Raw genomic sequence first — 57,671 nt, forward strand, 5'->3', positions numbered from 1 at the left:
TGAAATACGGCAAGCCGGAAGAACGCCCTGAAGCTGATGAAGATATTGCAAAAGTTAAAAATCCAGATAGCGATCCTGTATATGGCAGCAAAGGACATTTATTTGAGTGCTGGTATAAACAAAATTGCGAAAATGTGTAAAACTCTTTCGTTTTAACCGTTCAAAATTCTTTAATTTTCGGGTTTTAAATCTACTATCCCAGAATATTAATGAATTTTAAATATATATGTTCGGCTTTTGCCCTCTCTTTATCCCTGTTAACCGCTTGTTCAAGTAAAAAAGCTGAAGAGAAAAAAGAAGCTGAAAAAAAAATCCGCACCAAGGAAGACGATAAAGCCGATAGCCTTTTAATAGCATACAACCCAGAAAAAGGCGATAAATGGATTGCTGATTTTGTTCAGAACTTACATAAGAAATATGGTTTTAATGGCAATATGCTGGTTGCCAAGGATGGAAAAATCCTTTATGAAAAAGCCATTGGCTGGGCAGATTATTTGCATCGCGACAGCTTAAACATTAATTCTGAATTTGAACTGGCTTCTATTACCAAGACCTTTACCGGCACAGCTATCATGCAGTTGGTTGAGGCAGGAAAATTATCGCTTAACGATAACGTAAAAAAGTTTTTTCCTAACTTCCCTTACGAGGGCATCACAGTGAAATTGTTGCTTACTCACCGCAGCGGAATGATGAATTACGTTTACTTCATTGATGATATTTGGCGCAAAGAGAAACGCAATATGAAAAAGGGTATCACCAACCAGGAGGTGATGAATATCATTGCAGAGAAGAAACCTAACCCATATACTAAACCAGATAATCGCTTTCACTATAATAATTCCAACTTTATGGTTTTAGGCGCCATTATAGAAAAGGTAACCGGACAGCGGTATTCACAATATATGATGGAACATATCTTTAAACCGGCGGGAATGAAGCATACACACGTTTATTCGACTACCGAATATGAGAAAGTTCCTGTGGATGTGGTTGGTCATGACCGTACCTGGAGATATTCTGTTGTACAAAACTTTTTGGATGGCCCCGTTGGTGATAAGGGTATTTACAGTACTGTTCATGATTTGGTTCTTTATGATAAATACCTTAAAAATGGCAGATTACTCACCAAGAAAAGTGTTGATTCTGCATATGTAGGCCGAAATAAACCTGTAAATGGACATTTTAATTATGGTTATGGCTGGAGAATGTTCGACGGCGAGAAGATGGATAAAGTTGTTTACCATACTGGCTGGTGGCATGGTTTCCGCCATATTTATGTTCGCGACCTGGATAAAAACATCATCGTAATTTTCTTAGGCAATTTAACCAACGGGAGTTTAATGCATTTAGATGAGCTGTATAAGCATTTAAACATGCCAGTGATTCGTAAGGGTGCCTATCATGGAAATGGCAGCTTACCGGGCTCTGACGAAGATTAATATTTAAATAATTTATCGGCTTCCATTGGGAAGAAAATTTAGAATTTGCTTTTGCAAAAAAGGTGAAACAGAAAACAATTTGTCCTAATTTCGCCTTATAATATAAACTCAAAAATATGTTTGATAAATTATTTGCAGCACAACAAAAGGCTGAGGAAATTAAAAAAAGATTAGATACCATTTCTGTATTCGGCGAAGTGGAGAATGGCGCCATTAAAATTACAGCTACTGCCAATAAGGCCATCACCAGCGTCGCTATAGATGAGGAATTTTACAAAACTGCCGACAGAGAAGAATTGGAAGAGCTATTGCAGGTTGCGATTAACAAGGCCTTAGCAAGTGCCGAGCAGGTTAGCGCTGCCGAAATGCAATCCTCAGCCAAAGATATGTTGGGTGGCTTAGGCGGCATGTTTGGGGGCTAAATAAGTTTGGAGTCGGTAGTCTAGAGTTTAGAGTGCAAATAGCATTGGAAGCAATTTTCTGGCGCTGGTTCGAGTCTTGACACTTGATACTCAAATCTTGATACTTTCAAAGTAGTTAGTACATAGTCGTTAGTAGTTAGACATTGTGCTTAACCTATACAAGGTTCTTTTTAGATACTCAGCCCTTGTTCTTTGCTCTTTGATCCTTGCTCCATCTGCTCTAAGTCTTGCTACTTGATACTAATTACTTGATACTAATTTTTGGTAATAATTACTAAAACATAAAAAATGAAATATACTTATTACGGTCAGTCCTGTTTCTTGCTTGAAACTTCGACCAAGAAGCTTTTATTTGATCCTTTTATTACACAGAACCCCTTAGCTAAGCATATTGATATTAAATCGATTGAAGCGGATTACATCTTAGTTAGCCACGGGCATGGCGATCATGTTGCAGATTTAGTGGAACTGGCAAAGCAAACCAACGCAACGGTAATTGCGATCCCAGAAGTAATTGGATGGGTTAAAAATCAAGGTATTGAAAATGTGCATCCCATGAACTTCGGGAAATTTGCCTTTGATTGGGGAACAGTAAGAATGGTAGTTGCTACACATTCCGCAGGTTTACCTGATGGGAGCTATGGCGGGAACCCTGCCGGATTTGTAATTGAAGTGGATGGTAAACAAATCTATTTTGCCGGCGATACCGGCTTAACAGTTGAAATGAAGATTTTGGCTGATTTATACAACTTGGATTATGCTATTCTCCCTATTGGCGGCAATTACACTATGGATGTAGATGATGCCTTAATTGCCACCAAATATTTCGATTGTGGTAAAGTAATTGGCGTTCATTATAACACGTTCCCGGTAATTGAAATTGATACGAAAGTTGCGCTAGATAAATTTGCCCGCGAGCAGAAAACACTTTTGCTGCCCGAAATCGGTGAAAGTATCAGCCTATAAAACAAAAAAGGGGCTGTTCCTTTCGGAGCAACCCCTTCAATTATAAACCTAAACCTAGTTCTTTTTTACTGTTTTTGTAGTCACTTTATTGGCTTTGTATCGCATATCTGCGGTACCATCTTTCTTCGTTGGACCAGCTACTTTGGTTACTGCTTTAGTTTTATTCTCTTTAAAACGCATATCTGGCGTACCATCAGCCTTTAACTTGGTTGCAGTAGTTGTTGTTTTAGTCTCAACTTTCTTAGCTTCTTGCTTTACACCTGCTTTTACAGGAGCTGAGGCCGTTTTCACTTCTTTTTTAACTACTTTCTTTGCAGGAGTAGTGGTAGCTGCTGGTGTTTGCGCAAATGCTGTTGTTAAACCAAATGCTGCGACTGCGATTAAACTCAATAACTTTTTCATGTCCTTTAATTTTTGTTTTACTCGTTAATTTTTTTGTTGATATAAAATTGATTAATGGGGATGAAGATTTAATGAAGATAATAAAAAAAATCTAATGAGCCGCCAACCAGTTATCACCCTCGCCAATTTCCACAACAATTGGAACTGTTGTTTTAATGGCATTTGGCATTCGCTCTAAGATGATGGCTTTCACTGCTTCTTTTTCGGTTTTAAGCACATCGAAAACCAACTCATCATGCACCTGCATGGTCATGGTTGATTGTAAGTTTTGTGCTTTCATATCTTTATGAATATTGATCATTGCGATTTTGATCATATCTGCCGCCGAACCTTGAATCGGTGCATTAATCGCATTTCGTTCAGCAAAGCCTCTTACTGTTTGATTGGCAGAATTAATGTCTCTCAAATAGCGCCTTCTGCCCATGATGGTTTCTACGAACCCGTTCTCACGTGCAAAGTTCATGGTATCGCTCATGTAGCGCTTTATACCAGGATACTGTGCAAAGTACTGCTCAATAATTTCCGCTGCCTCCTTACGCGGTATGCCCAGATTCTGAGATAATCCGAAAGCAGACTGACCATAAATAATTCCAAAATTTACTGCTTTGGCATTTCTACGCTGCGTTCCATCAACCTCTTCAATACTTACACCGTACACCTTTGCTGCAGTAGCCGTATGAATGTCAATACCTTTGCTAAAAGCATCCAGCATATTTTCTTCTTTGCTGATATCCGCAATGATGCGCAACTCTATCTGTGAATAATCTGCCGAAAGCAGAATATGGTCTTCGTCGCGGGCAATAAATGCTTTACGCACCTCTCTTCCACGTTCTGTTCTGATCGGAATATTCTGCAGATTAGGGTTATTGGAACTCAGCCTTCCTGTAGCGGCAACCGCCTGATTATAAGAAGTGTGAACCCGTCCTGTTTTTGGATTTACCATCAAAGGAAGCGCATCAACATAGGTTGATTTTAACTTTTGCAACTGGCGGAAATCCAAAATATCCTGAACAATATCGCTTTTACCCGCCAATGCCAATAATACATCTTCGCCAGTTTGGTACTGACCGGTTTTGGTTTTTTTGGCTTTCGGATCTAATTGTAATTTATCAAATAATACCTCTCCAAGTTGTTTTGGTGAGGCCAGGTTAAACTTTATTCCGGCTTTATCATAAACATTTTGTTCAAATTTAATGATGTCTGTTTCCAGCTCAGCAGAATAATTTTTTAAGGTTTCTATATCAATACGTACCCCTTCCTTTTCAATATCTGCCAGTACATAAACCAAAGGATTTTCGATTTCCTCAGCCAGTTTAGCGGCATTAAGCTCCTTGAGTTTGGGTTCAAAAACATGTGCAAGCTGGAGGGTTACATCTGCATCCTCGGCTGCATAATCAACCACCTTTTCTACCGGAACGTCTCTCATCGTGCCCTGATTTTTACCTTTCGCTCCAATTAAGGTGGTGATCGAAATGGGTGAATAGCCCAGATAATTTTCAGAAAGCACATCCATATTATGGCGTGTATCCGGATCAATGAGGTAGTGCGCAAGCATGGTATCAAAAAGCTTACCTTTAACCTCTACGTTATACCATTTGAGTACCAGGATATCATATTTAGTGTTCTGTCCTATCTTTTCAATGCTTTCATTTTCCAATACAACTTTAAATTCGTCTACAATGGCCTGCGCTTCTGTTCTATCTGCCGGAACAGGGATGTAATAACCCTCGCCTGGTTTAATGGAGAATGACAACCCAACTAAATCAGCTGTATTGGCGTCGGTTCCGGTAGTTTCAGTATCAAAAGAGATTCGTGATTCAGCAAGAAGTAATTTGATGAGGTCTGCCCTCTGCTCAGGTGTATCAACTAAATGATATTGATGTGGTGTATTTTCTATGTTTTTTGCAGGCAATTGAACAGCTGGTTCCTCCTCCAGGGTGTTGGTATATTGAATGGTTTCTCCGGTTTGATTGCCAAATAGATCTGTTTGCGTGCCTTCAGCAAATTTGGCTGTCGTAACCGAAAATTCATCTCCAAAAACCCTGCGGCCTAAAGTTCTGAATTCCAATTCAGTAAATAAGGGTTCTAACAAATCTCTGCTTGGATCGCATAGCTCTAAACTTTGCTCATCCAGTTCAACCGGGACATCCAAAAGAATAGTGGCCAGTTTTTTAGAGATTAAGCCCTGTTGAGCAAAATTTTCTACATTTTCTTTTTGTTTCCCCTTCAGCTCATGGCTATTCGCAATAATGTTCTCCATAGAACCATACTGCTTAATCAATGCTTTTGCCGTTTTCTCACCAATTCCCGGGATTCCAGGAATGTTGTCTACCGCATCACCCCATAAGCCTAAAATATCAATAACCTGTAACACATTTTCAATTTCCCACTTTGCTAAAACCTCCTTTACACCTAAAATTTCCATGTCATTTCCCATACGGGCAGGCTTATAGATAAAAATGTTTTCGGAAACCAGCTGGGCAAAATCCTTATCGGGCGTCATGCAATACACCTGATATCCTTTAGCCTCAGCTTTTTTGGCTAAAGTTCCTATAATATCATCGGCTTCATATCCATCTGACGTAATTACCGGAATATTGAAACCTGTAATGAGCTTAATTACATAAGGCATAGCAGCAGCCAGATCTTCAGGCATAGCCTGTCGGTGGGCTTTATAAGCTTCATATTCGGTATGTCGCTCCGTTGGTGCTTCAGTATCAAAAACAACAGCAATATGAGTGGGTTTTTCTTTCTTCAACACATCCAATAAGGTATTGGTAAATCCCATTACCGCCGATGTATTAATGCCTGTTGAGGTAAAACGAGGATTTTTACTCAACGCGAAATGTGCACGGTACATTAATGCCATTCCATCTAAAAGAAAGAGTTTTTTATTGTTCATGTGATTACACAGATTAATGATTATACTGATCAAAAGATTTCATCAGTTGATAAAAGTAACCAAAGTTAATGATATCGTTAAAATGCTTAACCAAGAAAAGTTTAAATTTATTTATTGAAATCATGTATTTTCAGCATCATCAATCTAAAACGCTTTTATGAAAACATTTTCTACCATTCTATTTTGCCTGGCTTTAAGCTTTGCTAAGGCACAAAAGCCTATTGATACACTAATCAGTTACATCACCTTTGAAAACCTTAAAAGTTATAATAAAGGATATGGCACTTCTATAGATCGCCCCATTGGTACTGGTGCATTTACCAATATTGCTGATCGGGCTGCTTTACAAATCAAAATGGCTAAGCTGGAGAATTCCTTTCGATGGCCTGACGGTTCGCCTATAGACTTTTCTAACAGGGGAAGCATGGGTGGGAAAACGGGGATTGTTGATTGCTACACCCTAAAACATCCGGCAACTAAAGAAAAGGTAACACTGTATGTAGATCCCTATCATACCGATTCTACCTTTTACATTCCGGAGGGTTTAATTTTAGTAACGCCTGATATCTTAGCGAAAGAGATTGCCCCTCACCTAACGAAAATTGAAGAGATAGATGCAGCTTCAGATCCTTTTTTGGATCAAAAAGACGCCATGAATTTAGAACTGAAGTATATTTCCATGAAAATTGGTATTGGAGCTTTTTTAGATCGTGATAACCTCAGAAAGGTAATGACAGATACGCAGGCTGATAACAACTTAAAAAACTACCTTTTAAACCGTTATATCCTGCATAAATTTTATGCTATGGGGAAGAACTTTAATAATGCTAAAGCATATGCATACCAAAATATGAAGGCAGATTTCAAAAAATTCCAGATTAACCATCCCAATGTCGAATCGGGGAATGTTAAAATCAATTTGAATGAGTAAGATTTAATAATTTGTTGCGTTATTTGTGAACATTAATATCAATATGAAGCTTTTTCTCTCTTTTCTCCTACTCCTTTTTGTAACAAACAGACTTTCTGCACAAGATTTCATAGTTAAAAATAATGATGAGGTAATCCGTGGTACAATAAAAGGTACTGATTATTTTTCGGTGTGGATCAGTGCAAATGATGAAGCAGAAGTAATTTTATTGGCCAGGGATGTCAAAAATTTCTTTTGGAATGGCAACAGTTATGTGAGTAAAGGCTTTGCTGCAAAACGAAATCTGGAGTACCGTTTTGTAAAAGTGATTGAGATGGGAACGGTAAATCTCTATTCTTTCGGAGGAGAAACTTTAGCACCCGCACAAAAAGAAAAGAAAGTGAAATTCAGACCATCCATAGGCATTGGAGCAGGTACGGGCGGCTTTGGCGGAATGGGCATGGGTGGCGGAATCAGCATAGGCGGTGGGAGCAGAAATACTGAACCCGATCGGCCGGCAGGCGCACCGGTAGTACGCTACTTTATCGAGAAACCAGGTGCCGGTCCATTACAGGAAGTACCTATGAAAGCCATTACCGAAGATGCGCAAAAAGTAAATGTTAAAAATATTCTGATACAAAAGCTCGGCGACCAACCTGCCTTAAAGGCTAAAATTGAATCTTCAACCGATTTCAACAGCAGAGATGTGATTAACCTCGTTCAGGAATACAACAGTAAAAAATAAGAAAAGGGTTCTGACTTCAGAACCCTTTTCTTATTATCTGGCAATACAATTTATCAGGTGATCATTAACCATTCCTGTAGCCTGCATGTGGGCATAACATATCGTTGTCCCAAAAAACTTAAAGCCCCTTTTCTTCATATCCTTACTAATACGGTCAGAAATTTCGGTTCTTGCCGGAACATCGCCCATCTTTTCCACTTGATTTAAAATAGGCTTTTTATCTGGTAAAAAACCCCATATGTAGTTGGAAAAACTCCCAAATTCCTGTTGAATTCCGATAAAAAGCTTTGCATTGGTAATTGCACCATTTACTTTGAGCCGGTTTCTAATAATTCCTTCATCCTGCATCAAACGCTCCACATCCTTTTCATCAAATTTCGCAACCTTTTCTACATCAAAATCTGCAAAAGCCTTTCGATAGCTTTCTCTGCGTCTCAAAATGGTAATCCAGCTCAAACCCGCCTGAGCACCCTCCAAAATTAAAAACTCAAATAGGGTTTTATCGTCATAAACAGGTTTCCCCCATTCTTCATCGTGGTATTTAATATAAAGCGGATCAGAGCCGCACCAGGTGCAGCGTATGAAGTTGGGAGTTGGGTGTTCGGAGTTGGGAGTAGGCATAGTTCTAAATGTATGAGGTACTAAACGGGATTTGTTAAAAATTTTTCAGAATTTTTCATCATATAAACCAATAATCTGGCTACTTCTTCTGCCTGATTGTTCAAAAGATCAAATTCCTTTTGTGTAATGTATTCACAAGCCAATGCAAATGCCAGCCACGTTTGGGTTTCACCATTTTCAGTGTCTGAATCCGACAATTTACTAATAAAGTGATTGGGATACTTCCGTTTTCTATAGGCCTCTGCTAAATTTGCACACACACTTCTAGAACATCTTCTAATCTGGTCTGTTAAGCTATATTTTTCTTCAGCCGGAAATCTTTTCGAAATATGAAAAATTTCCATGGCAAGGTTGAAGCCTTTTTGATAGGCAAGTAAATCTGTGAGCGTTCCCATTCTTAAATGTACTAATAATTTAGGAACGGTTCAGTACTCCAAACTTTAAACTCTCGCCTCCGAACTCGAAAGATCGTCCCAATACTCCACGGCCCTCCTGTAATGTGGGATTACAATGCTTCCCCCTACCAGATTCGCAATCATGAAGATCTCATTTATCTCATCGTTATTTACACCGGCATCGTAACATTTGCCCAGGTGATATTTAATACAATCATCACAGCGCAATACCATAGAGGCCACTAAGCCGAGCATTTCCTTTGTCTTAACATCCAATGCCCCATCGGCGTAAGATGTTGTATCCAAAGCAAAGAAACGTTTAATATTAGTATTGGCCGTTTCCATGATCCTATCGTTTCATTTTTTCGCGATAGCTGTTAAATTCTTCTACTAGTTTACCCATATTTTAATTTTTGAATGAGAGAATTATTGAGTGAATGAATGATGGGTGGTGTAATACCTATTGATTAAAGGTTAATTTCCTCCATGGGATTCCAAAACACCTTTTTAAAGTTAACAACCTTATCATTCTTCACCTCAACACCCTCGGCTGCCAGTAATTCGATCATTGATTCTGGCGGATTAAAGTGGAACTTCCCGGTTAGCAATCCGCTGCTATTTACCACACGGTGTGCCGGTACTTTAGGCTGAGCTGTTCCGGCATAAGCCATCGCATGCCCCACCATCCGGGATGATTTTGCCGCGCCCAAACTTTTAGCGATGGCTCCATAAGAAGTCACCCTTCCTTTCGGAATTAAGCGGGCAATCTCATAAACCTGTTCGTAAAAGTTAGTATCCATTACTCAAATGAAAATTGAATATAGTTAATATTCTTATCGTGTAATAAGTATTTCTTCTCGTAATAAGTTTTGATCGACAAAACCTCATCCACTAAATCCGAGGTATACAAATGATCGGTATTCTTATGTACTTTTAACTTCAATTCATTTACTTTTTCAACAGTATAAGCATAAAGATCGTCATTATCAGTTTTAAGATTCACCTTACCACCAGTTTTCAACACTTGCTGATAGCGATCTAAGAAAGCAGGGAAAGTTAACCTTTTCTTCTCTCTGCTATCCTGAGGCTGAGGATCAGGAAAGGTAATCCAGATTTCATCAATTTCTCCTGCCTCAAAATAATCAAGCAAGTTTTCGATCTGAATTCTTAAAAAAGCAACGTTATCAATACCCTCTTCTATAGCTGTTTTTGCACCTCTCCAGATTCGATTTCCTTTGTAGTCAATTCCGATAAAATTTTTCTCTGGAAATAATTTAGCGAGATTAACGGTGTATTCTCCTTTGCCACAAGCCAATTCCAATACCACAGGGTGTTCATTCTTAAAATGCGTTTTAGCCCATTCACCTTTTAGTGGCTTGCCTTCATCTAGCTGATATACGTTTGCAAATGTCTCTATCTCCGCAAAACGTCTAAGTTTATCTTTACCCAAGTTTCGTTTTTTGAGGCAAAAATACGATTTATCAGCTATTGAAATCTCATTTTCTTGTTAACACTACGTCTTTTTATTTAATGTATCGTATTTTTGCAAGCTATCAATAACACCGTGGAAAAGAACGCTAAAATTTATATTGCTGGTCATAGAGGAATGGTCGGTTCAGCCATCTATCGTAAACTCGAAAAAGAAGGGTATACTAACCTGATTGTTCGCAGCTCTCAGGAGCTCGATCTTCGAAACCAGCAGGCAGTTGCAGATTTCTTCGCGACAGAGCAACCAGAGTATGTTTTCTTAGCGGCAGCTAAAGTAGGGGGCATTGTTGCAAACAATACCTACCGTGCAGATTTTCTCTATGAAAACTTAGCTATCCAGAACAATGTAATTCATAGCGCTTATTTAACTGGTGTAAAAAAATTAATGTTCTTAGGGTCGAGTTGCATCTATCCCAAACTTGCACCACAGCCTTTAAAAGAAGATTATCTTTTAACAGGTACATTGGAGCCAACCAATGAGCCCTATGCCATTGCTAAAATTGCCGGAATTAAGATGTGTGATGCTTACCGCGACCAATATGGTTGTAACTTCATTTCTGTAATGCCAACCAATTTATATGGTTATAACGATAATTATCATCCGCAGAATTCACACGTATTACCGGCACTGATCAGAAAAGTCCACGAAGCCAAAATCAATAACGAAAAGCAAATTACTGTTTGGGGTTCAGGATCTCCTTTGAGAGAGTTTTTATTTGCCGACGATCTGGCTGATGCCTGTTATTTCCTGATGCAGAATTATGATGAACGCCACCTCATTAATATCGGAACAGGTCACGATTTATCAATCAAAGATTTAGCTTTACTTATAAAAGATGTACTAAATTATGATGGCGAGTTGATATTTGATACGACAAAACCTGACGGAACACCTAGAAAATTAATGGATGTAAGCAAATTGCATAGCTTAGGTTGGAAACATAAAATTGAGCTCCCGGAAGGCATTGCGTTGGCTTATCAGGATTTTGAAAGCAGATATTAGGCATTTTTGAATGAGAGAGTAAGTAAATGATTGAATGAGTGAATGATTGAATGTAAGATTGCCATCACTTCTTCACAAAATCAGTCTACACTTTTTATTATAGCTAAAATTTATATATTTGATACAATAAATCAATTTTAGCTATATGACTTTAGTTCAACTCGAATATATTGTTGCCGTAGATACTTATCGCAGTTTTGTTACTGCTGCAGACAAATGCTTTGTTACCCAGCCTACGCTCAGTATGCAGGTTCAGAAACTGGAAGAACTTTTAAGCGTTAAAATATTCGACAGGAGCAAACAACCCGTAAGTCCGACTGAAATTGGTGCACAGATTATCGCACAAGCCCGCATCATTCTTCAGGAAAGCGGAAAAATAAAGGAATTAATTAGTAGCCAACAACAAGATGTTTTGGGCGAATTGCGCATTGGTGTAATCCCAACTGTAGCACCTTATCTTTTGCCCGAAGTTATTTCGTCTATGCTCGAAAAGTATCCCGAATTAAAATTATTGATCTGGGAATACACCACTGAAGACATTATCCATCATCTTAAGACAGGAGTACTAGACTGCGGCATCTTGGCTACGCCATTATCCGACGCGAATATTACCGAAATGCCGCTGTACTATGAAAATTTCGTAAGCTATATCAGTAAAAACAGTAAATTATATAAGAAGAAAGCTGTTGATGCAGAAGATTTGAATGATGAAAATATCTGGCTTTTAAATGAGGGGCATTGTATGCGTAATCAGGTATTAAATATCTGCAGATCTACCAAAAATAACAGACTTCAAGGACTGGAATACAATACAGGAAGCGTAGAAACGCTGGTGCGAATGGTAGATTTAAACGGAGGTGCAACACTGCTTCCGGAGCTGGCCATTACTGAACTGAGCGCAAAGCAAATGAATAAAGTGCGTTATTTTAAACCTGCTGAACCTGTGAGGGAAATCAGCCTGGTTACACACAAAAACTTCATCAAAAAGAGGATGCTCAATGCCTTAAAAGATGAAATTCTAGAAATCATTCCCAAAGCCATGAAACAGAAAAAGAAAAAAGATGTTGTAGGCATCTAATTAACCCATTTCATTGTTCAGGTCCTTTGACCTATCCACATGATCAGCTAACTGATAACCTTCTGCCTTAGGGTTTTTATCTTCTAAAAAGATCAGGATTACCAGGGAAATGACAGGTATAACAAATGAAATAAAAAACCAGAACCAAAAGTTACGACCGGTTCTTTTGGCTAAAAATCCGGCTAAAATTTGCGGAGACAACAATAGTCCTAAAACAACTACTCCTACAATGATCTCAGGCATAATGGAGGAATCTGTTCAGAGCGGATTATAGCTCTTGTTTTTCAGGCTTAGGACCTGTTAACAAGCCTTTAATATCGCCGGCTTCTTCTACCTCTTCGCCTTTTTTCTTTTTCTTGCCTTTATTAGCCTTCCCACTCAAACGCTCCTCGATAATTTTATCGTATTCGGTTTGTTGCTCGCCTTTTAATACATTGCGGATGTTTTTAGAAGTTTCATTCTGCAATCTGTAAAATTTATCTACATCCTCTTCTCTTGAAGTGCCCGCCTGCTGTCTTTTAATCAGCTCTGCCTGTTCTTTAGCTTGTGTATAGGTATAGCTGTAGATTACACTTTTCTGCGTTCCATTCAACTTTAATCGCTTATCCAGGTCTTCAACATTTTTCTTAGCAATCTCATCCGGAGTAGGCATCTTGTTCTGTTGCGCATTTACAACACCATTCAAGCCAACTAAAATCAAGCATAAAAATACAATCCGCTTCATATTGAACATATTAATCGCACAAAGTTAACAAAATTTTAAAACAAGAAAGCCTGCAAAACCGAATTTACAGGCTTAATTTGTTAACCTCTTAACTGGAAATTATAGTGCTTTTTTGTAAAGCTCTGCAACGGCATCCCAGTTAACTACATTCCAGATTGCGGCTAAGTAATCTGGACGTTTGTTTTGATATTTTAAGTAATAAGCGTGTTCCCAAACATCAATACCTAAAATAGGTGTTCCTTTAACTTCAGCAACATCCATTAATGGATTGTCCTGGTTTGGAGTAGAAGAAACCTGAAGTTTTTTATCTGCGCCTACAGACAACCAAGCCCAACCCGAACCAAAGCGAGTTGCACCAGCATCTTGCAATTTAGTTTTTAACTCAGCAAATGAACCAAATGTTTCATTAATTGCCTTAGCTAAATCGCCAGTAGGTTCACCACCTTTATTTGGCCCTAAAATATTCCAGAACAAAGAGTGGTTATAGTGACCACCACCATTATTTCTAACAGCAGCAGGAAACTTAGAAATGTTTTTTACAATTTCCTCAATGCTTGAACCTGCTTCAGCCTTACCTTCTAACGCTTTATTCAAATTAGTTACGTAAGCCTGGTGATGTTTATCATGGTGGATTTCCATGGTAGTTTTATCAATATGCGGTTCTAGTGCATCTGTTGCGTAATGTAACGCAGGTAATTCAAAAGCCATAATGTTTTATGTTTAAGATTTAAAAATGTTTCTAGTAGCAAATATAACATTCGAAGATTAACATTTGTTCATGTTATTATCATCAAATGGTTTTTTAGTTTAGAGATAGCTGATGCGTTAGTATATAGTACTAAGTACTTAGACATTGCGCATAACCTGTAACCGGTTAATTTTAGGCACTCAATCTTTGCTCTTTATCCCTTGCTCCTCGTTACTCAGTCTTGAAACTTGATACGAGCATCTCTACCCTTATAGTAGTTAGTATTTAGTCGTTAGTACTTAGACATTGTGCCTTAATCGTACTCCCTTTTCTGGCGCTCAATCCTTGTTATTTGCTCCTTATTCCTTGCTCCTCGTTCACTCAGTCTTGATACCTGATACTAGCATCTCGATACTCCTGTAGTATTTAGTCGTTAGTACTTAGACATTGTGCCTTAATCGTACTCCCTTTTCTGGCGCTCAATACTTGTTACTTGCTCCTTATTCCTGGCTCCTCGTTCACTCAGTCTTGATACTTGATACTAGCATCTCGATACTCCTATAGTAGTTAGTATTTAGTCGTTAGTACTTAGACGTTGCGCCTAACCCCTTCTGGTTCTTTTTAAGCGCCTAATCCTTGTCTTTGCTCCTCGTTACTCAGTCTTGATACCTGATACTAGCATCTTGATACTGAAATCACCTTCTCTTTGCAAAAAAGTTTTTCATCAATGTTGCACATTCCTCTGTCAGCACACCGCCCTTGAGAATTGTTTTAGGATGAAGCAGGTTCGCTCCCTTGGAGATAAATCCTCGTTTTTCTTCCCGGGCACCGTAAACAATCTTGCTAATCTGCGTCCAATAGCTGGCACCTGCACACATTACACAGGGTTCAATGGTTACATATAAGGTGCAATCCCTCAGGTATTTCCCACCTATCGTTTGCGCTGCAGAAGTAAAAGCCTGCATTTCGGCATGAGCGGTTACATCATTAAAGCGCTCGGTTAAATTGTATCCACGACCAACAATCCTGTTTTTACAAACCACAATGGCACCAATCGGAATTTCATCCTCAGCCAATGCCTTTTCAGCTTCCGCAAGTGCCAGTTTCATGTAATGAACATCCTCAGCTTCCGGATCATTATTATCAAAATTATAAAAGCTCATCCGTTCCGACTAGATTAATTTACTGCCATTGGGCACTTCGCTGCGAACAGCTGTTAAAACAATATCGCCATTTTCATCAGCAAAACCGGTAACCAAAAATTCTGACATGAACTTACCGATTTGTTTCTTAGGAAAGTTAATTACACCTACAATTTGTATGCCCGGCAGCTCTTCTTTTGTATAATGTCTGGTGATTTGGGCGCTGCTCATTTTCACTCCAAAAGGGCCAAAATCTACCTTAAGTTTGTAGGCGGGTTTCCTGGCTTCCGGAAAATCAAAAACTTCTAATATGGTCCCTACCCTTAATTCTACCTGCTCGAAGTCTCCCCAGGTTATTTCTTGCATAATTTTATAAGTTGATAAGGGTAAAAGTATAAATTATTGACTGAATATTAGCATCAGAATCGAATTCAAACGGTTGCATAACAGATATTATACAGGTTAACTGCTTGCGTTGATATTCGAAAAATATTTCGAAAAAAGATAAAAAATTTGGGATTTACATTTTTAGCGCTATATTTATGCAACCGTTTGCATAACCAAATATTAAAATTGATTATATAGCATGTATTTATTGGGAATTGATGTAGGCACATCATCTATTAAAGTAGCTGTTGTGGATGTAAACACTCAAAAAAGTGTTGCAACCGCACAGTATCCTGAAACTGAAGTTGAAATTAAAGCTGTGCAACCAGGCTGGGCAGAACAATCGCCTGAAGAGTGGTGGGAAAACACGCAAAAAGCGATTCTAAAATTAACTCAAACTGGTTTCGATCCCAAAAAAATTCAAGCCATTGGCATCGCCTATCAAATGCATGGATTAGTGGTGGTAGATAAGGGGCAAAAAGTTTTAAGAGACAGTATTATATGGTGCGACAGCAGGGCTGTAGCACTTGGTGAACAGGCCTTTGATGCCATTGGACATGATAAATGCCTTTCAGACTTATTAAACTCACCAGGAAATTTCACAGCCTCGAAACTGGCCTGGGTAAAGCAAAATGAACCCGAGCTTTTCCAGAACATTGATAAAATTATGCTTCCGGGTGATTTTATAGCCATGAAACTTAGCGGAGAAATTACAACAAGCATTCCGGCACTATCCGAAGGCATTTTCTGGAATTTCAAAAATGATAAGCTGGCCAAAGCGGTTATGGAGCATTACGGTTTTAGCGAACAGTTAATTCCTGCTATACAGCCGCTGTTTTCCGTACATGGAAAACTTAAAGCAGAAGTTGCCGATTGGTTAGGTTTAAATGCGGGTATTCCCATCTCTTATAAATCGGGCGACCAACCCAACAATGCCCTCTCTTTAAACGTACTAAAACCAGGCGAAGTTGCGGCTACGGCAGGAACCTCGGGTGTGATATACGGCGTGAGCGACAACCTTAGTCACGATCCCCAATCGAGGGTGAATACGTTCGCACACGTTACTTATACCAAAGAGGAGCAATATACAGGGGTATTGCTTTGTATAAATGGAACTGGCAGTATGTACAGATGGGCTAAAAACCAATTTGCCGCACAACTGAGCTACTCAGCATTAAATCAGCTTGCAGCAAAAGCACCAATAGGAAGTAAAGGCTTAAAAGTTTTACCTTTTGGAAATGGAGCCGAACGCATGTTAAATAATAAATATACAGGCGCTCAATTTATAGGAATAGACCTTAACCTTCACAATCAATCAGACATTTTCAGGGCAGTACAGGAAGGGATTGCCTTTTCTTTCCGTTATGGCTTAGATATTATGCGTGAAAATGGCATGCAACCTAAAGTAATTCGTGCAGGTAGCGCTAATCTTTTCTTAAGTGAAATATTTGCCCAAACTTTTGTGGATGTTACCGGCGTTCCTGTCGAACTCTATGAAAATGACGGAAGCGTAGGTGCAGCACTGGGCGCGGGAATTGGTGCCGGAATTTTCAAAAACCCTGCCGATGCTTTTACCCATCACGAGGTAATCAAACACTATACACCACGCAACCAGGAAGCATATGAACCCATTTATCAGGAATGGAAAGCAATATTAAATAAAGCATTAAAATAGCATTCAAAATAAGAACACCATGAGTAAAGTAATTACAGGAACCAAAGAGTTTTTTAAAGGAATTGATCAAATCAAATACGAAGGCTTGGAAAGTGATAATCCATTAGCTTTCAGGTGGTACGATGCCAATAAAGTAGTGGCAGGTAAAACCATGAACGAACACTTCAAATTTGCATGTGCCTACTGGCACTCATTCAATGGTAATGGTGGCGACCCATTTGGTGGTGCCACACATGTTTTCCCCTGGGATGAAAAGAAAGACGCCGTTGAAAGAGCAAAAGACAAAATGGATGCCGCTTTCGAATTTATTACCAAAATGCAAATTCCATACTATTGTTTCCACGATGTTGATGTGGTAGATTATGGTGATGACATTGCCGAAAATGAGCGCAGACTACAAGCACTTGTAGATTATGCTAAACAAAAACAAGCTGAGAGTGGCGTAAAACTTTTGTGGGGTACAGCCAATTTATTCAGCCACAAACGTTATATGAATGGCGCATCCACCAATCCGGATTTCCACGTGTTGGCTCACGGCGCTGCTCAGGTTAAAGCCGCTTTAGATGCAACCATTGCCCTTGGTGGCGAAAATTATGTTTTCTGGGGAGGAAGAGAAGGCTATATGAGCCTACTCAATACCAATATGAAACGTGAACAAGAGCATTTGGCCAAATTCCTACACGCGGCAAAAGATTATGCTCGCAAACAAGGGTTTAAAGGGACTTTCTTTATTGAGCCAAAACCCTGCGAGCCTTCAAAACACCAGTACGATTACGATGCCGCAACAGTAAAAGGTTTCTTGCAGCAATACGACTTATTAAACGATTTTAAATTAAACCTGGAAGTTAACCACGCTACCCTGGCAGGGCACACTTTTCAACATGAGCTGCAAGTGGCAGTAGATAATGGCTTATTAGGCTCTATTGATGCCAACCGTGGTGATTATCAGAATGGCTGGGATACTGACCAGTTCCCTAACGACATTAATGAGCTTACAGAATCGATGTTGATTATTTTAGAAGGCGGTGGTCTTCAGGGAGGTGGCGTAAACTTCGATGCTAAAATCCGTCGAAATTCTACTGATCCTAAAGATTTATTCTACGCACACATTGGTGGAATGGATATTTTTGCAAGAGCCCTGATTACTGCCGACAATATTCTTCAGAAATCGGAATACAAAAAAATCAGATCCGACAGGTATGCTTCATTTGATTCGGGCAAAGGTGCAGAATTTGAACAAGGTAAACTTAGCCTGGAAGATCTAAGAGATTATGCAGCACAAAAGGGTGAACCGGAAGTGCGTAGCGGCAAACAAGAATATCTGGAAAACATTATCAACAGATACATTTAAAACCCACTTATTCTAAATGGTTAAAGCAATCGGCCGGTGAGGACAACGGCCGATTGCTTTAATTAATTTTAAGCAGATTTACCAGGGGTATTAATCGGGCATTACTGTAACAGCTCTGTCATATATCCGAACAAACCCCGAACGAAACCCGTACAAAGGCATAACTTATCATCATGCAAAGCGATATCTCTTACATAGCTATAGTGCTACAGGAATCAAATGAACACCAGAGCGATTGCAAATGATTTATAGTTACAAAGCTTATTTCCAGGTACTATTTCCAGATATCTTAATTCAATCAGAAACTGAAAAATTAAAAAACGTTAAAATAACGTATATTATTTCCTGATTTTATTACATTTAGCTTTCTAAACCAAATTTCCATAATGAAACACAACTTATTAGAGACGAAGGATTACATAGTTTTTATGGTCTACTTCGTTATTGTAGCGGCTTATGGCCTCTACATCTACAACAAGAAGAAATCTGCCTCTACCGGGTCTAAAGATTATTTCCTGGCAGAAGGTTCGCTTACCTGGTGGGCTATTGGAGCTTCACTGATTGCCTCAAATATTTCTGCTGAGCAATTTATCGGTATGAGCGGATCCGGATTTAAGATGGGGCTTGCCATAGCTACTTACGAATGGATGGCTGCACTAACACTGGTGATTGTAGCCGTTTTCTTTATCCCGGTATACCTGAAGAACAAAATTGCTACCATGCCGCAGTTCCTTCACCAAAGGTATAACGGTACAGTAGCCATGATTATGGCCGTTTTCTGGTTATTGTTATATGTAGTGGTAAACTTAACTTCTATCCTATACCTTGGCGCCCTTGCTGTAAGTAGCATTTCAGGCTTTAGCATTGATTTATGTATGTATGCCATCGCTGCGTTCGCCATTATTATCACCCTCGGCGGGATGAAGGTTATTGGTTATACCGATGTAATTCAGGTTTTCTTCCTGATTTTGGGCGGATTGGCTACTACCTACCTGGCTTTAAACCTTGTTTCTGAACATTATGGTACTACTGGTATCTTTAATGGCTATAGCCTGATGACCAGTAAGGCTTCAGAACATTTTCATATGATATTGAAACCAGACAACGAAAATTTCATTGACCTACCTGGATTAAGTGTTCTGGTGGGTGGTATGTGGATTGTTAACTTAAACTATTGGGGTTGTAACCAATACATTACGCAACGTGCTTTAGGTGCTGATTTAAAAACGGCCCGTGGCGGGATTCTTTTCGCAGCTTTCTTAAAGTTATTAATGCCGATTATTGTCGTACTTCCAGGTATTGCGGCTTATGTATTGTATAAAGATGGTGCTTTTCAAACCGAAATGCTTCAGGATGGTTCCGTAAATCCTGACAGGGCTTATCCGGTATTACTGAACCTTTTACCTGCAGGTTTAAAAGGTTTATCGTTCGCAGCCTTAACCGCAGCCGTAGTGGCTTCTTTAGCGGGTAAAGCCAACAGTATTGCTACAATTTTCACACTGGATATTTATAAGAAAGTACTCAAAACAGATGCCTCTGAAAAGAACCTCGTATTAACGGGTAAAATCGCAGTTATCGTTTCTATGGTACTGGGTGTGTTAATTGCGCCACACTTAGGCATTGATAAAAAAGGCGGCTTCCAATACATTCAGGAATATACAGGTTTTGTATCTCCGGGTATTTTCGCCATGTTCATCTTAGGGTTCTTCTGGAAACGCACCACATCAAATGCAGCTTTATTTGCAACCGTTGGTGGTTTTGGTTTGTCTTTATTATTGAAAGGCCTTCCTAACATGACCGATCTTTCCTGGTTATCGGGAATAGGCTTCTCTGTTCAAAATGCAGCAGGGGTATATGAGATACCTTTCCTGGATCGTATGGGTATAGTATTTGTTTTCTGTATCATCGGAATGGTGATCATCAGCTTATTCGAAAACAAAAATGGTGTGAATCCTAAAGGACTGGAAATTGATGCCAAAATGTTTAAAACTACAACAGGTTTTGCTGTAGGTGCATTGATTATTATTGGCTTATTAGTAGCGCTTTACGGAGTGTATTGGTAATATTTGGTACCAACATAAAATTATCAAAGAAATCCCTTCTATTTAGTGTAGAAGGGATTTCTTTTTGAAATTGCTGAGCTGGTGAATTGGTGAGGCGTTTAGACCCATAACCCACAACACATAACGCACAACAGATAAATAGGACTAGAGCTGAGCTGGTGAGTTGGTTAGGCGCTTAGACCCATAACCCGCAACCCATAACCCACAACAGATAAATAGGACTAGAGCTGAGGAGGTGAGTTGGTTAGGCGTTTAGTCGCTAGACCCATAACCCACAACACATAACACACAACAGATAAATAGGACTAGAGCTGAGGAGGTGAGTTGGTTAGGCGTTTAGTCGCTAGACCCATAACCCACAACACATAACGCACAACAGATAAATAGGACTAGAGCTGAGATGGTGAGTTGGTTAGGCGCTTAGACCTGTAACCCGTAACCCACAACACATTATTACTTATTGCGCACAAGGCCCATCTGGGATTTCCTTGCTAATTTTTACCACTTTCGTTACCACAAGCGTAGAATCAAAATCAGCTGAAACCACAGCGGTATCTGATTTAGCAAAGTAACCCTCCAGTTCTACATACACAGGTTCGTAAGGCTTTTCGAAATTGAGATTACTATAAGCAAGTTCCAGATTTTTCACACTATCGGCTACCCAATACTCCCTACCATCTTCACATAAGGTAAACGATTTCATTTCTGGCCCGAAGCTATACAGACCTTTAACCGTTTTAATATTACTCTTTTCACTAAGTGCATTATCCTTTCTTCTACAAGCTGTAGCGGCTACGCCTAGGAGCACAACAAATACCAATGCTTGTTTAAATAACCTCATGTTTTTATATCGTTTGATTGATTTGGTCTATCTTCTTAACACTTAAATTAGATGACAAAGCAGATGCCAAAAATGAAAAAATACCTACAGTTGCAAACACTAAAATGAAATCTTTCCATTTTAAAGCTATAGGATAAGAACTTACGAGCGTGGTATTATCTTCACCCATTTTTATAATCCCATAGGTGTGTTGGAAAAAGTAGAAAATTAGTCCGATAATTAGTCCCAGAATACATCCAGTCATGGTAATCATCATCCCTTCAAACAGGAAAATACGTTTTATCAGTGTCTTTCCTGCGCCCAAGCTACTTAAAATGGCAACATCTTTAACCTTATCGATAACCAACATGGTTAATGAGCCAATAATGTTAAATATGGCAATAATCAGAATGAAGGTCAGAATAATATAAACGGCCCATTTCTCGGTAGTGAGGATGTGGTATAATGACCGGTTTTGTTCTGCCTGATTTCTTACCTCATATGCCGGGCCAATTTTTTCGGCTACTGTATTTTTAAATTCATCAACATCTACTCCGGGCTTTAAATTAATCTCTATGGCCGAAACATTTTTCTCTTCCCCTAAAAGGTCTCGGGCAAAAGCCAACGGAACAATCATTCCATTATCGAATTCTTGCTGCACTTCAAAAACACCACTCACCCTAATGCTTTTAGCGATAAAATCATCTGCCGGATTAAGCGAATTTACAGACATGGTTTTCTTTGGAGAGAAAATTTCCAGTTCAGTAAATGGATCTACTGTATTTACGGCCAGATAGGCCTGCAAACCTGAACCGATTACTGCGCTTTCACCGCTTTTATTCTGAAGAACAAATCTTCCTTCCCTTATTGTGCTGTCTAACTTCTCGTTCTTGAGGTAATCTGTACCTACACCCTTTACCATGCCTACAGCCTGCTTATTATTGTATTTAAGCAAGGCATTTTCTTGCAAAACCTCTGTAAATGACAGTATTTCTTTATCCTTTTTCAGTTGTTGGAATGAAGGCGTTTGCGGATCAAAAGTTTTTCCCTTTGCCGGAGTAATCTCAATCTGTGGTGTGAAAGTATCAAACATATTGAGCACCACCGTCTCCAAACCGTTAAATACAGACAGGATAATTATGAGGGCTGCGCTTCCAACCATAACCCCCACCATAGATATACCTGAAATCACATTGATTGCGTTGGTTGATTTCTTCGCAAACAAATATCTTTTGGCAATATACAAGGAGGTATTCACAGCAGTAAAGATAGTTAAAAGGTTTAGGGTTTAGGCCTTATTGAATTGTAAACCCCTTTCACAATTTACATTAAGGTTTATTTTAGAAAAATGGATTATGTTGCTTCTCAAATCCAATCGAGGTTGAAGGTCCATGTCCGGGATAAACAACAGTTTCATCTGGCAATACAAAGAGCTTCTCTTGTATGTTTTTAATGAGCTGTGCATGATTACCACCTGGTAAATCTGTCCTCCCTATACTTCCGTAAAAAAGCACATCACCGCCAATTAAAAATGAATCAGCAGGGCTGTAAAAACACAAATGAGCCGGGGAATGTCCGGGTGCAAAAATAAATTCAAGGCTGCTGTTGCCGAAATTCACTTTTCCCGTTTCTGATAAAAAAACCTCTGGCAACGGGGATATCTCATAACGGGTAAAGCCCATGGATGGTGCATAACCCGGAACCGCCTGTAGAATTGGCAATTCGCCTTCATGAAATTGTGGTTTCAAGCCCCAGGTATCAAAAACAAATTTATTACCAAAAACGTGATCGAGGTGACAGTGGGTATTCAGCAACAATACAGGTTTTAAGCCTTTTTCTTTGATAAAATTGACAAGTGCATTCTGTTCTGTCCCTTCATACATTCCGGGGTCAATAATCACACATTCACCCGTTTCATCGTATAGCACATAAGTATTTTCGCTATACGCATTGAATGCAAATTTCTGTATTGTAATCATATTTATATTTTTTTAATCTGCAGTTTGATAGAAATGGCCTGTCCGGAAACTGACGCCATTAATTCTTCCACCTAAAACTTGCGATCAGGGTATCAATATCCGTTTTAATAAATTTTACTACCGGAGCAATTGAATCATACTGTGGGCGCTCATTAAAATAAAGCGCTCCCCTAAAATAATGCCTGGTACTATCTGTAAGGAAAAACTGTACAGATGAAGCCGTATTGCCTTCTATGGCGTAATAAATTCCATAAACCTTATGATTGGGATAATGAATTACTTTTTGATCGATCGCGCTTGCCTTGATGGTATGTTTAAAAGCAAGTTTCCTTGCATCTTCTACCATTTCATCGTATGCAGCTTTATCTGCCACGCCATAGTAAGTTAAATGCAGATACCCATTAAATTGCTTAAAGTGCAGATTAAACCAATCTTTTCGGGCATCTCTGCTTTTATCTGCTTCAAGTGTTGCATAAACCGGATATCTAAAGCTATATGGAACCGGATTTTCAAAAGTCTGATATTCCTTTTCGGGAAACTCTATCCTAAAGTAACCGCGTGGTTTTGGACTGTAATCATTGTTCTGGCAGGCAGCGATTAGCAATGAACAGGCAAAAGAAAATAAGATCAAATATTTTAAATTCATAGCTTTTAGCGCTTGTTTATTGCTTTATTGTTATCATTTAACCCTTACATTAAGCATTTTACAGGATTATCAATTAAAAATTCCCTTTACCTAGCAGTTATTCCAGATTGCCCAGGCCTTTTCCGCCTGTTGGTATAACATTTCTAATCCGTTTTTGATTTGTGCTCCCTGAACAGCAGCTTTAGTTAAAAACGCAGTCTCTAAAGGGTTATACACCAAATCGTAAGCTAAATGCTGAGTGCCTAATTGGGAATAATCTATTTCCGGATAGGTATCTACATGTGGAGACATCCCCAGTGGTGTGGTGTTAATCAGCAGTAAATGTGAGGCTAATATTTCGGGACTAATGTCCGAATATAATATGGCTCCCGGCGCTTCCTTACGTACCACAACCTGATAGCCAATACCCAGCTTTTCTAAAACATATTTTACAGCTTTGGCTGCTCCACCATCTCCAAAAACCAGGGCCTTCGTATGTTGGGGTTGTAATAAAGGCACTAACGAAGACTCAAAACCATAAGCATCAGTATTATAACCCTTTAAATAATTTTCACCGTCAAAACTTTTAATGGATATACAATTTACTGCTCCGATTTTTTCTGCCGCCTCGTCTACTTCATTTAAATAACAAAGGACATTAACTTTATGTGGAATGGTAACATTCAGGCCGCATAAAGAAGGATTTTCAGCGATTAAATCAGGGAGTTTTTTTATATCCTCAATTGGGAATAATTCGTATTGGTGGTCCTCAATGCCCTCGTTCAGAAATTTCTCTGTGAAGTATTTCTTAGAAAAGGAGTGAGAAAGTGGGTATCCAATTAAACCGTAGGTTTTCATAAGGCTATTTACGTTACTAAGGCACGAAACAAGTTCAAGGGGTACCTCAAAATTGCTTCGTGCCTTAGTATAACTGTATTATTTTTATTTGTTCGCTAAGTTCAAGAAATGATCGAAAGTATCTCCACGTAACCCTAAACGAATTGTTTCTAGCGGAATAACCTCTGCCGGGGCAATATTACCAAGATTTACATTAGCGCCAATCAATTTGATAAACCAAACCTGCTGTTCCTTTTGAGGAGCTTCCCAAATGATGGTTTCTTCCGGAATCTGTGTCAAAATCTCATCTACTAATCCTTCGCGCACTTCACCACTTCCCCTGTAAATACCAACATTCCCACCTTCGCGTGCTTCGGCAATTACTTTCCAGGATCCGGCCTGAATTTCTGCCTGCATCAGTTTTATCCATTTATAAGGGGCAAATATTTTTGCAGCATCTTTGCTACCAACTTCGGAAATCACTGTTACCTGTTGTGCCAGTTTGCTGATGTATTCGCATTTTTTATCGTGCTCAATCTCTATTGATCCATCTGAGACTTCGGCATATTCCATACCATACTGATCCAGAACACGCTGATAATCTTCAAACTGATTCCGAATAATGAATGCCTCAAATAATGTGCCGCCAAAATAAGTAGGAATACCGGCACTTTTATATAAGGCCAGTTTCTCCTTTAGGTTGGGGGTAACGTGTGACGTTGCCCAGCCCAGTTTTACGATATCTGTATGTACACCTGCAACTTCAATAAAATCTTCTACTTGACGGAGGCTTAATCCCTTATCCATAACCATGGTTACGCCTTTTTGACGTGGTTTAGCCGGACGTTCGGGAACGTTTAATAATGGGTAATTCATATGCCTACAAAAGTGAAAAAAATTTCGAGATTTTAAATGTCAAAATTTTCACACACTTATCCTACCTGATGTAACGGTTTATAACATTAATAATCGCACTGTTATCTTGCAGTTGCGGCAAGTACTCAAAAAGAATGTAATGTTTATCCGGATCTGTAGATAATGCAGTTTCCAGATACCCCAAGGCATCATTGTAGTTTCCTAAAGCAAACAAATAGGCTACCATTCTGTAGTATAATTCAGCAGATTCAGGGTTATTTTTAATGGCTTCGGCCATCGTTTCTGAGGCTTCGAGTAATTTTCCCTGCTCATAAAGTACAGTGCTAAAATCTAACCAGGCTTCAATATCAAGCGGATTAAACTCTAAAACCTTCTCATAAGCATCAATAGATTCATCAACCTGGCCCAGTTTATAATAGGCATCTGCCATAGCAAACCAGAAGTCTGGGTTCTCTCCATCTAAATCGATTGCTTTCTTATAAAAATGAAGGGATTCAAAATAACGTTCCTCAAAATTCAGCGTTACACCTATTCCAAACCATCCATCAGCCATTTTAGGATCCATTTTTACCGATTTCTTGTAATAAGACCGGGCTTCATCCATTTTCTCCAGCTTTTCATAACATTCGCCAATGGCACAATAGGTATCGGCATTTGGTGGTTCGTATTCAAAAGTTTGTTTATAAACTTCTATGGCTTCCTGATACTTGTCAAGCTGAACAAGCGCATTACCTTTATTAAAATAAGCAGAACTAAAATCCTCTTTAATTAAGATGGCATAATCGTAAGCATCGATTGCTTTCTCCCAAAGGCTCAATTTATGATAGCTGTTCCCTAAATTATACCAGGCGGCATAAGAGTAAGGATCAGTATCAATGTATTGCTGATAAAATTTAATGCTTTCTTCTTGTTTATCTAATACATCATAACAAAAAGCCAGTTCATATAAACCATCCTGGTTCTCCATATTCTGCTCTAAACTGAGCTTGATGTAGTTGATGGCATTTTCATAATCAGACATACTTTGGTAAACATAAGCCATCTGTAATAAAATCTCATCGGTAGTTTCGGCAAGACCCAATGCTTTTTCGTAATTTTCCAATGCTTCATCGTAACGTTCGGTATTTTGGAAAATATTACCCCTTAACAGATAAATATCTGGCTCAGAAGGCTCTAAAAGCTCTGCCTTTTGCAAAGCAATAAATGCCTGCTCATGATTATTGGTCAGTATGTAAAGATGGGCCTGCTTAATTAAAAAGACCGTTGCATAAGGATGCTGACTAATGGCATAGTCTACCACCTGCAGCGCTTTTACCGGATCATTTTTTTCGATATAAAAATCTACAATGTATTCAAATGCATGTGCATCGAAAAAATATTGGTCCTTATTGCGGAGCATTTCTTCATAACGTTCAACAGAGCGTTGCGCATCTTCGTTGGATTCAAAAAAGAATTCTTCTTCCATATATATTACTATTAAAGAACCGTGCCAAATAGCAGAATAACACCATATAAGTTTACAATATTTAATTATTCGTTTTAGAAATAATTATTAACAACCAGGCTAAAAAAAGACGTAATTAATTGAAAATAAAGCCCTTTACCTGTAACTAAAATGTGTGGATAATCCAAAGTTTTTTACAACATCGCGGTATCTTGTCCCTTCTTTCACAAAAATAGTATAAATTTATTGGAGTAACGTAACCAACAAGTCATGAAAAAAATGCTGCTTTTTGCCCTGTTTTGTATTGCAATTACCCCAAAATTGGTCGCACAAACCAATGAAGAGGACGCTATAAAACAGACTATAAACAACCTCTTTACCGGAATGAAGCAGGGTGATAGTACGATTGCCAGGTTGGCTTTCGCCGATAATTGCATCATGCAAACCATCAGTACAAAAACCGGAACAGCCACAATAAAAACAGCATCTATCAAAGAGTTTATCAATTTTATTGGCACAGCGGATAAAGAAAAATTTGATGAACGGATTGTATTTACTAAAATATTAATTGACGGGCCCCTGGCTGTGGTTTGGACCGATTACAAATTCTACGTGGATAATAAATTTAGCCATTGCGGTGTTAATTCTTTTCAATTGGTAAAAGGAGATGCAGGCTGGAAAATTGTCTATCTGATTGATACCAGAAGGAAGGAAGGGTGTGGGTGATTAGTATCGAGGATCAAGACAAGGCGCATGAGGAGCAAGGAACAAATAGCAACGAGCGAGGATTAAGCATCTAAAAGGGCAATACTGGATAGGCACAATGTCTAAGTACTATAAGAGTATCAAGATACCAGTATTAAGTATCAAGACAGCGATGGCATGACTACGCACAATGTCTAATTACTAACGACTATGTACTAAGTACTATAGGAGTATCGAAAAACTAGTATCAAGACTTGAATGCACGAGGGGTAAGGAATAAGGAGCAAAGATTGAGCGCCAAAAAAAAGCACTTACGACTCAGACAAAAAAAGCCCCATAGTTTTAAATCTACGGGGCTACTATATTTAGAAATCTGCTCTATTCTTTCACAAGATCTGCGGATGCTTTTTTGAAAATTTCAGCTTGTTTATTCAGGTTTGCTTTTGCTTCACCACTTACAGCCGCAGCCTGTTGTGCTTTTCCCTGTGCAGTTTTGCTATAAGCAGCTGCAAGTTGTTTGCTTAAATAGGCTTGTAATTTTAATCTTTCAATGGCATCATTTATATTTTTGACGCCTTTTTCTGTTACAGCAGGATTAGTATTTCTGCCTAAATATTGAAAATATGCACCAACTACGTCGAAAACTTTGGACCTGTCTCCGGTTTGCATCACATTTTCGAAAAACGACTGATGTTCGTCTTTAGCATCGTTGATATAAATTTCGGCTACATCGCCAGCAATGTGATCCTTTGTATCCGGATCCATCGCATTGATGGCTGCTTTACCTTCTTGTGGTGCTAACTTAGCCAGGGCAGATAGAGAAGCACCAATCACTTTGTAAGACCTGTCTTTTACTCCGGCTGCAAATAACGACTTGTAAGCTTGATCTCCGGTTTCTGCAAGCTTAGCAATTGCTGTAGCCCTAACCTCAGTTTCTTTATCGGTTTTGGCCAGTTCTAAAATAATGGGCAAAGCTGCAGCTTTTATTTGTGTGTCAGCTAAATTGAGTCCGTCAATACTCAATGCGCGCAAATCTGCCGATTTATCCTTAAGGCCTGCAAGCAAAATCTGTTGTCCGCTTGCAGCTTTACTTTGCATAATAAATTGTAAAGCTTCAATTCTATTGGCATAACTCGGTGCATTTTTGTATTGAAAATAATATTGCTCAGCGGTTTTATTGTCATTGATTTCGCCGACTAAAATTTTATCTACATCAAAATCAATCAGCTCCGGCTTACTTGCTACATCAAAACTAAAGCGCTGCTCCCGGCTATTAATCAGGATATCTTTTCGGATCTTTTGTCCGCCTGCATAAATATCTATCTTAATGGGTAAGCTGAAGGTTTGCACGCTGGTATCCTGCGTCTGTTTTACCTTAATAGTTGCTTTACCAGCCTCATAGCCATAATCAATGCTCAACACAGGGTGACCGCCATTGTAGTACCATTGATTAAAATAAGGGCTCCAGTCCCTTCCGCTTACCTCTTCTAATGCTAAACGCAATTGATGTGTTTCACCATTTTTGAAGGCATTGGCTGTTAGATACTTGTTAAGGCCTTTAAAAAATGCTGCATCACCCATTTGATTTTTTAAAGCATATAGAATGATAGATCCCTTGGCATAGCTGATATTATCGAACATATCTTCCTTATCATTGTAATGGAAACGGGCTAATACCGGGCTTATTCCATCTTTGGTAGAACCTAAATAGGATTGAAGTTTTTCGTAGCGGGATTTATCCTCTGCATCCTGACCGGCATCATGCCCATGCCAGATTACTTCTCCAAAAGTGGCAAAGCTTTCGTTCATGGTTAAATTGCTCCAGGATTCTGCGGTTATGTAATCGCCAAACCATTGATGAAAAAGCTCATGTGCTATTGTTCCTTCTTCATTCCCATCTAAAAGCTCTCGATCTGTTTTTTGCACATGCTCACCATGCAGGGTAGCCGTAGTATTTTCCATTGCTCCGGAAACATAATCTCTTGCTACCACCTGTGCATATTTATTCCAGGGATAATCTACACCTAAAATATCGCTGTAAAACTTCATCATATCAGGTGTTTTTCCAAAAATCTGTTTGGCATAAGGCGCATACTTAGGTTCCAGGTAATAATTCACTTCCTTACCTTTATAAGTATCTTTTGTAATGTTGAATTCTCCCACTGCCATCATAAACAAATATGGCGAGTGTGGTAAATCCATCTTCCAGGTATCAGTACGCAAGCCATTTGCGGCCGGTTTCTGACTGATTAGCTTGCCGTTTGAAAGTGTGGTATATTTAGATTTCACGGTCATCGAAATTTCAGCAGTTGTTTTCTGATCTGGCTTATCAATGGTGGGAAACCAGGCCGAAGAAGATTCAGTTTCGCCCTGTGTCCAGATTTGAGTCGGTTTATTTTTGTCTGCACCATCTGGATTGATAAAATAAAGACCTTTCGCATCAGTAATGGCTGCACTTCCCTTCACTTTCAATTCATCAGGCTTTGCCGTATAAGCTATGTAAACCGTATACTTTTCTACATTGGTATAGCGCTTATTGAGGGTAATCGAGAGTTTATTATCGTTGTAAGTATATTTCAAAGGTGTATTCCCTTTTGGCCCCACTAAGGCCACCGCTTTAATGTCCATCCCCTGTGCATCGAGGGTTAATGAATCTGTTGGATAGAAGTGCGGCTTTAATGTTACCCATTCTTTGCCATACAGGTAGCGTTTAGCATAATCAAAAGAAACATCTAATTTAGTATGTATCAGATCATTAATTTTAGTTTCTGTTACCCTGTAAACGGATAAATTATTTGTGGATTGAGCCTGTTGATTTTGTGCGAACAGCGCATTTGAAAATAAAGCAGCTGCAATCAGCACGCCACAACAGAAATGTTTTTTAGTCATGTATTGAATTATTTGATCTTAAAGCAAGATATTAAGAAATGTGACAAAGTAAAGGCTCAAATGTAGCAGGCATTCTTTTAATTTTTTGTTTTTTTGTGTAAATCGTACGATATGAAAGCAGAAATTCAGTCCATTTTAACCCAGTTGGGCATTCGGCCAGAAAATGCAGCTTATAGCACTGGTAGCAGCTGGGGAGGTGATAATAACGCTCAGCTCAATAGTTTTTCTCCTGTTGATGGTGAAAGCATTGCTAAAACCAGCGTTGCAACTGCGGCAGATTATGAAATTATAATCGCCACAGCGCAAGAAGCTTTCGCTACCTGGCGCCTGGTACCTGCCCCTAAACGGGGAGAGATTGTTCGTCAGTTTGGCGATGCGCTAAGGGCAAATAAAACTGCGCTGGGCACACTCGTTTCATATGAAATGGGTAAGAGTTTACAGGAAGGATTGGGTGAGGTTCAGGAAATGATTGATATCTGCGATTTTGCCGTTGGTTTGTCTCGTCAGTTGTATGGATTGACGATGCACAGCGAACGCCCTCAGCATCGCATGTATGAGCAATGGCATCCACTGGGCATTGTTGGCATTATCTCTGCCTTTAATTTTCCGGTTGCCGTATGGAGCTGGAACGCCGCATTAGCCCTGGTTTGCGGCAATGTTTGCATTTGGAAGCCTTCAGAAAAAACACCGATTACAGCCGTTGCCTGTCAGCATATTATTGCACAGGTTTTTAAAGCTAATGGCGTTGCCGAAGGTGTTTGCAGCTTAATTAATGGCGATAGAACTGTAGGTGAACTCATGACCCATGATACTCGTGTAGCTTTGATTTCTGCCACAGGATCTACCCGCATGGGTAAAGCGGTAGCCGCAGCAGTTGGCGCCCGATTAGGAAAAAGCCTGTTAGAACTGGGCGGTAACAATGCCATTATCATTTCTGAACATGCCGATTTAGACATGAGTTTAATTGGAGCAGTTTTTGGCGCTGTTGGTACTGCCGGACAAAGATGTACCAGTACCAGAAGATTGATTATCCATGAAAGTGTTTATGATACTTTTAGTGCGAAACTTGTAAAAGCTTACAGCCAGTTACGAATTGGGGATCCTTTGGATCAAAATAACCATGTTGGCCCATTGATTGATCAGGATGCGGTAAGCGCTTATCTCGATTCTATAGAAAAATGTAAAGCGGAAGGTGGAAATTTCATTGTAGAGGGTGGCGTTTTAACTGGCGAAGCTTACGCGAGTGGCTGCTATGTAAAACCATGTATTGCAGAAGTTAAAAACGATTTTGCCATAGTACAGCATGAAACCTTTGCTCCGATATTATATTTAATTAAGTATAAAAATTTAGATGAAGCCATAGCTTTACAAAATGGTGTTCCTCAAGGTTTATCTTCTGCTATTATGACCTTGAATTTAAGGGAGGCAGAGCAGTTTCTTTCGGCAAGGGGATCTGATTGCGGTATCGCCAATGTGAATATTGGAACATCAGGAGCAGAAATTGGCGGTGCATTTGGCGGAGAAAAAGAAACCGGCGGTGGCCGGGAAAGTGGCTCTGATGCCTGGAAAGCTTATATGAGACGTCAAACCAATACTATTAATTATTCGAATACACTGCCTTTAGCACAGGGCATTAAGTTTGATTTGTAAAATCAACAATAAAAAACTGAACCTTCAGAAAGCAGTCAATCAGTTTTTTTCTGATAACTTTTTTTTGAGGTTTAATTAATTTAAAACAACAATGGAAAATATTTCAGGAAAGAACGCCTTAATTACAGGTGCAGGAAAAGGTATTGGAAGAGCTATTGCTATAGCATTGGCCAAAGAAGGTGTAAATATTGCCCTTGTAGGCAGAACTAAAAGTCATTTAGATGCTGTAGCTGCTGAGCTAAGTGCTTACGCTGTTAAAGTTGCGGTATCTACTATGGATGTGGGCCAAATTGAATCTGTAAATAGCGCAGTTCAGCAAATACAATCAGAATTGGGCTTTATCGATATCCTGGTCAACAATGCCGGGATAGGAAAATTTGGTAAATTCTTAGAATTGGAGCCCACTGAATGGGAAGAGATTATTCAAACCAACTTAATTGGAACTTATTATGTAACGAGAGCTGTTGTACCTCAGATGATCGAAAAACAAACTGGCGATATTATTAATATCTCTAGCTCTTCGGCTTTTAGTCCGGCAGCAGTAACCAGTGCTTACTCAGCTTCAAAAGCAGCAATTAACGCCTTCTCTACATCTTTAATGCAAGAAATGAGGAAGCACAATATTAGAGTAACAGCTTTTGCACCTAGCACTACTGCTACGGATATGGCTATTGAACTTAAGCTAACGGATGGAAATCCTGATAAAGTAATGCAACCCGAAGATCTCGCAGAATTGCTCATCTCACAACTCAAATTAAACAGAAGAATTTTCGTGAAGGATGTAGCCGCCTGGTCTACAAATCCGTAGGTTAAAATTAAGTAATTAGCACTTAGTCTTTAGTATTAAGACATCTTGCTTATCCGGCATTTGTCTTAATACTAAAAAATTTTCCGCACCAAAACTGAAGGAAAGTACTTAGTACTTAGTCGTTAGTAGTTAGACATTGTGCCTAGTCATGCCATCCCTGTCTTGATACTTGATACTAACATCTTGATACTCTTATAGTACTTATTCATTAGTAATTAGACATTGTGCCTAGTCATGCCATCGCTGTCTTGATACTAGCATCTTGATACTTTTCCAGTACATCGGCCTTTAAGCATCCAGTCTTTGTTCCTTGCTCTTTACTCCTTGCTCTCAAATCCTGTCTTGATACCTGATACTAACCTCTTGATACTACATCTTGATACTAACATCTTGATACTGAAAAAAAATGTTAAAAAAGGTTAAAGCACAATAAATAACTAAATAGTTAGTTTATATTAGATCCGCAAAACAAAAATCTACATGAAACGTACTCTACCAATGTTGTATTTTGTTTTCCTTTTTAGCAGTTTTGTTAAAGCGCAAACACTGCACAATATTAAAGGACGAACGATAGACACCGCCTCAACCTCTTTATTATCTGGCACATCCATTGCCATTTTAAATGCTAAAGACTCTACGCTGGTTAAGTTTACCAGATCCACACAGCAGGGTCAGTTTGAACTTACCAACATTAAAAACGGCAAGTATATTTTGCTCGTTTCCTATCCTAAATATGCCGATTTTGTGGATCATTTTACACTGGATTCTACCAAAAAAGACATTGATTATGGAAAGATCAACTTAACAGGAATGGCGAAAATCCTGGCCGATGTAATTATTACAGGAAACCGGAATGCCATTAAGATCAAAGGTGACACCACCGAATTTGATCCTAAAGCTTTTAATATTGAGCCTAACTCGAAAGTGGAAGACCTGATTAAACAGTTTCCAGGTTTTCAAATAGATAAAGACGGAAAAATTACCGCACAGGGAAAAAGTGTTCCTAAAGTATTGGTAGATGGGGAAGAATTTTTTGGAGATGATCCTACATTGGTAACCAAAAACCTCCGGGCAGACATGGTGGAATCGGTACAGCTGTACGATAAATCCAGCGATCAGGCCAGTTTCACCGGAATTGATGACGGGGAAAAAACCAAAACATTAAACATTAAACTTAAAGAAGATAAAAAGAACGGTTATTTCGGAAAACTTCAAGGCGGATATGGTACAGATGATTTTTATACCGGACAGGCCATGTTTAATAAGTTTTGGGGTAAGAAAAAATTCTCTGCTTACGGCATATTGGGGAACAACGGAACAGTTGGCTTAGGATGGGACGACCGGGATAAATATGGCGGTTCGGGAAATATGCAAATCAGCGACGATGGAGGAATTTACTTTAGCATGGGTGGTGATGATTTCGAATCTTATGACGGGCAATACAGTGGCCAGGGTATTCCGGTTTCGAGGACAGGTGGCCTGCACTTTGATAGTAAATGGAACAAAGACAAGGAATCGTTAAACACCAATTATAAAGTAGGCGCTATCGGTGTAACCGGAAACCGGAATACCATTAGTCAGAACACCCTGGCCAATGGAATTAACAACAGAATATCCGATCAGGTGTTCGACAATGATATGTTCAAACAGAAACTTGATGCTACTTATGAAATCAAGTTGGATACGACACTTACCCTGAAAGTAAGTATAGATGGATCTTTAAAAAACAGCTCAACTTTTGACGACTATTTTACCACGACAACCCGTGAGGATGCTACACGCTTAAATACTTCCAAAAGAACATTAAGTAATGAAGCCGATGATCAGGCGTTTAACTTAAATGCCTTTATTACTAAGAGATTAAGAAAAAAAGGTCGCACTTTATCGCTTAACCTCAATCAATCCTTCAACAAAAACACTTCCGAAGGTTACCTTAATTCAACTAATAGTTTTTTTAATGTTAACGATCAATTGGATAGTATCAGAAACATCGACCAGTATAAGGTAAACCTGATCGCCAATAATGCTTTCAAATCCAATTTGGTTTATACAGAGCCTTTTAGTGAAAGTTTTTCTGTTATTGTTAATTACGGATTGAGCCTGATAAATGGAAAATCTGACAGAAGATCATATAATAAGCTGGCTGGCGATGCATATGATGTATTGGACACTGTATTCAGCAACAATTATGAGCTGGATCAAGTAATCAATCAGGCTGGAGCTATTTTCAACTATAAAAAAGGTAAAACGGTTATCAACTTTGGTTCTAAATTTAGCGGTGTAAATTTCAAACAAATGGATGTATTTCGCAATAGAACATTCAACAGAAATTTTGTGAATTACATGCCACAGGCTTCCTACCAATATCGTTTCAGCCAGCAAAAATCATTTAGGTTGAGCTACAATGGCAATACCAGTCAACCATCTTTAGATCAAATTCAACCTATCAGGGTAAATACAGATCCATTAAACGTATTTGAAGGTAATCCAAACTTAAGGCCATCTTTCAGAAGTAGCTTCAATGCCAATTACAATTCTTATAAGGTGTTAACCAACCAATCCATTTGGCTCAATGCGTCTTATAGCTTTACTGCTAACCCGATCATGAGTAATGTTACTACCGATGCAACGGGAAAAAGCACTTATCAATCGATCAACCTCAGCGACAAGATGCCTTCTAATTATTATTTCTATGGTAGCATAGGCAGAAAAATTAAACCCCTTGACATGAATCTGGGACTCAACCTCAATTTCAGTGGAAATTCATCTTACAATTATATTAATCAGGTATTGAATAAAACACAAAACTATGTATACAGCGCCGGGATTGATTTTAACAAATACAAAGAAAAAAAGTATAGCTTTTACGGTAATTTTGGCCCGAGTTACAACGTAACTACAGCATCTATACAGCAATCACTTAATAGCAATGGCTGGGGTTTAAGCGGATATTTAGAGGGATCCGTTCAACTGCCCGGAAAATTTGAAATTACTACCGACGCCCAGTACCAATACAATGGAAAAACACAGGCTTTTAATGAAAATTTTGAGCGTTTTCTCTGGAATGCGGCATTAAACAAAAAGTTTTTCAAGAGTGAAAATTTAAAAATCTCAGTTTCTGGCCGCGACTTATTAAACCAGAATGTGGGCTTTAACCGCTCTGCCTATAATGGGAATATTAGTCAAAGCAGTTATACTACCATCCGCCGGTACTTCCTGCTATCCGTAATCTGGGATTTCAATAAAATGGGTGGAGGTGCTCCAAAACAAAATTAACGATCATGAAAAAAATACTCAAATATCTTATAATGTTAGTCGCTCTTTTGACTAATATGAACCTCCTTGCCCAAAACGCTCATTTTGTAGAAAATGGGGTAATTGAATTCGAAAAAAAATCGAACATGTACGCCATCATCAAAAAGAAAATTAAAGATCGGGATGAGTCTTATGTTCAACAGGCATTTGATCAGTACAAGAAGAACAATCCTCAGTTTAAAACAGCAAAAAGCACCCTCAGTTTTACCAAATCAAAAAGTGTATACAACTGGCCTGCAGTAAATGAAACCATGAATAATAGCTGGTTCGCGAGTGATGTACTGGCAGATTTAAAAAACACCATAGTTACCGATTTCGATAGTCAGACGAGCATTACGCAAAAAAGCATTTATGAAGAAAATTACCTGGTGAAAGACAGTGTAAGAAAAATAAATTGGAAGATAACCGATGAAACCCGGGATATTGCCGGTTACGAATGCAGGAGAGCCAATGCATTGATTATGGATTCAATTTATGTGGTGGCGTATTATACCAATCAAATTGCAGTGTCTGGCGGCCCCGAATCTTTCACCGGTTTGCCCGGGATGATTTTAGGCCTGGCTCTACCGCACGAAAATATCACCTGGTTCGCCACTAAGGTTACAGAAGTAGCAATTCCGGATAAAGATTTGCTTCCGCCAACTAAAGGCAAACCGACAGACAATAAAGGCCTATATAAAATATTACTCGAAGCCATGAAAGATTGGGGCGAATACGGCAAATCACAACTGAAGGCATTTTTGTTGTAAAAGTAGTATGGAGTAGTTAGTACCAAGATGTTAGTATCAAGTATCAAGATAGCGATGGCACGACTAAGCACAATGTCTAACTACTAACGACTAATTACTAAATATTTTAAAATATCAGATCTCATAACGCGTTGCTGCTGGGGTTTACTTGCTTCTTGATACTAATTATTCGATAATTGTATATATGTACAGCGCACTATTTGACCATATCAAAAGATTTACAGTTTTAAGCGAGGATGAAGAATTAATGCTTTCTCACTTGCTTAAACCTGTTTCTATAAAGAAGAAAGCTTATTTGCTGGAGCAAGGGCAAATTTGCAGAATGAATTATTTTGTAGTGAATGGGTGCCTAAGGTTATTTTTCATCGACATTAAAGGAACCGAACAAACCATACAATTCGCCATCGAAAACTGGTGGATTACCGATCACACCAGTTATCAATTTCAGCAAGCATCACAATTTTTTATCCAGGCAGTCGAAAACACTGAAGTTATTGCGATTGAACACCATTTACAGGAAGAAATCTTCGCGAAAATTCCTAAGCTGGAAAGGTATTTCAGATTGGTACTCCAAAAAGCTCACCAGGCTTCTCAAATGCGGATAAAATATCTCTACAGTCAAACCGCAGAAGAACGTTATCTTCATTTCAGTAGTCTTTACCCTGGTTTTGTTCAACGTATTCCACAGAAAATGCTTGCCTCTTATCTTGGCTTTACACCAGAATTTCTAAGTAAAATCAGGGCTAAAAAAAGCTAATTATGCACTAGCTGCTAAATCCTGCTGCAGAAAATTTTGCCTCAAATGTGCTTCATAACGTTTCAGGTCGCTGGCTATATCTGCATTTTTCTCCACATCATGAAAATGGATGCCATCAATTCTGCTCATACCTGTAAAAGCATTCATCCGATGAAACCCAAATAAAACTCCATCATCTACATTGGTTTGCATGAAGAACTCATTGGGTAAAGTAAAGGCTTCCTCAGGTGCATTCCATGAAGAGGTAACCATATATTTTCTGCCATGAAGCATTCCTCCTGTGCCATAATTAATTTTCGGGTTGGCAGATGAACGGCCATCGCTTAAATAAATACCATTTTGATGCCCTTCAGTAAATACCACATCAATATATTGCTTAAACCCATGAGGTACCTGGAACCACCAAACAGGGGTATGGTATATAATTACATCTGCCCATACATATTTTTCCACCTCTGCCTTTGGATCGTATTTATCATTGATATTTGTTGTTTTAACTTCAAAACCTGGCTCGTTTTCGAAAAATTGTGCTGTTGCAGCGGCGATGGTTTCATTAAACCTGCCACCTGAGTGGCCAAACTTCTGGCCTCCATTGATGATGAAAATCTTTGTCATATCGATTATGTTTTTTTGACATCACAAAATTAGCGCAAGTTTAACTATCATTAAAATAAGTTAATTTATACATTTGTATCAGAATTATGATATTAAATTATGGTAAATTTAGAATGGTACAGAACTTTTCAAGCGATTTATAAAACCGGAACATTAACAGGTGCAGCAGATCGTTTATTTATTTCCCAACCGGGTGTAAGCTTGCATTTAAGTTCCCTGGAAAGTTATGTGGGTTATAAATTATTTGACAGGACAGGGCGAAAAATGATTCCTACTGAAAAGGGTAAAGTATTATTTAATTTCATTACCGGACCATTAACCAAATTAGAGGAAGCAGAAAAACATTTTCAGAAAAGCACAGAAAAACATACGCCAACGATCAGTGTAGGCATGTGCTTTGAAACCTTTCAAATTACGCTTGAGCAATACATTTCTACGCTACCATTTAATGTAATTATCCGCTTTGGCGAATATCCGGAAATGCTGGATCAGCTGGATAAAAGTGTGCTTGATTTAATTATTACACCACAAAAAGGGAGCTCGCCCAATATTGAGCATGAAGCATTTTCATCAGAAACAATTGTATTGGTTGGTGGGGCAGAAACAGACGACAGCATTTTTAAACAATTGATCAAAAAAAGAGATTCTGTTGCTATTGAAGATTGGCTTAAACAACAAAAATGGTATGGAACAACGGGCGACATGGAGCACCTGCTTCGTTTTTGGAAGATAAATTTCAACAAACATCCCGACTTCAGGCCAAACTACATTGTTCCAAACCTAAACTCCATTGTTCGCTGTTTGTCTGGCGGAAATGGTTTAGCCGTAATTCCCGATTTTCTTTGCAAAACTGAGCTTGAAGCAGGAAAAGTTAAAGTAATTTGGGAGGGTAATCCAAAATTGAAAAATACACTCTATTTTGGATGCAGGAAAAACACACAGTACGCTTCAGAAATCAACTTAATTAAAGATCTGTTTAAAAAGGTAATGGTAACCATTTAATCCTAATATAGTTATGTGATAAATCTATATTACCACATAACCATATCAATTTTACCTATAATCCTTTCTCTCTTAAAAACGCCTCTTCCTCATTTAGAAAATGGGCATCATCTACTGTGTAAGATTTGATGTTACCAATTTTCATTTCATCCACCACATCAACAAAGTTCTTAAATTTAGCTGTGGCAGTAGGTTTAATGATCACGATCATGTGTTTACTTATATTCCCCTGATGAATTTTAGCCACCCGCTGTTTACATTCATTAATTTTAGTTTGTAGCTCAGCTACAGAAGTCGTTTTCATGTTTGCTTTTTCTGCCAGGCCCAGGTAATAAACAACCTGGTTATCTTTGCCCAATAGAATGGTCATTGTTCTTGAAGCCGGGTAATCCATAGTTGATCCTTCATCCGGTTTAGCAATATCTGCGGCATTTGAGGTAGACAAATATGTGGTTAGCATAAAAAAAGTGGTGAGTAAAAACATGAGGTCAACCATTGCTGTTAGATCTACCCGGGGTGTTGTTTTTCTGCTCCTGCCTTTACCAGCCTTGCTGTTCGGCTTTTCGTTTAGTGTTGCCATAAGTCTTAGGTTTTTTTATTGATGATGACAAACCTATTTAGATTGCATAAAAAAAGGCGATCAAAATTTTGACCGCCTGATTATTCATTTAAACGCTATTTAATTGCCTCAATTACTCCACACCCCACCCTGGGGCCTGAGTTTCCGGTAGGTTGAGTTTTATAGTCATCTGTTCCACCATGAACAATAATCCCCCTGCCAATTATATTTTTAACGTCTCCATCTTTTGTAGTCCATCTATCAGTGGTAACTGAAACTTTACCTTTTCCTTTTGCATCCAGATGAACATTTCCTATATCCCCACTGTGGTAAGCACCTGAGCCCCATTTTCCATGTTGCTCATTGGTAGGGTTCCAGTGCCCGTGTGTATTTTCACCCATGTTTCCACAATCGCCGTGCTCATGAAAGTGAACAGCTACATTGCTATCCGCTCTGGCGGCATAATCCAGTTCTAAATCCATGCGTATTTTACCATCATTCAATTCGTAAAACTTTACTGTTCCGATGCTTTTAGTATTATCAGCAGTTTCGGTAAGGGTTGCAGTAGCCACTTCTTTATCAGGTTTAGAACAGGCGTTCAACAAAGCAAAACCTGCTACGGCTAAGGTTAAGGTTAAGAAATATTTTTTCATGTGATTACAATTTAGTTCAATTCAATAACACATTGATTATTATTTGGTTTTACAATTAATCATACAACCTAAAACCATTTTATTACCCAGGTGTTTTAGTTATATAAAATCATTAAAACTATGGAACAGCCAATTGCAATGAATACATTAAGCCAGATTTTGGAAAAATTGAGGCTGAAAGGAAAAGATAACGAATTAAAGATGACTGACCACGGTAAAATGCAAAGTCAGTTGGGAAAGATATATAAACCAGAAGATTTGACCATTGTAAAAACTTACCGTTTTGAAGGTGATTCTGATCCTGCAGATAATTCTGTACTTTATTTAGTTGAAGATCAGGAAAAAACCATTGGCTATATCCTCGATGCTTATGGCATATATTCAGACAATATCGGCTCGTCATTTGACGATTTTTTAAAGAAAATTCCAACTGCCGACCGAGACGAACAAGAATTATTTTGTTAGTATGAAAGGGGAGAATCATGATTCTCCCCTTTTTTATTGTCTCATTTAACCCTCCGTTTAGTTATGAAGTGGTAAGTTTGCCTTTTTACGAGCAGTGTTAATGAAAAGCAGACTATCTAACATCCCACCCTTACCAGCAGTTTTACTGTCCATTTTAAGTGTACAGTGTGGTGCTGCAATTGCCAAAACTTTATTTCCGGCATTGGGTGCTGCAGGTACAGCCACGCTCAGAATAGGAATTTCTGCAATTATTTTATGGATTGCTTATCGCCCGAATGTCAGCAAAATTACGGCTAGACAGTGGAAATCTGTCATTCCGTATGGTCTTTCATTAGGCGCCATGAATGTTATTTTCTACCTGGCGATAGAAAGAATTCCGATTGGTTTAGGTGTAACCCTTGAGTTTGTTGGCCCTTTATTATTAGCCATTGTTGGTTCCAAGCAAGTTATTGATTTTTTATGGGCATTTTTAGCCGCAGTGGGTATAGCCTTAATAGCCCCCTGGGCCAATAATGGGATTGATTTATTGGGCGTGCTTTTTGCGCTTCTTGCAGGGGGTTTCTGGTCGGCTTACATTATTCTGGGAGGGAAAACTTCTAAAATAATGAAGGGTGGAGACGCTGTTGCTGTAGGGATGCTTTTTGCTACACTTTTGATTCTGCCATTTGGTTTGCTCAGCAGCAAAATTGGGAACCTGAATCCAAAATATCTGGCTATGGGAACTGCGCTTGCATTACTTTCCAGCGCCATTCCTTTTACACTGGAAATGAAGGCGCTAAAGCACATCCCATCCCGAACATTTAGTATCCTCATGAGCCTTGAACCTGCGGTTGCCGCAATTTGCGGATTAATTTTTCTTCAAGAATACCTGTCATTTAAAGAATGTTTAGCCATTGCAGCTGTGATTATTGCCTCTGTAGGATCAACACTCTCTGCAAAAAGATCAAAATTATAGTTTATGGTGTAAAGATTGCCTTTGTGCATTGCGGAATTTAAACTATCCGCCTGAATTACACACTCCTTCTTATTATTCCTGGTTTTCTGTGGTTAACAAGGTGCCGGGCTGTTTGCGCTATCTAATTAAAACGTAACATTTGATTTCTTAATCTAGTTTAAGTTTTTTAAGCAGCATGATGCTGAACTTTACATCGTAATCAAAAAACATAAAAATGGAAAGCAGAATAAACATCCAAAAAGTAGAACCAGCAGCTTATCAAGCCATGTTCGGTTTAGAAAAATATTTATCTACCAGTAAAGTTGATCCAATTTTATTGGAACTGATCAAAATGCGTGCTTCACAAATTAATGGTTGTGCCTTTTGTTTAAATATGCATTCGGCAGATGCGCGTAAAATAGGAGAAACCGAGCAACGTTTATACCTGTTAAGCGCCTGGAGGGAAACCAATTTATTTACAGAAAAAGAACAGGCAGTTATTGCATTAACTGAAGAAGTAACCTTAATTACCAATCATGTTTCTGACGCAACTTATCAGAAAGCGGCTGGTTTTTTCAATGAAAATGAACTTGCACAAATTATTATGGCTATTGTAACCATCAATGCCTGGAACAGAATTGCCATCACCTCTAAAACAATTGTAGGATAAGCTGTTATAGATTAACCGCAAAGTAAAAAACCTTTCGCGCTTAAAACTTTGCGGTTACTTAACACCCCTATTTCTGAATATGAAACCAATCGTATTCTGCAAGGCCAGAATCATTGGTTTGTGTATCACGAATAGCAAACAATCCTATTTTGGCACCGATCCACTGCCCCGCTGTGGCCTGGAATTGTTCGCCTACGTTCTGAAAGTTAGTTCCATCTTCGCTATAGGCAAATTGACATTTGGCTCCACTGGATACTTTAACCCGAAAATAAGCCGTTGACGACTTTAATTTTGCAACTTCCTTTAAGTTCTCTGTTTTGCCTTTGTCTGCGCCCTGACAAACTCCGTAAACAACATATATGCCGTCTTTTTTACTTTTCAGGCTTATCTGAGCATAACTTCTTCCCATCACAACCAAGCCTGTTTGCTCATTTTCGAGTTTCAGATTGGGTTTAAAAGTCACTTTTGTAGTTGCCATAAATTCATCTGCAGGGAATTTCTGCATCAGTAAATTCGGAACATCCCATAAATTTTTAGCTTCATCCGGAATTTTAGCTGTATACAATTTTAATACACCCCTTGCAGCATCAGTAAAAAGCCATGTAGGCTGAGGGTTAGCTTGCCATTGCCATTGCAAACCTAACTTTGAGCCGAGAAATTCATCACTTTCAACAGGTGTTATGATTGGATAAGTTTTTCCTACGCGGGGCTTCCTATAAGTCAGCAGGGGTTCACCTGTACCATCTCCATCCTTATCAATTCCGATAACCGGCCAGTCATTTACCCATTTCATGGGTTGCAAATGCACTACTCTTCCATAAGCATCTTTATCCTGAAAATGTAAAAACCAATCCTCTCCGGTAGCGGTATTAACCCAGGCGCCCTGATGTGGCCCATTTATTCCCGATTTACCTTCATCCATGACTACTTTCCTTTCGTAAGGGCCATAAATATTTTTACTTCTTAATATTAACTGCCAACCTGTTGAAACTCCTCCAGCAGGGGCGAACAAATAATAATATCCATTTCTTTTGTAAACTTTAGGTCCCTCAATGGTGGGGTCTAACTCATGGCCATCGTATACAATTCTTCCTGTCTCTGTAGCTTTTGTGCCAGCACCGTTAAGTGGCATTACAGCCAAAACACTTTTAATCCCAGCCCTGCTTCCCGCATATGCATAAGCCAAATATGCTTTATTATCTTCATCCCAAAACGGACAAGGATCTATTAAACCTTTTCCGGCTATTACGAGCTCGGGGTTTGACCATTCACCAGTGATGCTTTTTGCCTTGGTGAGGTAAATGCCGAAATCCGGATCGGGATAATAAATATAAAACTCGCCATTTCTATAGCGCAGGGAGGGTGCCCAAACCCCATTGCCATGTTGTGTTTTTTCAAAATGTTCAAAAGGTGGTTGCCTTTTTAAGGCATGACCAATGATTTTCCAGTTCACCAAATCTTTTGAATGCAGAATGGGCAAGCCTGGCACAGCATCAAAACTAGAAGCAATAAGGTAAAAATCTTCTCCTACCCGAATAGCATCCGGATCAGAATAATCTGCATTAATAACCGGATTTTTATACATTCCATTTCCCTGATCTGCCACCCAAACTTTAGAAACATAATTATCGGAAACCGTTTGCTGAGCAAAAGCGGAAAGCGTAAAAATACAGTAGCTTAATGAGGCATAAATAATTTTTTTCATTGCGTATCTAGGAGGCGAACCTGATCGCCACATATTTGGTTATAGACAAGATTAATTCTTTTTTCGCTGGAACACAACAAAAGATTATGCAATCGTTCCCGTCATCGTTTGCGGTTTTTTATCGGCAACAAGCTTATCTTTCATCATAAATATTGATTAAAATTGTTTGTCATATATATTTAGTTTTAGAATACGGCTGCGCTTGGACAAATACCCATTACGTGGCCTATTTTTTTATTTCTAACCGAATCGCAGATGAAAACCTTATTCTTGCTCATTTTTACCAGCCTATGCCTATCTGTAAATGCCATAGAGGTTAAACCTGATTTTATTGTGGCTGCAGATGGTAGCGGGAATTTTAAAACGGTGCAGGAGGCGATAAATGCTGTTCCCGATTTCAGGAAAAAGGAAACCATCATATTCATCAAAAAAGGTATTTATAAAGAGAAATTGGTTTTAGCTGCTTCTAAACAACAGGTGAGGCTAATAGGGGAAAGCTTGAATGAAACGATTCTTACTTATGATGATTATGCACAAAAAAAGAATGCCTTTGGTGAAGAAAAAGGCACTTCCGGTTCTTCCAGTTTTTACATTTATGGCGAAGGGTTTTCGGCTGAAAACCTCACTTTCGAAAATTCTGCCGGTCCGGTAGGACAAGCGGTTGCAGTTTGGGCCGGTGGAGACAAGCTTGTATTTATCAACTGCAGGTTTTTAGGTTTTCAGGATACACTCTATACTTACGGGGCGAATAATCGTCAATATTACAAGAACTGCTATATAGAAGGTACTGTAGATTTTATATTTGGAGCTTCTACTGCCTGGTTTGAGCAATGCAACATATTCTGCAAAAAGACAGGTTATATTACGGCTGCCTCAACAGCTGATACCACAAGGTATGGATATGTGTTCAATAAATGCAAGATTATAGGGGACGCCGCAGCAAATAGTTTTTATCTGGGCAGACCCTGGAGGCCCTATGCAAAGGTTGCATACCTTAACTGTGAATTGCCTGATTTAATCAGACCGGAAGGATGGCACAATTGGGGAAAAGAAAGCAATGAAAAAACTGCCTATTACGCTGAATACAGGAATACAGGTAAGGGTGCAAAACCCAACAACCGTGTAAACTGGTCGCATCAACTCACTAAAGCTGAATACCAGGCCTATATTTTGGAAAACGTTTTCCGTGGATGGAATCCAGAGACCAAATAAACAATTAAACTATTCATTATCAATGATTTAATCTAAATAAATCGACAGAAAACATCTATTTCTTTGGCAACGATTGCATAGATTTCTCTTCTGTTTTACCTTCAAAGGCCGTACACTTGTTATTACGATAACCAAATATAATTTAACAGCGCAACCAATGAAACAATTCCCAAAGGGTTTAAGCCATATTAAAACAGCTCTAACCGGGTTGATTTTATTATCAACTACCGCAGCTGTGGCTCAAAACCAAAGTTTACCAGTCATTCAGCAGGTTAAGTTTAAAAATGATACAACCAGCATTACAAGCTATGGAGCAAAAGGTGATGGTGTTTTTTTAAATACCCAATCCATTAACAAAACCATTGCAGCAGTAAGTCAAAAAGGGGGTGGAGTAGTTTTAATTCCTTCGGGATTATGGCTTACAGGTCCTATTGAACTAAAAAGTAACGTAAATCTTCATTTAAAAAGAGATGCTATTCTTCAGTTTACTGCAGATTTTAACCAGTATAAACTTGTTGAAGGCAATTGGGAAGGTCAACCGGCCTGGAGAAACCAAAGTCCATTATCAGGTGTTAACCTGGAAAATATTGCCATTACGGGAAGCGGAATTATAGATGGAAATGGTGGAGCCTGGAGAATGGTAAAGCGAGATAAGCTTACCGAAACCCAATGGAACAAGCTGGTAGCTTCTGGCGGAGTGGTAAGGGCAGATGGTAAAATGTGGTATCCGTCGGCAAAAACGGTTAAAGGTTCTAATACTAAGAATGCGGGAGTAATTGAACCTGGCAAAACAGCTGCAGATTATGAAGACATAAAAGATTTCCTTCGGCCAAACTTATTGGTTTTAACCAACTGCAAAAAAATTCTTTTAGAGGGTGTGACTTTTCAAAACTCACCTGCCTGGAATCTTCACCCCCTGCTTTGTCAGGATTTAACTTTGAGAAACCTTCAGGTAAAAAACCCATGGTTTGCACAAAATGGTGATGGTGTAGATATCGAATCCTGTAAAAATGTGTTAATAGAGGGCAGCACCTTTGATGTGGGTGATGATGGGATTTGTATTAAATCCGGCCGAGATGAAGCAGGCCGTAAACGTGGAGTTCCAACAGAAAATGTAATCGTTAGAAATAATGTTGTTTACCATGCACATGGTGGATTTGTTATCGGCAGCGAAATGAGTGGTGGTGCAAAAAATATCTGGGTTTATGATTGCTCTTTTATCGGTACTGATATTGGCTTACGCTTCAAAACCACCCGTGGCCGTGGGGGTATTGTAGAAAATATCTATATCAACAACATTAACATGATTGATATTCCTGGTGAAGCCATTTTATTTGACATGTACTATGCCGCTGTTGATCCGGTTCCTTTGGCTGGTGAAAAACGTGAAGCAATTAAAACGATTACAGTTCCGGTTACCGAGGCTACTCCTCAGTTCAGAAATTTTGTTATCAAAGATGTGGTAGCCAACGGGGCTGAAAAAGCGATCTTTTTTAGAGGATTACCTGAAATGAACATCAAGAACATCAGTTTAGAAAACGTTACCATTCAATCTAAAAAAGGAATTGAAATTATAGAAGCGTCGGGCATTTCATTGAAGAATGTAAATGTAATCACAGCCGACACCAATCCGATCGTGCATATCCAGAATGGTACAAATGTTACGATCAGTAACCTTCAATATAAAACCGGAGCAGAACTATTGTTTGATATCAACGGCGAGAAAACAAAGGGCGTAAAAATTTCAGGCACCGATACCTCAAGGGCTAAGAAAGCAAGCAATTTTGGTGAAGGTGTAATTAAAAATGCATTAGAGATTTCAAAATAATAACCATGAAGAGATCATTCCTATATACAACAGCAGCAGCAATTGGTTTAACCATTTTATCCCAAAGCGGATTTGCTCAAAAAAAACTTTCGGAGCAGTTAACCCTAACAGCAATGGAAACCTTGTTTCAGGATACCACAGCACTTAAAGATGCGAAAGGCCCGAAATGGACTTACGACATGGGCGTTGTGCTGGAAGGAGCAGCTGTTGTTTGGCGAAATACCGGCGATGGAAAGTATTTTAAGTACATCCAAAATGCAATGGATACCTATGTAGATAAAGAAGGTAACATCAGAACGTACAAACCTGAAGACTTCAATATCGACAATGTTAAAAACGGGCGTTCGCTGTTGCTGTTATATAAAGTTACGGGGCAGGCCAAGTATTTAACTGCAGCTACTAAATTATATAATCAGTTACAAAACCAGCCCCGAACTAAAGCAGGCGGTTTTTGGCATAAAAAAATCTACCCCAACCAAATGTGGTTAGATGGCCTTTATATGGGAGAACCGTTTTATGCTGAATATGCCAAACTGATGAAGAAGGATGAAGCCTTTGACGACATCGCCAAGCAGTTTATCCTGATGGAAAAGGTATCGCGTGATCCTAAAACGGGTTTACTTTATCATGGTTACGATGAAAGCAGAGCAGAGAGGTGGGCAAATAAAACAACCGGGCAATCTCCTAATTTCTGGGGTAGGGCAATGGGTTGGTACATCATGGCATTGGTAGATGTGCTGGATAATTTCCCTGCAAATCATCCTAAAAGAGCAGAATTAATTGCCATTTTAAATCGTACAGCAACTGTAACCGTAAAATATCAGGATCCGAAATCAGGTGTTTGGTTTGATATCATGGACATGCCTGCAAGAAAAGGAAACTATTTAGAAAGCTCGGCTTCGAGCATGTTTGTTTATGGATTGGCCAAAGGCGTGCGCAAAGGTTACCTGTCACCAAGTTTTATGGTAGCAGCGAAAAAAGGTTTTGCTGGTTTAAAGAAAGAATTTGTTGAATCAGCAGGTACAGACCGCATTAACCTTACCAAAACAGTTTCTGTTTCGGGTTTGGGAGGTAAACCTAAATATCGTGATGGCAGTTTTGAATATTACATGAGTGAAAAAGTAATTACCAATGACCCGAAAGGTGTAGGTTCATTTATCTGCGCTGCTGCTGAAATGGAAATTGCGGCTTTACCTAAAACAGGTAAGGGATTAACGGTAACTGTTGATAATTTCTTCAACAATGAGTACATGACTGGCCCTGCAGGAGATAAAATTCCTTTCCATTATGTATGGGAAGAGGACGATAACAATGGATTTTCGCTATTCGGCAAGATTTTTAATGATGCCGGGGTTAAAACTTCAACGCTTAAATCCGCACCTACAGCTGCTAATTTAAAGGGAAGTAACATATACATCATTGTTGATCCGGATACGGAAAAAGAAACCGCTAATCCGAACTTTATGAATGCTGCACACGCCAAACAGGTGGCCGAGTGGGTTAAAGCCGGAGGAGTACTGGTATTGCTACTAAATGATGCGGGGAATTGCGAAATTTCAAAATTCAATGTACTGCCTGAAATTTTCGGCATTCATTTCAACGAAGATAGCCGAAACAAAGTGCAGGGAGCTAATTTTGAGCAAGGTGCAATTAAAATCCCTGCTGGAAATACCATCTTCAAAACTGCCAAAAAAGTTTACATTAAAGAGATTTCTACTATAGTAGCTAAAACACCTGCTGCTGCTGCTTTAACTGATAATGGCGATGTCATTATCGCAACGGCAAAGTATGGTAAAGGAACCGTTTTCGCTGTGGGCGACCCCTGGTTTTATAATGAGTATATAGATGGCAGAAAATTACCTGCTGATTTTGAAAACTTTAAAGCCACCAACGATTTAGTGAACTGGCTGATTAAACAAGCACCTGCTAAGAAATAACACCATGAGGATCAAAACATTATTCACTATAATTTGCTGCAGTTTAATCGCATCTTGTTATGCTCAGCAGCCAACAGATTCTACCGCAGAGAAAATGCTGGTTTATCAATTGGGAAATGGCGGATGGCCTAAGCAATTAGAAGATAAAAGTGTGGTGAACTATGGAGCAACGCTAACCCCTGAGCTGCTGGCTAAAGTGAAAGCGACGAAAGATCTTCATGCCACTTTTGATAATAAAGCTACAAGCCGGGAAATTAATTATCTGGTTACAGCTTATAAAAAAACTCAAAACAAGAATTACCTTAAGGCAGTAGAAAAAGGTTTAGATTTCATATTAGCAGCACAATATCCGAATGGAGGATGGCCGCAGTATTACCCTGATAAGTCTTTATATCGCGCGGAAATTACTTACAACGATGATGCGATGATCAATGTGCTCAATATCCTTCAAAATATTGCAACGAAAAAGAATGATTTCGAGGTGGTGAACCCAGACTATATCCCCAAAGCAGAGAAAGCAGTTGCAAAAGGCATAGATTGTATCCTGAAAACACAGGTAAAGCAAAAAGGAATACTCACTATTTGGGCAGCGCAATATGATAAAGACTCCATGCTTCCGGCAAAAGCCAGAGCCTTTGAACCTGCATCTTTAAGTACAAGCGAATCAGCTGGCATTGTGCGCTTTCTGATGGGAATTAAAGAGCCTTCTCCTGAAGTGAAAAATGCTATTACCGCTGCAGTAAAATGGTTTGATACCTACAAAATTGCGGGTTACCGTTTTGACAGAGAAAAAGGAAAGGTGGCGGCTTTGGTTGCGGATAACACCAGTATGGCCTGGGCCCGTTTTTACGATATAGAGAAAAACACCCCTATTTTCGGCGACAGAGATAACACCATCAAAACCAAGCTTGAAGAGTTAAGTCCGGAAAGAAGAAGCGGTTATGCCTGGTATGGTAACTGGGGGCAGAAAATAATTGAAAAGGAATATCCAAAATGGCTAGCCTCAAATGGCCAAAAATAATTACAAAAAGAGAAAAGGATAAGCACATTGTTTACGTGCAATGATTATAAAACATAAATCACCATCCCAAATGGGATGAAGTGACTAAACAACACTAACATGATTTTAAACGAAGAAAACTTAAAAAACATCAGCAGCGAGAAGGTTACAAAACCAACTGCTGAAATTCTTGCTTTACCTGAAAAAGTAATCCAATTTGGTACAGGTGTGTTATTACGGGGTTTACCAGATTATTTCATTGATAAAGCCAATCAAAAAGGAATTTTTAACGGACGTATCCTCGTGGTAAAATCTACTTCAAAAGGTGGTGCTGACGCTTTTTCAAAACAAGACAACCTCTACACTCTATGTGTAAAAGGGATTGAAGATGGAGTGAATGTAGAAGAAAACAGCATCAACTCTTCAATAAGCAGGGTATTATCTGCTTCGCAAGATTGGGCAGAAATTTTAAAAGCCGCACATCAACCTGAAATGCAGATTGTTATCTCTAACACCACTGAAGTTGGGATTGTTAAAAGTGAAGATAAAATTACTGACACCCCTCCGCAATCTTACCCAGGCAAGCTTTTGGCCTTCTTACATGAAAGATATAAAGCCTTTAATGGATCTGCCGAAAGCGGAATGGTGATTGTTCCGACTGAATTAATCAGCGATAACGCAGATAAATTAAAAGATATATTATTAGACCTTGCCATTCAAAACAAGCTGGGCTGGGATTTTGAGCAATGGTTGAAAACGGCTAATCATTTTTGCAAAACACTGGTAGATCGGATCGTTCCGGGAAAGTTGCCGGAAGCAGAGCAAAAACAAATTGAAGCAGAATTGGGCTATGCCGATGAATTAATGATCATGGCAGAACCTTTCAGACTTTGGGCTATAGAATCATCAAGTGAGAAAGTTAAAGAAATTTTATCCTTTGCAAACGCAGATAAAGGCATTTTTATTGTTCCATCTATAGATAAATTTAAGGAATTGAAACTTAGATTGTTAAATGGAACACATACTATCACTTGCGGTTTAGCCATTTTAGCAGGATTCAATACTGTTAAAGAAGCCATGGCAGATGAAACCTTTGCCAATCATGTTTTAAAATTGATGAAAGAGGAGATTGCTCCTGCAGTTGTTAACGATGCGATTACTTACGATGAGGCCATCAATTTTGCAAACAGCGTTGTTGACCGATTCAGCAATCCATCTCTGGAGCACCAATGGAAAGCCATTACGCTCAACTATACTTCGAAACTACAGATGCGCAACACTCCTTTGATTAGAAAATACTATGCTTTAAAAAATGAGGTGCCGCAACTAACCGCGTTGGGTGTTGCTGCATATATCGTTTTTATGAATGTAAATAAAGAAGGAGCGGTTTATACTGCTAGCGCTAATGGAAAAACTTATCCTGTAGATGACGAGTTTGCAGAAATCTTACACCAGTATTGGAAAAACCCTGAAACAGTTGTTGACCAAACCCTGGGTGACAGACGACTTTGGGATAAAAACCTGAATAATTACCCTGGATTTAATGCCGCGGTAAAATCATACGTAGAATTATTACAAAAAAAGGGTGCAAAAGAAACTTTAAGTAACTTGCATTCAGAAAGAACAGCTTAAAATGATTACTAGAATTTTAAAAATCCATCCAAACGATAATGTTTTAGTTGCCTTACAGGATTTAACTAAGGGAGAAACCGTAATCTATGATGGACATGAATACGTGTTAACAGATAACATCCATGCCAAGCACAAATTCTTTATGCAGGATATGAATGTTGGTGATCCGATTATCATGTATGGTGTTTTAGTGGGTAAAGCACAGCATTTTATCCCTAAAGGTGGTTTAATGGATACCGAAAATACGAAACATGCTTCTGAGGCTTATGAATTTCGCCCATACCATTATGAATGGCATGCCCCGGATGTTTCTAAATTTGAAGGCCGTACTTTTAATGGTTACATCCGCAACGATGGCCGTGTAGGTACCGCCAACTACTGGTTATTTATCCCTACGGTATTCTGCGAAAACCGAAACCTCGATGTAATCAGAGAAGCTTTACACAATGAATTGGGTTATGCCGTAACCGATAAATATAAAACTTATGCCCATCATTTAGTTGAAGCCTACAAGCATGGTGAAAACTTAGAAGATGCAGATGCCAGCTCAATTGCCCAGGCTAACCCTGCGGCCAATCGTATCTTTAAAAACGTAGATGGCATTAAGTTCTTAAATCACCAGGGTGGATGCGGTGGAACACGTCAGGATGCGGCAGTTTTAAGTAAGCTTTTGGCGGCATATGCTGATCATCCGAATGTTGCGGGTGTTACAGTATTAAGTTTAGGTTGTCAGAACTTACAGGTACACGATTTCATGGAAGATTTGAAACACCGCAGTCCGAATTTCGACAAACCTTTATTCATTTTCGAACAACAACAATCGCAAAGCGAAGAACAACTGATTAAAGAAGCCATTAGAAAAACATTTATTGGCTTAACGGAAATTAATAAAATTGAACGCCAACCTGCCCCACTCAGCAAATTGGTGTTGGGCGTAAAATGTGGTGGTAGTGATGGCTTTAGCGGCATTAGTGCAAATCCTGCTGTTGGCTATACTTCAGATTTACTGGTAGCTTTAGGCGGAACGGTATTATTAGCGGAATTCCCAGAATTATGTGGGGCCGAGCAACAATTAATTGACCGGACTAAAGATGAAACTGCGGCACGTAAGTTTATTCAGTTAATGACGGCCTACAGCAATGCAGCTGAAAATGCAGGATCAGGTTTTTACATGAATCCTTCTCCGGGAAACATTAAAGATGGCTTAATTACCGATGCCATTAAAAGTACTGGAGCCGCCAAAAAAGGTGGAACATCACCTGTAGAAGATGTATTAGACTATACTGAGCCTGCTACTAAAAAGGGGTTAAACCTGGTATGTACTCCCGGGAATGATGTGGAAGCCACAACAGGTAAGGCCGCTTCGGGAGCAACCCTAATTCTCTTTACAACAGGTTTAGGTACGCCTACCGGAAATCCCGTTTGCCCGACCATTAAAGTAGCCACGAATAATGCCTTAACCAAGCGCATGGGCGATATCATCGACATCAACTGCGGACCAGTGATTGAAGGTGAAAAAACAATCGAACAAATGGGTGAAGATATTTTAGAATATTGCATTAAGGCTGCAAGTGGAGAAGTAATCCCTAAAGCAGTTCTGCTAAATCAAGACGATTTTATCCCCTGGAAAAGAGGGGTTAGTCTTTAGTCTGGAGTCCTGAGTCTGTAAATCAATTGGAGGACTGTGACACACAGTCCTCTGTTAACAAAATAAAATATTAACCAGATATGATGCTAAACCAAGTCATATCTCACATCCTCATCATCGTATGAAATCTTTTTTAGACGAAAATTTTCTCTTGCAGAGCAAAACAGCTGAGCACCTGTACCACAATTTTGCAAAATCACTGCCGATTATTGATTACCACAATCACCTTATTCCGGAGCAGATTGCGAATAACACCCAATTTGAAAACATCAGTCAGGTTTGGCTTGCCGGCGACCATTATAAATGGAGAGCAATGCGTGCAAATGGCGTTAATGAGCAATTCATTACTGGTGCAGGCTCTGATTATGAGAAATTCGAAAAATGGGCTGAAACGGTTCCATTTACTTTACGTAACCCTTTATATCACTGGACTCATTTAGAGTTACAGCGTTATTTTGGCATCACCGATATCCTTTCGGGCAAAACTGCACAAAAGATTTATGATGAATGTTCAGCGAAACTTCAAACGCCAGAATATTCTGTTCGTGGTTTGTTGGCAAAAATGAATGTAGAAGCCGTGTGTACTACAGATGATCCTTTAGACAGTTTAAATTTCCATCAACAACTTGCTGATGAAGGCGTTAAACTCAAAATGCTACCGGCATTCCGCCCGGATAAGGCAATGAACAGTGATGATATTGAAGGTTTAAATGATTATATCAATAAATTAGAAAGTGTGGCAAATAAAACCATCAGCACTTTCCAGGACTATATCGATGCTTTAAAAAGCCGTCACGATTACTTCGCAGCGAATGGTTGTTCGGTTTCAGATCATGGTTTAGAACAAATTTATGCCGAAGACTATACCGATCAGGAAATTATTTCAATTTTTGGTAAAATCCGCGGCAAACAAGGCATTTCATATGAAGAAAACCTCAAATTCAAATCTGCTATGCTGGTTTATTTTGCAGAGTGGGATCATGAAAAAGGTTGGGTTCAACAATATCACCTGGGTGCTTTGCGAAATAACAATGCCAGAATGTTACGTCAGTTAGGGCCAGATACAGGTTGGGATTCGATCGGCGACTTTAGTCAGGCCAGAATGTTATCCAAATTCTTAAATCGGTTAGATAATCAGGATAAACTGGCTAAGACCATTTTGTACAATCTTAATCCGGCAGATAATGAATTGATCGCAACCATGATCGGAAACTTTAATGATGGTTCAGTTGCGGGAAAAGTTCAATTTGGATCTGCCTGGTGGTTTTTAGATCAGAAAGATGGTATGATCAAACAGCTGAATGCCCTGTCTAATATGGGTTTATTAAGCCGATTGGTGGGTATGCTAACTGATTCCCGCAGTTTCCTTTCTTTCCCTCGTCATGAGTATTTTAGAAGGATCGTTTGTAACCTGTTTGGAGAAGATATAGAGAATGGCGAAATCCCGAACGACCTGGAGTGGGTTGGCAAAATAGTGCAAGATATTTCGTACTTTAACGCCAAGAATTACTTTAAATTTTAACCAAAATAAGGCTTAAGGAAGGAAAATGTTAGAATCAGATCGTTTCAATCGTTTTCCTTACTTTTTACTACAGTTGAGATAAACTGCATAATTAAGCCGACTGAACAAAAAAATGAGTGACCAAATAGCCTCCTTATCAAAAAAAGGAGAAAAAGTTTTAAGTTTTGGAGAAATACTTTTGCGCATTTGCCCCGACATGGATGGGCAATGGTTAAAAGAAAATAAACTTCCTTTCTATGTTGGTGGAGCTGAACTCAATGTAGCAACTGCATTAGCACTTTGGAACGTTCCCTCTGCTTACCTGTCGGCTGTACCCGATAATTCTGTAACCAGGGAAATTATCGACCATCTGAATGCTAAAAATGTAGATACCTCGCCAATGGTTTTCCATGGTGAACGTTTGGGATTATATTATCTTCCAAAAGGAAAAGACCTAAAGAATGCTGGTGTAATTTATGACCGCGCAAATTCGGCATATGCCGATTTAAAAGTTGGTCAAATTGACTGGGAAAAGGTTTTTGATGGTGTAACCTGGTTCCACTTTAGTGCAATTTGCCCGGCAATCAACCAATCAATTGCTGACGTATGTTTAGAAGCCCTGAAAGTAGCCAGCAAAAAGAATATTGTTATTTCTTTAGATCTGAATTATCGTGCAAAACTTTGGAAATACGGTAAAGAGCCAATCGACATTCTACCTCAGTTGGCCAGATACTGCACTTTGATTATGGGCAATGTATGGGCAGCCAATAAAATGTTGGGAACGGCGCTTCATGAAGACCTAAAACAAGCAGAGGGTTATGCCAAAGACACGCTTTTAGCGCAAGCAACAGCGACTTCTCAAGAAATCCTGAATTTATTCCCAGCCTGTAAAGCTGTAGCCAACACATTCAGGTTTGATCATGGTAAAGGCATCCGGTATTATACCGCAATATATAATGAAAATCAACTCACAGTATCTGAAGAGTATGTTTCAGATGAGATTTTAGACAAAGTGGGTAGTGGTGATTGTTTTATGGCGGGATTGATTTACGGTTTCTATAACCACCTTCCAGTTAAACAAACATTAAATTTCGCCACTGCGGCAGCATACGATAAATTATACATTCCGAGCGATGCCACAATAAGCAGCGTAGCAGACATAGAAAAAAGAATTATAAACCATGATTAGTAATAAGCACAAAATTTTAGATGCCATTTTGGAGCAAGGCATGCTTCCCCTATTTTATCAGGATAGTGAAGCTGGTAGTGTTGAGATTTTAAGAAGCCTGTATAAATCAGGCGTTCGTGTTTTTGAATACACTAACCGGGGTAAATCGGCTTTGCCTAACTTTAAAAAGTTAAAAGAAGTTCGTGATGCTGAGATGCCTGATCTTTACCTGGGAATCGGTACCATTAAAACCCCTGCCGAAGCCAACGCATTTATTGATGCTGGAACAGATTTCATTGTAGCACCTATTGTTAATCCTGCGGTAGCTGAAATTGCAAACAAAATCGGCATGCTTTGGATTCCAGGCTGTATGACTCCAACAGAAATCAGTATTGCACAGGAAAATAAAGCCATGTTAATCAAAATTTTCCCGGCAAATATTTTGGGTCCTGAATTTATTGCCTCCATTAAAGATCTTTTTGCTGGCCAGCTGTTTATGCCTACCGGAGGAGTAGAAATCAATGCAGATAACTTAAAAACATGGTTTAAAGCAGGCGTATGTGCAGTTGGAATGGGTAGCAAACTCATCAGTAAAGAAGTGATGAGCAAAGGGCTTTATGAGGAGCTTGAAGAAAATACCAAATTAGCACTTGATTTAATTCAAAAGAGTAAATAATAATACACAAACACACCTAACCAAATGAACCAACCGAAAATAGGTAAGTATAGATGGACAATATGTTTATTGCTGTTTCTTGCCACTACGATCAATTACTTAGATAGACAGGTACTTTCCTTGACCTGGACCGACTTCATTAAACCAGAATTTCACTGGGACAACAATGACTATGGTAACATCACCGCACTATTTTCTATATTTTATGCTGCATCAATGCTTTTCGCAGGTCGTTTTGTGGATTGGCTAGACACTAAAAAGGGATTTCTCTGGGCAATTGGTGTATGGTCTGTTGGCGCATGCTTACATGCATTCTGTGGTATTGCTACCTCAGGAATCATCACCGGAAACTGGTTAGTAGGTTTTGAAGGTTCAAAAGAAGCCCTCTCAACAGTGAGCGATACGGGTATGATCATTTCTGTAAGTGTAACCTTATTTATATTTGCCCGTTTTGTCCTGGCAGTTGGTGAAGCAGGTAACTTCCCCGCAGCAATAAAAGCTACAGCTGAATATTTTCCTAAAAAAGACAGGGCCTTCGCCACCAGTATTTTCAATGCAGGAGCAACAGTAGGCGCACTGGCGGCACCCATTACGATCCCTTTTATTGCAAA

The 57,671-nt window shown here is 39.0% G+C and carries 55 protein-coding genes (2 of these 55 running past the window's edge); 31 read left to right on the forward strand and 24 right to left on the reverse strand.

The window, feature by feature from the left end; genetic code table 11:
- From ACQY77_RS10880 to ACQY77_RS10895, 4 genes are all read left to right on the forward strand, one after another.
- Window positions 1–140, forward strand: the final stretch of a protein-coding gene (locus ACQY77_RS10880; protein WP_421942114.1) for a cupin domain-containing protein. Its footprint begins 412 nt before the window's first position; 140 of the gene's 552 nt are visible here — the last part of the coding sequence; its start codon lies off the left edge, out of view; it ends in the stop codon at window positions 138–140.
- A 69-nt stretch (window positions 141–209) separates the two neighbouring features.
- Complete coding sequence (locus tag ACQY77_RS10885; RefSeq protein ID WP_421942113.1) at window positions 210–1,439, forward strand: serine hydrolase domain-containing protein; 1,230 nt, start codon at window positions 210–212, stop codon at window positions 1,437–1,439.
- 116 nt (window positions 1,440–1,555) lie between these two features.
- Window positions 1,556–1,861, forward strand: a complete 306-nt coding sequence (locus ACQY77_RS10890) for a YbaB/EbfC family nucleoid-associated protein (protein WP_421942112.1) — start codon at window positions 1,556–1,558, stop codon at window positions 1,859–1,861.
- 288 nt (window positions 1,862–2,149) lie between these two features.
- Complete coding sequence (locus ACQY77_RS10895) at window positions 2,150–2,827, forward strand: metal-dependent hydrolase (protein ID WP_421942111.1); 678 nt, start codon at window positions 2,150–2,152, stop codon at window positions 2,825–2,827.
- Between the two features lie 54 nt (window positions 2,828–2,881).
- Here ACQY77_RS10895 and ACQY77_RS10900 read toward each other — a convergent pair whose 3' ends face one another.
- Together ACQY77_RS10900 and polA are read right to left on the reverse strand one after the other, a co-directional pair.
- On the reverse strand, window positions 2,882–3,229 hold the full coding sequence (locus ACQY77_RS10900; RefSeq protein ID WP_421942110.1) for a hypothetical protein: 348 nt from the start codon (window positions 3,227–3,229) through the stop codon (window positions 2,882–2,884).
- A 91-nt stretch (window positions 3,230–3,320) separates the two neighbouring features.
- Complete coding sequence (gene polA / locus ACQY77_RS10905; RefSeq protein WP_421942109.1) at window positions 3,321–6,131, reverse strand: DNA polymerase I; 2,811 nt, start codon at window positions 6,129–6,131, stop codon at window positions 3,321–3,323.
- Between the two features lie 157 nt (window positions 6,132–6,288).
- Here polA and ACQY77_RS10910 point away from each other — a divergent pair, with 157 nt between their 5' ends.
- Both ACQY77_RS10910 and ACQY77_RS10915 read left to right on the forward strand, forming a co-directional pair.
- On the forward strand, window positions 6,289–7,062 hold the full coding sequence (locus tag ACQY77_RS10910; RefSeq protein WP_421942108.1) for a hypothetical protein: 774 nt from the start codon (window positions 6,289–6,291) through the stop codon (window positions 7,060–7,062).
- Between the two features lie 43 nt (window positions 7,063–7,105).
- A complete protein-coding gene (locus tag ACQY77_RS10915) occupies window positions 7,106–7,786 on the forward strand; it encodes a hypothetical protein (protein WP_421942107.1) in 681 nt (226 codons plus the stop codon).
- Between the two features lie 33 nt (window positions 7,787–7,819).
- Here the strand turns inward: ACQY77_RS10915 and ACQY77_RS10920 are convergent, their stop codons facing one another.
- The 5 genes from ACQY77_RS10920 to trmB all read right to left on the reverse strand — a co-directional run bounded on the left by ACQY77_RS10920 (window position 7,820) and on the right by trmB (window position 10,252).
- Window positions 7,820–8,407 carry a DNA-3-methyladenine glycosylase I gene (locus ACQY77_RS10920; protein ID WP_421942106.1) on the reverse strand — a complete coding sequence of 196 codons (588 nt, stop codon included), beginning with the start codon at window positions 8,405–8,407 and terminating at the stop codon, window positions 7,820–7,822.
- A gap of 20 nt (window positions 8,408–8,427) precedes the next feature.
- Complete coding sequence (locus ACQY77_RS10925; protein ID WP_421942105.1) at window positions 8,428–8,802, reverse strand: four helix bundle protein; 375 nt, start codon at window positions 8,800–8,802, stop codon at window positions 8,428–8,430.
- A 45-nt stretch (window positions 8,803–8,847) separates the two neighbouring features.
- Window positions 8,848–9,147, reverse strand: a complete 300-nt coding sequence (locus tag ACQY77_RS10930; RefSeq protein WP_428430138.1) for a carboxymuconolactone decarboxylase family protein — start codon at window positions 9,145–9,147, stop codon at window positions 8,848–8,850.
- A 122-nt stretch (window positions 9,148–9,269) separates the two neighbouring features.
- Window positions 9,270–9,602 carry an MGMT family protein gene (locus ACQY77_RS10935; RefSeq protein ID WP_421942104.1) on the reverse strand — a complete coding sequence of 111 codons (333 nt, stop codon included), beginning with the start codon at window positions 9,600–9,602 and terminating at the stop codon, window positions 9,270–9,272.
- A complete protein-coding gene (gene trmB, locus ACQY77_RS10940; protein ID WP_421942103.1) occupies window positions 9,602–10,252 on the reverse strand; it encodes a tRNA (guanosine(46)-N7)-methyltransferase TrmB in 651 nt (216 codons plus the stop codon). The genes ACQY77_RS10935 and trmB overlap by 1 nt, the downstream gene beginning before the upstream one ends.
- Window positions 10,253–10,366: 114 nt before the next feature.
- Here trmB and fcl point away from each other — a divergent pair, with 114 nt between their 5' ends.
- Both fcl and ACQY77_RS10950 read left to right on the forward strand, forming a co-directional pair.
- Window positions 10,367–11,293, forward strand: coding sequence for a GDP-L-fucose synthase (gene fcl, locus ACQY77_RS10945; RefSeq protein ID WP_421942102.1), 927 nt, complete (start codon window positions 10,367–10,369; stop codon window positions 11,291–11,293).
- Window positions 11,294–11,438: 145 nt separating this feature from the next.
- Window positions 11,439–12,371, forward strand: coding sequence for a LysR substrate-binding domain-containing protein (locus ACQY77_RS10950; protein ID WP_421942101.1), 933 nt, complete (start codon window positions 11,439–11,441; stop codon window positions 12,369–12,371).
- Here the strand turns inward: ACQY77_RS10950 and ACQY77_RS10955 are convergent, their stop codons facing one another.
- From ACQY77_RS10955 to ACQY77_RS10975, 5 genes are all read right to left on the reverse strand, one after another.
- Window positions 12,372–12,614, reverse strand: a complete 243-nt coding sequence (locus ACQY77_RS10955; RefSeq protein ID WP_421942100.1) for a hypothetical protein — start codon at window positions 12,612–12,614, stop codon at window positions 12,372–12,374.
- 25 nt (window positions 12,615–12,639) lie between these two features.
- The gene (locus tag ACQY77_RS10960) at window positions 12,640–13,095 is read right to left on the reverse strand and encodes a hypothetical protein (protein WP_421942099.1); all 456 of its coding nucleotides are present in this window, start codon (window positions 13,093–13,095) and stop codon (window positions 12,640–12,642) included.
- 99 nt (window positions 13,096–13,194) lie between these two features.
- On the reverse strand, window positions 13,195–13,803 hold the full coding sequence (locus ACQY77_RS10965; protein WP_421942098.1) for a superoxide dismutase: 609 nt from the start codon (window positions 13,801–13,803) through the stop codon (window positions 13,195–13,197).
- 675 nt (window positions 13,804–14,478) lie between these two features.
- Window positions 14,479–14,946 (reverse strand): nucleoside deaminase, encoded by a 468-nt coding sequence (locus ACQY77_RS10970; RefSeq protein ID WP_421942097.1) that lies wholly within the window; start codon window positions 14,944–14,946, stop codon window positions 14,479–14,481.
- 9 nt (window positions 14,947–14,955) lie between these two features.
- Complete coding sequence (locus ACQY77_RS10975) at window positions 14,956–15,291, reverse strand: tRNA-binding protein (protein ID WP_421942096.1); 336 nt, start codon at window positions 15,289–15,291, stop codon at window positions 14,956–14,958.
- 220 nt (window positions 15,292–15,511) lie between these two features.
- Here ACQY77_RS10975 and ACQY77_RS10980 point away from each other — a divergent pair, with 220 nt between their 5' ends.
- From ACQY77_RS10980 to ACQY77_RS10990, 3 genes are all read left to right on the forward strand, one after another.
- A complete protein-coding gene (locus tag ACQY77_RS10980) occupies window positions 15,512–16,987 on the forward strand; it encodes a xylulokinase (RefSeq protein ID WP_421942095.1) in 1,476 nt (491 codons plus the stop codon).
- A gap of 19 nt (window positions 16,988–17,006) precedes the next feature.
- Entirely contained in the window at window positions 17,007–18,338 is a 1,332-nt protein-coding gene (xylA, locus tag ACQY77_RS10985; protein WP_421942094.1) for a xylose isomerase, read from the forward strand.
- Between the two features lie 386 nt (window positions 18,339–18,724).
- Window positions 18,725–20,401, forward strand: a complete 1,677-nt coding sequence (locus ACQY77_RS10990; protein WP_421942093.1) for a sodium/sugar symporter — start codon at window positions 18,725–18,727, stop codon at window positions 20,399–20,401.
- Between the two features lie 457 nt (window positions 20,402–20,858).
- Here ACQY77_RS10990 and ACQY77_RS10995 read toward each other — a convergent pair whose 3' ends face one another.
- The 7 genes from ACQY77_RS10995 to ACQY77_RS11025 all read right to left on the reverse strand — a co-directional run bounded on the left by ACQY77_RS10995 (window position 20,859) and on the right by ACQY77_RS11025 (window position 27,003).
- The gene (locus ACQY77_RS10995) at window positions 20,859–21,242 is read right to left on the reverse strand and encodes a hypothetical protein (protein WP_090888120.1); all 384 of its coding nucleotides are present in this window, start codon (window positions 21,240–21,242) and stop codon (window positions 20,859–20,861) included.
- Between the two features lie 4 nt (window positions 21,243–21,246).
- Window positions 21,247–22,479: an ABC transporter permease gene (locus tag ACQY77_RS11000; RefSeq protein ID WP_421942092.1), complete on the reverse strand. Its 1,233-nt coding sequence runs from the start codon at window positions 22,477–22,479 to the stop codon at window positions 21,247–21,249.
- Window positions 22,480–22,561: 82 nt separating this feature from the next.
- Window positions 22,562–23,200, reverse strand: coding sequence for an MBL fold metallo-hydrolase (locus ACQY77_RS11005; protein ID WP_421942091.1), 639 nt, complete (start codon window positions 23,198–23,200; stop codon window positions 22,562–22,564).
- Window positions 23,201–23,258: 58 nt separating this feature from the next.
- Entirely contained in the window at window positions 23,259–23,846 is a 588-nt protein-coding gene (locus ACQY77_RS11010) for a gliding motility lipoprotein GldD (protein WP_421942090.1), read from the reverse strand.
- A 90-nt stretch (window positions 23,847–23,936) separates the two neighbouring features.
- The gene (locus ACQY77_RS11015; protein ID WP_421942089.1) at window positions 23,937–24,683 is read right to left on the reverse strand and encodes a shikimate dehydrogenase family protein; all 747 of its coding nucleotides are present in this window, start codon (window positions 24,681–24,683) and stop codon (window positions 23,937–23,939) included.
- 84 nt (window positions 24,684–24,767) lie between these two features.
- Window positions 24,768–25,538: a phosphosulfolactate synthase gene (locus ACQY77_RS11020; RefSeq protein ID WP_421942088.1), complete on the reverse strand. Its 771-nt coding sequence runs from the start codon at window positions 25,536–25,538 to the stop codon at window positions 24,768–24,770.
- 61 nt (window positions 25,539–25,599) lie between these two features.
- On the reverse strand, window positions 25,600–27,003 hold the full coding sequence (locus tag ACQY77_RS11025; RefSeq protein WP_421942087.1) for a tetratricopeptide repeat protein: 1,404 nt from the start codon (window positions 27,001–27,003) through the stop codon (window positions 25,600–25,602).
- Window positions 27,004–27,252: 249 nt separating this feature from the next.
- Between ACQY77_RS11025 and ACQY77_RS11030 the strand changes: the two genes are divergently transcribed.
- Window positions 27,253–27,708, forward strand: coding sequence for a nuclear transport factor 2 family protein (locus tag ACQY77_RS11030; RefSeq protein WP_421942086.1), 456 nt, complete (start codon window positions 27,253–27,255; stop codon window positions 27,706–27,708).
- A 357-nt stretch (window positions 27,709–28,065) separates the two neighbouring features.
- Here the strand turns inward: ACQY77_RS11030 and ACQY77_RS11035 are convergent, their stop codons facing one another.
- A complete protein-coding gene (locus ACQY77_RS11035; protein WP_421942085.1) occupies window positions 28,066–30,576 on the reverse strand; it encodes a M1 family aminopeptidase in 2,511 nt (836 codons plus the stop codon).
- Window positions 30,577–30,687: 111 nt separating this feature from the next.
- On the opposite strand from ACQY77_RS11035, the gene amaB reads away from it, so the two are divergent.
- From amaB to ACQY77_RS11060, 5 genes are all read left to right on the forward strand, one after another.
- On the forward strand, window positions 30,688–32,226 hold the full coding sequence (gene amaB, locus ACQY77_RS11040; RefSeq protein ID WP_421942084.1) for an L-piperidine-6-carboxylate dehydrogenase: 1,539 nt from the start codon (window positions 30,688–30,690) through the stop codon (window positions 32,224–32,226).
- A 91-nt stretch (window positions 32,227–32,317) separates the two neighbouring features.
- A complete protein-coding gene (locus ACQY77_RS11045) occupies window positions 32,318–33,034 on the forward strand; it encodes a 3-ketoacyl-ACP reductase (protein ID WP_421942083.1) in 717 nt (238 codons plus the stop codon).
- Window positions 33,035–33,514: 480 nt separating this feature from the next.
- The gene (locus tag ACQY77_RS11050; RefSeq protein ID WP_421942082.1) at window positions 33,515–36,310 is read left to right on the forward strand and encodes an outer membrane beta-barrel protein; all 2,796 of its coding nucleotides are present in this window, start codon (window positions 33,515–33,517) and stop codon (window positions 36,308–36,310) included.
- Between the two features lie 5 nt (window positions 36,311–36,315).
- Window positions 36,316–37,098, forward strand: a complete 783-nt coding sequence (locus ACQY77_RS11055; RefSeq protein WP_421942081.1) for a GLPGLI family protein — start codon at window positions 36,316–36,318, stop codon at window positions 37,096–37,098.
- Window positions 37,099–37,282: 184 nt separating this feature from the next.
- Window positions 37,283–37,855, forward strand: a complete 573-nt coding sequence (locus tag ACQY77_RS11060) for a Crp/Fnr family transcriptional regulator (RefSeq protein WP_421942080.1) — start codon at window positions 37,283–37,285, stop codon at window positions 37,853–37,855.
- On the opposite strand, the gene ACQY77_RS11065 is transcribed toward ACQY77_RS11060, so the two are convergent.
- Window positions 37,856–38,470, reverse strand: coding sequence for an NAD(P)H-dependent oxidoreductase (locus tag ACQY77_RS11065; RefSeq protein WP_421942079.1), 615 nt, complete (start codon window positions 38,468–38,470; stop codon window positions 37,856–37,858).
- 99 nt (window positions 38,471–38,569) lie between these two features.
- Between ACQY77_RS11065 and ACQY77_RS11070 the strand changes: the two genes are divergently transcribed.
- The gene (locus ACQY77_RS11070) at window positions 38,570–39,472 is read left to right on the forward strand and encodes a LysR family transcriptional regulator (RefSeq protein ID WP_421942078.1); all 903 of its coding nucleotides are present in this window, start codon (window positions 38,570–38,572) and stop codon (window positions 39,470–39,472) included.
- Between the two features lie 55 nt (window positions 39,473–39,527).
- Here ACQY77_RS11070 and ACQY77_RS11075 read toward each other — a convergent pair whose 3' ends face one another.
- Together ACQY77_RS11075 and ACQY77_RS11080 are read right to left on the reverse strand one after the other, a co-directional pair.
- Entirely contained in the window at window positions 39,528–40,052 is a 525-nt protein-coding gene (locus ACQY77_RS11075; protein ID WP_421942077.1) for an ExbD/TolR family protein, read from the reverse strand.
- Between the two features lie 95 nt (window positions 40,053–40,147).
- Window positions 40,148–40,684: a superoxide dismutase family protein gene (locus ACQY77_RS11080; RefSeq protein WP_421942076.1), complete on the reverse strand. Its 537-nt coding sequence runs from the start codon at window positions 40,682–40,684 to the stop codon at window positions 40,148–40,150.
- Between the two features lie 120 nt (window positions 40,685–40,804).
- Here ACQY77_RS11080 and ACQY77_RS11085 point away from each other — a divergent pair, with 120 nt between their 5' ends.
- The 3 genes from ACQY77_RS11085 to ACQY77_RS11095 all read left to right on the forward strand — a co-directional run bounded on the left by ACQY77_RS11085 (window position 40,805) and on the right by ACQY77_RS11095 (window position 42,753).
- Complete coding sequence (locus ACQY77_RS11085) at window positions 40,805–41,149, forward strand: hypothetical protein (RefSeq protein ID WP_421942075.1); 345 nt, start codon at window positions 40,805–40,807, stop codon at window positions 41,147–41,149.
- Between the two features lie 100 nt (window positions 41,150–41,249).
- Window positions 41,250–42,104: an EamA family transporter gene (locus tag ACQY77_RS11090; protein WP_421942074.1), complete on the forward strand. Its 855-nt coding sequence runs from the start codon at window positions 41,250–41,252 to the stop codon at window positions 42,102–42,104.
- 214 nt (window positions 42,105–42,318) lie between these two features.
- Window positions 42,319–42,753 (forward strand): carboxymuconolactone decarboxylase family protein, encoded by a 435-nt coding sequence (locus ACQY77_RS11095; RefSeq protein ID WP_421942073.1) that lies wholly within the window; start codon window positions 42,319–42,321, stop codon window positions 42,751–42,753.
- Between the two features lie 67 nt (window positions 42,754–42,820).
- Here ACQY77_RS11095 and ACQY77_RS11100 read toward each other — a convergent pair whose 3' ends face one another.
- The gene (locus tag ACQY77_RS11100; RefSeq protein ID WP_421942072.1) at window positions 42,821–44,458 is read right to left on the reverse strand and encodes a glycoside hydrolase 43 family protein; all 1,638 of its coding nucleotides are present in this window, start codon (window positions 44,456–44,458) and stop codon (window positions 42,821–42,823) included.
- 255 nt (window positions 44,459–44,713) lie between these two features.
- Here ACQY77_RS11100 and ACQY77_RS11105 point away from each other — a divergent pair, with 255 nt between their 5' ends.
- The 10 genes from ACQY77_RS11105 to ACQY77_RS11150 form a co-directional block, all read left to right on the forward strand.
- On the forward strand, window positions 44,714–45,670 hold the full coding sequence (locus tag ACQY77_RS11105; RefSeq protein WP_421942071.1) for a pectinesterase family protein: 957 nt from the start codon (window positions 44,714–44,716) through the stop codon (window positions 45,668–45,670).
- Window positions 45,671–45,827: 157 nt separating this feature from the next.
- Window positions 45,828–47,498, forward strand: a complete 1,671-nt coding sequence (locus ACQY77_RS11110) for a glycoside hydrolase family 28 protein (RefSeq protein ID WP_421942070.1) — start codon at window positions 45,828–45,830, stop codon at window positions 47,496–47,498.
- Window positions 47,499–47,503: 5 nt separating this feature from the next.
- Window positions 47,504–49,435, forward strand: a complete 1,932-nt coding sequence (locus tag ACQY77_RS11115; RefSeq protein WP_421942069.1) for a glycoside hydrolase family 88 protein — start codon at window positions 47,504–47,506, stop codon at window positions 49,433–49,435.
- A 4-nt stretch (window positions 49,436–49,439) separates the two neighbouring features.
- A complete protein-coding gene (gene pelA / locus ACQY77_RS11120; RefSeq protein ID WP_421942068.1) occupies window positions 49,440–50,456 on the forward strand; it encodes a pectate lyase in 1,017 nt (338 codons plus the stop codon).
- Between the two features lie 99 nt (window positions 50,457–50,555).
- A complete protein-coding gene (locus ACQY77_RS11125; protein ID WP_421942067.1) occupies window positions 50,556–52,067 on the forward strand; it encodes a tagaturonate reductase in 1,512 nt (503 codons plus the stop codon).
- 1 nt (window position 52,068) lies between these two features.
- Complete coding sequence (locus ACQY77_RS11130; protein ID WP_421942066.1) at window positions 52,069–53,715, forward strand: UxaA family hydrolase; 1,647 nt, start codon at window positions 52,069–52,071, stop codon at window positions 53,713–53,715.
- 121 nt (window positions 53,716–53,836) lie between these two features.
- Window positions 53,837–55,237, forward strand: coding sequence for a glucuronate isomerase (gene uxaC / locus ACQY77_RS11135; protein WP_421942065.1), 1,401 nt, complete (start codon window positions 53,837–53,839; stop codon window positions 55,235–55,237).
- A 112-nt stretch (window positions 55,238–55,349) separates the two neighbouring features.
- On the forward strand, window positions 55,350–56,405 hold the full coding sequence (locus ACQY77_RS11140) for a PfkB family carbohydrate kinase (RefSeq protein WP_421942064.1): 1,056 nt from the start codon (window positions 55,350–55,352) through the stop codon (window positions 56,403–56,405).
- Window positions 56,398–57,060, forward strand: coding sequence for a bifunctional 4-hydroxy-2-oxoglutarate aldolase/2-dehydro-3-deoxy-phosphogluconate aldolase (locus tag ACQY77_RS11145; RefSeq protein WP_421942063.1), 663 nt, complete (start codon window positions 56,398–56,400; stop codon window positions 57,058–57,060). The genes ACQY77_RS11140 and ACQY77_RS11145 overlap by 8 nt, the downstream gene beginning before the upstream one ends.
- Before the next feature lie 24 nt (window positions 57,061–57,084).
- Window positions 57,085–57,671: the start of an MFS transporter gene (locus ACQY77_RS11150; protein WP_421942062.1), read on the forward strand. Its footprint extends 853 nt past the window's final position; the window shows 587 of its 1,440 coding nt (coding positions 1–587); the start codon lies at window positions 57,085–57,087; its stop codon lies off the right edge, out of view.

The organism is Pedobacter sp. (assembly GCF_965279535.1).
In the GTDB taxonomy this organism is placed as follows: domain Bacteria; phylum Bacteroidota; class Bacteroidia; order Sphingobacteriales; family Sphingobacteriaceae; genus Pedobacter.

Bases quoted from the DNA above. Each gene is read 5' to 3' on its own strand.
- ACQY77_RS10975 (WP_421942096.1), bottom strand. From the start codon at position 15,291: ATGCAAGAAATAACCTGGGGAGACTTCGAGCAGGTAGAATTAAGGGTA.
- ACQY77_RS11125 (WP_421942067.1), top strand. From the start codon at position 50,556: ATGATTTTAAACGAAGAAAACTTAAAAAACATCAGCAGCGAGAAGGTT.
- ACQY77_RS11065 (WP_421942079.1), bottom strand. From the start codon at position 38,470: ATGACAAAGATTTTCATCATCAATGGAGGCCAGAAGTTTGGCCACTCA.
- ACQY77_RS11055 (WP_421942081.1), top strand. From the start codon at position 36,316: ATGAAAAAAATACTCAAATATCTTATAATGTTAGTCGCTCTTTTGACT.
- ACQY77_RS10955 (WP_421942100.1), bottom strand. From the start codon at position 12,614: ATGCCTGAGATCATTGTAGGAGTAGTTGTTTTAGGACTATTGTTGTCT.
- ACQY77_RS11095 (WP_421942073.1), top strand. From the start codon at position 42,319: ATGGAAAGCAGAATAAACATCCAAAAAGTAGAACCAGCAGCTTATCAA.
- ACQY77_RS11035 (WP_421942085.1), bottom strand. From the start codon at position 30,576: ATGACTAAAAAACATTTCTGTTGTGGCGTGCTGATTGCAGCTGCTTTA.
- ACQY77_RS10925 (WP_421942105.1), bottom strand. From the start codon at position 8,802: ATGGGAACGCTCACAGATTTACTTGCCTATCAAAAAGGCTTCAACCTT.
- ACQY77_RS10980 (WP_421942095.1), top strand. From the start codon at position 15,512: ATGTATTTATTGGGAATTGATGTAGGCACATCATCTATTAAAGTAGCT.
- ACQY77_RS10890 (WP_421942112.1), top strand. From the start codon at position 1,556: ATGTTTGATAAATTATTTGCAGCACAACAAAAGGCTGAGGAAATTAAA.
- ACQY77_RS10885 (WP_421942113.1), top strand. From the start codon at position 210: ATGAATTTTAAATATATATGTTCGGCTTTTGCCCTCTCTTTATCCCTG.
- amaB (WP_421942084.1), top strand. From the start codon at position 30,688: ATGAAAGCAGAAATTCAGTCCATTTTAACCCAGTTGGGCATTCGGCCA.
- ACQY77_RS11115 (WP_421942069.1), top strand. From the start codon at position 47,504: ATGAAGAGATCATTCCTATATACAACAGCAGCAGCAATTGGTTTAACC.
- polA (WP_421942109.1), bottom strand. From the start codon at position 6,131: ATGAACAATAAAAAACTCTTTCTTTTAGATGGAATGGCATTAATGTAC.
- ACQY77_RS11130 (WP_421942066.1), top strand. From the start codon at position 52,069: ATGATTACTAGAATTTTAAAAATCCATCCAAACGATAATGTTTTAGTT.
- ACQY77_RS11110 (WP_421942070.1), top strand. From the start codon at position 45,828: ATGAAACAATTCCCAAAGGGTTTAAGCCATATTAAAACAGCTCTAACC.
- ACQY77_RS10935 (WP_421942104.1), bottom strand. From the start codon at position 9,602: ATGGATACTAACTTTTACGAACAGGTTTATGAGATTGCCCGCTTAATT.
- ACQY77_RS10995 (WP_090888120.1), bottom strand. From the start codon at position 21,242: ATGAGGTTATTTAAACAAGCATTGGTATTTGTTGTGCTCCTAGGCGTA.
- ACQY77_RS11090 (WP_421942074.1), top strand. From the start codon at position 41,250: ATGAAAAGCAGACTATCTAACATCCCACCCTTACCAGCAGTTTTACTG.
- ACQY77_RS10970 (WP_421942097.1), bottom strand. From the start codon at position 14,946: ATGAGCTTTTATAATTTTGATAATAATGATCCGGAAGCTGAGGATGTT.
- ACQY77_RS11100 (WP_421942072.1), bottom strand. From the start codon at position 44,458: ATGAAAAAAATTATTTATGCCTCATTAAGCTACTGTATTTTTACGCTT.
- ACQY77_RS10900 (WP_421942110.1), bottom strand. From the start codon at position 3,229: ATGAAAAAGTTATTGAGTTTAATCGCAGTCGCAGCATTTGGTTTAACA.
- ACQY77_RS10910 (WP_421942108.1), top strand. From the start codon at position 6,289: ATGAAAACATTTTCTACCATTCTATTTTGCCTGGCTTTAAGCTTTGCT.
- ACQY77_RS11015 (WP_421942089.1), bottom strand. From the start codon at position 24,683: ATGAAAACCTACGGTTTAATTGGATACCCACTTTCTCACTCCTTTTCT.
- ACQY77_RS11060 (WP_421942080.1), top strand. From the start codon at position 37,283: ATGTACAGCGCACTATTTGACCATATCAAAAGATTTACAGTTTTAAGC.
- uxaC (WP_421942065.1), top strand. From the start codon at position 53,837: ATGAAATCTTTTTTAGACGAAAATTTTCTCTTGCAGAGCAAAACAGCT.
- ACQY77_RS11145 (WP_421942063.1), top strand. From the start codon at position 56,398: ATGATTAGTAATAAGCACAAAATTTTAGATGCCATTTTGGAGCAAGGC.
- ACQY77_RS11105 (WP_421942071.1), top strand. From the start codon at position 44,714: ATGAAAACCTTATTCTTGCTCATTTTTACCAGCCTATGCCTATCTGTA.
- ACQY77_RS11030 (WP_421942086.1), top strand. From the start codon at position 27,253: ATGAAAAAAATGCTGCTTTTTGCCCTGTTTTGTATTGCAATTACCCCA.
- ACQY77_RS10950 (WP_421942101.1), top strand. From the start codon at position 11,439: ATGACTTTAGTTCAACTCGAATATATTGTTGCCGTAGATACTTATCGC.
- ACQY77_RS11075 (WP_421942077.1), bottom strand. From the start codon at position 40,052: ATGGCAACACTAAACGAAAAGCCGAACAGCAAGGCTGGTAAAGGCAGG.
- ACQY77_RS10895 (WP_421942111.1), top strand. From the start codon at position 2,150: ATGAAATATACTTATTACGGTCAGTCCTGTTTCTTGCTTGAAACTTCG.
- ACQY77_RS11080 (WP_421942076.1), bottom strand. From the start codon at position 40,684: ATGAAAAAATATTTCTTAACCTTAACCTTAGCCGTAGCAGGTTTTGCT.
- ACQY77_RS10920 (WP_421942106.1), bottom strand. From the start codon at position 8,407: ATGCCTACTCCCAACTCCGAACACCCAACTCCCAACTTCATACGCTGC.
- ACQY77_RS11045 (WP_421942083.1), top strand. From the start codon at position 32,318: ATGGAAAATATTTCAGGAAAGAACGCCTTAATTACAGGTGCAGGAAAA.
- ACQY77_RS10915 (WP_421942107.1), top strand. From the start codon at position 7,106: ATGAAGCTTTTTCTCTCTTTTCTCCTACTCCTTTTTGTAACAAACAGA.
- ACQY77_RS11070 (WP_421942078.1), top strand. From the start codon at position 38,570: ATGGTAAATTTAGAATGGTACAGAACTTTTCAAGCGATTTATAAAACC.
- ACQY77_RS11005 (WP_421942091.1), bottom strand. From the start codon at position 23,200: ATGATTACAATACAGAAATTTGCATTCAATGCGTATAGCGAAAATACT.
- ACQY77_RS11025 (WP_421942087.1), bottom strand. From the start codon at position 27,003: ATGGAAGAAGAATTCTTTTTTGAATCCAACGAAGATGCGCAACGCTCT.
- pelA (WP_421942068.1), top strand. From the start codon at position 49,440: ATGAGGATCAAAACATTATTCACTATAATTTGCTGCAGTTTAATCGCA.
- ACQY77_RS10990 (WP_421942093.1), top strand. From the start codon at position 18,725: ATGAAACACAACTTATTAGAGACGAAGGATTACATAGTTTTTATGGTC.
- ACQY77_RS11085 (WP_421942075.1), top strand. From the start codon at position 40,805: ATGGAACAGCCAATTGCAATGAATACATTAAGCCAGATTTTGGAAAAA.
- ACQY77_RS10965 (WP_421942098.1), bottom strand. From the start codon at position 13,803: ATGGCTTTTGAATTACCTGCGTTACATTACGCAACAGATGCACTAGAA.
- ACQY77_RS10930 (WP_428430138.1), bottom strand. From the start codon at position 9,147: ATGGAAACGGCCAATACTAATATTAAACGTTTCTTTGCTTTGGATACA.
- ACQY77_RS11010 (WP_421942090.1), bottom strand. From the start codon at position 23,846: ATGAATTTAAAATATTTGATCTTATTTTCTTTTGCCTGTTCATTGCTA.
- ACQY77_RS11050 (WP_421942082.1), top strand. From the start codon at position 33,515: ATGAAACGTACTCTACCAATGTTGTATTTTGTTTTCCTTTTTAGCAGT.
- ACQY77_RS11020 (WP_421942088.1), bottom strand. From the start codon at position 25,538: ATGAATTACCCATTATTAAACGTTCCCGAACGTCCGGCTAAACCACGT.
- xylA (WP_421942094.1), top strand. From the start codon at position 17,007: ATGAGTAAAGTAATTACAGGAACCAAAGAGTTTTTTAAAGGAATTGAT.
- ACQY77_RS10960 (WP_421942099.1), bottom strand. From the start codon at position 13,095: ATGAAGCGGATTGTATTTTTATGCTTGATTTTAGTTGGCTTGAATGGT.
- ACQY77_RS11140 (WP_421942064.1), top strand. From the start codon at position 55,350: ATGAGTGACCAAATAGCCTCCTTATCAAAAAAAGGAGAAAAAGTTTTA.